Annotated in this window: 54 protein-coding genes (1 of these 54 cut by a window edge); 26 read left to right on the plus strand and 28 right to left on the minus strand. The window is 51.9% G+C overall.

Annotated features, from left to right (window positions below; translation table 11 throughout):
- Positions 1-356, minus strand: partial view of a methyl-accepting chemotaxis protein gene (locus FCN78_RS16100; protein ID WP_276469539.1) — the beginning only. 943 nt of this gene lie to the left of the window's left edge; the window shows 356 of its 1,299 coding nt (coding positions 1-356); it begins with the start codon at positions 354-356; its stop codon lies off the left edge, out of view.
- A gap of 357 nt (positions 357-713) precedes the next feature.
- Positions 714-1,607: a cysteine synthase CysM gene (cysM, locus tag FCN78_RS13910; protein ID WP_077659025.1), complete on the minus strand. Its 894-nt coding sequence runs from the start codon at positions 1,605-1,607 to the stop codon at positions 714-716.
- A 244-nt stretch (positions 1,608-1,851) separates the two neighbouring features.
- On the opposite strand from cysM, the gene cysP reads away from it, so the two are divergent.
- From cysP to FCN78_RS13930, 4 genes are read left to right on the plus strand one after another with little or no spacing between them, the layout of a single operon-like run.
- Complete coding sequence (gene cysP / locus FCN78_RS13915) at positions 1,852-2,856, plus strand: thiosulfate ABC transporter substrate-binding protein CysP (protein WP_069586667.1); 1,005 nt, start codon at positions 1,852-1,854, stop codon at positions 2,854-2,856.
- Between the two features lie 53 nt (positions 2,857-2,909).
- Entirely contained in the window at positions 2,910-3,746 is an 837-nt protein-coding gene (gene cysT, locus FCN78_RS13920) for a sulfate ABC transporter permease subunit CysT (protein ID WP_077522723.1), read from the plus strand.
- Positions 3,747-3,755: 9 nt separating this feature from the next.
- Positions 3,756-4,664, plus strand: coding sequence for a sulfate ABC transporter permease subunit CysW (gene cysW, locus FCN78_RS13925; protein WP_077659010.1), 909 nt, complete (start codon positions 3,756-3,758; stop codon positions 4,662-4,664).
- Positions 4,665-4,667: 3 nt separating this feature from the next.
- Positions 4,668-5,795 (plus strand): sulfate/molybdate ABC transporter ATP-binding protein, encoded by a 1,128-nt coding sequence (locus tag FCN78_RS13930; RefSeq protein ID WP_077659009.1) that lies wholly within the window; start codon positions 4,668-4,670, stop codon positions 5,793-5,795.
- Positions 5,796-5,825: 30 nt separating this feature from the next.
- Here FCN78_RS13930 and FCN78_RS13935 read toward each other — a convergent pair whose 3' ends face one another.
- Together FCN78_RS13935 and FCN78_RS13940 are read right to left on the minus strand one after the other, a co-directional pair.
- Complete coding sequence (locus tag FCN78_RS13935) at positions 5,826-7,337, minus strand: putative bifunctional diguanylate cyclase/phosphodiesterase (protein WP_077659008.1); 1,512 nt, start codon at positions 7,335-7,337, stop codon at positions 5,826-5,828.
- A 294-nt stretch (positions 7,338-7,631) separates the two neighbouring features.
- The gene (locus FCN78_RS13940; protein ID WP_077659007.1) at positions 7,632-8,819 is read right to left on the minus strand and encodes an NnrS family protein; all 1,188 of its coding nucleotides are present in this window, start codon (positions 8,817-8,819) and stop codon (positions 7,632-7,634) included.
- A 245-nt stretch (positions 8,820-9,064) separates the two neighbouring features.
- On the opposite strand from FCN78_RS13940, the gene FCN78_RS13945 reads away from it, so the two are divergent.
- The 3 genes from FCN78_RS13945 to FCN78_RS13955 all read left to right on the plus strand — a co-directional run bounded on the left by FCN78_RS13945 (position 9,065) and on the right by FCN78_RS13955 (position 11,971).
- Entirely contained in the window at positions 9,065-10,366 is a 1,302-nt protein-coding gene (locus FCN78_RS13945; RefSeq protein ID WP_077650158.1) for an MFS transporter, read from the plus strand.
- A 113-nt stretch (positions 10,367-10,479) separates the two neighbouring features.
- Positions 10,480-10,680 (plus strand): hypothetical protein, encoded by a 201-nt coding sequence (locus tag FCN78_RS13950; RefSeq protein WP_069363105.1) that lies wholly within the window; start codon positions 10,480-10,482, stop codon positions 10,678-10,680.
- A 127-nt stretch (positions 10,681-10,807) separates the two neighbouring features.
- Positions 10,808-11,971, plus strand: a complete 1,164-nt coding sequence (locus FCN78_RS13955) for a DEAD/DEAH box helicase (RefSeq protein ID WP_077659006.1) — start codon at positions 10,808-10,810, stop codon at positions 11,969-11,971.
- A gap of 68 nt (positions 11,972-12,039) precedes the next feature.
- Here FCN78_RS13955 and FCN78_RS13960 read toward each other — a convergent pair whose 3' ends face one another.
- Together FCN78_RS13960 and FCN78_RS13965 are read right to left on the minus strand one after the other, a co-directional pair.
- Positions 12,040-12,666, minus strand: coding sequence for a DsbA family protein (locus FCN78_RS13960; protein WP_077459112.1), 627 nt, complete (start codon positions 12,664-12,666; stop codon positions 12,040-12,042).
- Complete coding sequence (locus FCN78_RS13965) at positions 12,660-13,529, minus strand: MBL fold metallo-hydrolase (RefSeq protein ID WP_077659005.1); 870 nt, start codon at positions 13,527-13,529, stop codon at positions 12,660-12,662. The genes FCN78_RS13960 and FCN78_RS13965 overlap by 7 nt, the downstream gene beginning before the upstream one ends.
- Positions 13,530-13,697: 168 nt before the next feature.
- Here FCN78_RS13965 and FCN78_RS13970 point away from each other — a divergent pair, with 168 nt between their 5' ends.
- A complete protein-coding gene (locus FCN78_RS13970; RefSeq protein ID WP_077659004.1) occupies positions 13,698-14,600 on the plus strand; it encodes a LysR family transcriptional regulator in 903 nt (300 codons plus the stop codon).
- Between the two features lie 42 nt (positions 14,601-14,642).
- Here FCN78_RS13970 and FCN78_RS13975 read toward each other — a convergent pair whose 3' ends face one another.
- From FCN78_RS13975 to FCN78_RS14000, 6 genes are all read right to left on the minus strand, one after another.
- Positions 14,643-15,122: a YaiI/YqxD family protein gene (locus FCN78_RS13975; protein ID WP_077659003.1), complete on the minus strand. Its 480-nt coding sequence runs from the start codon at positions 15,120-15,122 to the stop codon at positions 14,643-14,645.
- A 70-nt stretch (positions 15,123-15,192) separates the two neighbouring features.
- A complete protein-coding gene (locus tag FCN78_RS13980) occupies positions 15,193-16,284 on the minus strand; it encodes an alpha/beta hydrolase family protein (protein ID WP_201258647.1) in 1,092 nt (363 codons plus the stop codon).
- A 26-nt stretch (positions 16,285-16,310) separates the two neighbouring features.
- Positions 16,311-17,069 (minus strand): MipA/OmpV family protein, encoded by a 759-nt coding sequence (locus FCN78_RS13985; RefSeq protein ID WP_158014686.1) that lies wholly within the window; start codon positions 17,067-17,069, stop codon positions 16,311-16,313.
- Between the two features lie 75 nt (positions 17,070-17,144).
- Positions 17,145-18,434 (minus strand): sensor histidine kinase, encoded by a 1,290-nt coding sequence (locus FCN78_RS13990; protein WP_077659000.1) that lies wholly within the window; start codon positions 18,432-18,434, stop codon positions 17,145-17,147.
- The gene (locus tag FCN78_RS13995; RefSeq protein WP_077459105.1) at positions 18,431-19,105 is read right to left on the minus strand and encodes a response regulator transcription factor; all 675 of its coding nucleotides are present in this window, start codon (positions 19,103-19,105) and stop codon (positions 18,431-18,433) included. The genes FCN78_RS13990 and FCN78_RS13995 overlap by 4 nt, the downstream gene beginning before the upstream one ends.
- Before the next feature lie 132 nt (positions 19,106-19,237).
- Positions 19,238-19,927: a type 1 glutamine amidotransferase domain-containing protein gene (locus tag FCN78_RS14000; protein ID WP_476658656.1), complete on the minus strand. Its 690-nt coding sequence runs from the start codon at positions 19,925-19,927 to the stop codon at positions 19,238-19,240.
- 255 nt (positions 19,928-20,182) lie between these two features.
- Between FCN78_RS14000 and FCN78_RS14005 the strand changes: the two genes are divergently transcribed.
- The 6 genes from FCN78_RS14005 to FCN78_RS14030 all read left to right on the plus strand — a co-directional run bounded on the left by FCN78_RS14005 (position 20,183) and on the right by FCN78_RS14030 (position 27,272).
- Positions 20,183-20,725 (plus strand): copper resistance protein NlpE, encoded by a 543-nt coding sequence (locus FCN78_RS14005; protein WP_077459104.1) that lies wholly within the window; start codon positions 20,183-20,185, stop codon positions 20,723-20,725.
- 447 nt (positions 20,726-21,172) lie between these two features.
- Positions 21,173-22,360: an ectoine hydrolase DoeA gene (doeA, locus tag FCN78_RS14010; RefSeq protein ID WP_069363118.1), complete on the plus strand. Its 1,188-nt coding sequence runs from the start codon at positions 21,173-21,175 to the stop codon at positions 22,358-22,360.
- A gap of 157 nt (positions 22,361-22,517) precedes the next feature.
- Entirely contained in the window at positions 22,518-23,513 is a 996-nt protein-coding gene (gene doeB / locus FCN78_RS14015; protein ID WP_077457175.1) for a N(2)-acetyl-L-2,4-diaminobutanoate deacetylase DoeB, read from the plus strand.
- Between the two features lie 10 nt (positions 23,514-23,523).
- Complete coding sequence (locus FCN78_RS14020; RefSeq protein ID WP_069363120.1) at positions 23,524-24,012, plus strand: Lrp/AsnC family transcriptional regulator; 489 nt, start codon at positions 23,524-23,526, stop codon at positions 24,010-24,012.
- 264 nt (positions 24,013-24,276) lie between these two features.
- The gene (locus FCN78_RS14025) at positions 24,277-25,836 is read left to right on the plus strand and encodes an NAD-dependent succinate-semialdehyde dehydrogenase (RefSeq protein WP_077658999.1); all 1,560 of its coding nucleotides are present in this window, start codon (positions 24,277-24,279) and stop codon (positions 25,834-25,836) included.
- Positions 25,837-25,868: 32 nt separating this feature from the next.
- Positions 25,869-27,272 (plus strand): aspartate aminotransferase family protein, encoded by a 1,404-nt coding sequence (locus tag FCN78_RS14030; protein ID WP_077457181.1) that lies wholly within the window; start codon positions 25,869-25,871, stop codon positions 27,270-27,272.
- A 77-nt stretch (positions 27,273-27,349) separates the two neighbouring features.
- Here the strand turns inward: FCN78_RS14030 and FCN78_RS14035 are convergent, their stop codons facing one another.
- From FCN78_RS14035 to FCN78_RS14045, 3 genes are all read right to left on the minus strand, one after another.
- Positions 27,350-28,894: a BCCT family transporter gene (locus tag FCN78_RS14035; protein WP_069363123.1), complete on the minus strand. Its 1,545-nt coding sequence runs from the start codon at positions 28,892-28,894 to the stop codon at positions 27,350-27,352.
- A gap of 184 nt (positions 28,895-29,078) precedes the next feature.
- Positions 29,079-29,510, minus strand: a complete 432-nt coding sequence (locus tag FCN78_RS14040) for a hypothetical protein (protein WP_077486740.1) — start codon at positions 29,508-29,510, stop codon at positions 29,079-29,081.
- 160 nt (positions 29,511-29,670) lie between these two features.
- Positions 29,671-29,970, minus strand: coding sequence for a DUF6916 family protein (locus FCN78_RS14045; protein ID WP_069363125.1), 300 nt, complete (start codon positions 29,968-29,970; stop codon positions 29,671-29,673).
- Positions 29,971-30,914: 944 nt separating this feature from the next.
- Here FCN78_RS14045 and FCN78_RS14050 point away from each other — a divergent pair.
- From FCN78_RS14050 to FCN78_RS14065, 4 genes are all read left to right on the plus strand, one after another.
- Entirely contained in the window at positions 30,915-31,520 is a 606-nt protein-coding gene (locus FCN78_RS14050) for a TetR/AcrR family transcriptional regulator (RefSeq protein ID WP_077486742.1), read from the plus strand.
- Positions 31,521-31,721: 201 nt separating this feature from the next.
- Entirely contained in the window at positions 31,722-32,879 is a 1,158-nt protein-coding gene (locus FCN78_RS14055; RefSeq protein ID WP_077658997.1) for an iron-containing alcohol dehydrogenase, read from the plus strand.
- Positions 32,880-32,955: 76 nt separating this feature from the next.
- Positions 32,956-33,978, plus strand: a complete 1,023-nt coding sequence (locus FCN78_RS14060) for an NADP-dependent oxidoreductase (RefSeq protein WP_077457189.1) — start codon at positions 32,956-32,958, stop codon at positions 33,976-33,978.
- Between the two features lie 257 nt (positions 33,979-34,235).
- Positions 34,236-36,203 carry a sensor histidine kinase gene (locus tag FCN78_RS14065; protein ID WP_077658996.1) on the plus strand — a complete coding sequence of 656 codons (1,968 nt, stop codon included), beginning with the start codon at positions 34,236-34,238 and terminating at the stop codon, positions 36,201-36,203.
- A gap of 22 nt (positions 36,204-36,225) precedes the next feature.
- On the opposite strand, the gene FCN78_RS14070 is transcribed toward FCN78_RS14065, so the two are convergent.
- On the minus strand, positions 36,226-37,161 hold the full coding sequence (locus FCN78_RS14070; protein WP_077650121.1) for an aminoimidazole riboside kinase: 936 nt from the start codon (positions 37,159-37,161) through the stop codon (positions 36,226-36,228).
- Between the two features lie 27 nt (positions 37,162-37,188).
- On the minus strand, positions 37,189-38,622 hold the full coding sequence (locus FCN78_RS14075; RefSeq protein WP_077658995.1) for a sucrose-specific PTS transporter subunit IIBC: 1,434 nt from the start codon (positions 38,620-38,622) through the stop codon (positions 37,189-37,191).
- 282 nt (positions 38,623-38,904) lie between these two features.
- Between FCN78_RS14075 and FCN78_RS14080 the strand changes: the two genes are divergently transcribed.
- The 3 genes from FCN78_RS14080 (at position 38,905) to FCN78_RS14090 (ending at position 42,615) form a co-directional block, all read left to right on the plus strand.
- A complete protein-coding gene (locus tag FCN78_RS14080) occupies positions 38,905-39,897 on the plus strand; it encodes a LacI family DNA-binding transcriptional regulator (RefSeq protein WP_077658994.1) in 993 nt (330 codons plus the stop codon).
- 101 nt (positions 39,898-39,998) lie between these two features.
- On the plus strand, positions 39,999-41,696 hold the full coding sequence (locus FCN78_RS14085) for a glycoside hydrolase family 32 protein (RefSeq protein ID WP_201258646.1): 1,698 nt from the start codon (positions 39,999-40,001) through the stop codon (positions 41,694-41,696).
- Between the two features lie 223 nt (positions 41,697-41,919).
- A complete protein-coding gene (locus tag FCN78_RS14090; protein ID WP_077658993.1) occupies positions 41,920-42,615 on the plus strand; it encodes a VC0807 family protein in 696 nt (231 codons plus the stop codon).
- Between the two features lie 64 nt (positions 42,616-42,679).
- Here FCN78_RS14090 and FCN78_RS14095 read toward each other — a convergent pair whose 3' ends face one another.
- Entirely contained in the window at positions 42,680-42,895 is a 216-nt protein-coding gene (locus FCN78_RS14095) for a TIGR02450 family Trp-rich protein (protein ID WP_077658992.1), read from the minus strand.
- Positions 42,896-43,201: 306 nt separating this feature from the next.
- Between FCN78_RS14095 and FCN78_RS14100 the strand changes: the two genes are divergently transcribed.
- Genes FCN78_RS14100 through FCN78_RS14115 form a run of 4 tightly spaced genes read left to right on the plus strand, consistent with a single transcriptional unit; the run spans position 43,202 to position 46,853 of the window.
- Positions 43,202-43,858: a TetR/AcrR family transcriptional regulator gene (locus FCN78_RS14100; protein ID WP_077658991.1), complete on the plus strand. Its 657-nt coding sequence runs from the start codon at positions 43,202-43,204 to the stop codon at positions 43,856-43,858.
- Positions 43,855-44,835, plus strand: coding sequence for an HlyD family secretion protein (locus tag FCN78_RS14105; protein ID WP_077599386.1), 981 nt, complete (start codon positions 43,855-43,857; stop codon positions 44,833-44,835). The genes FCN78_RS14100 and FCN78_RS14105 overlap by 4 nt, the downstream gene beginning before the upstream one ends.
- Complete coding sequence (locus tag FCN78_RS14110) at positions 44,828-45,784, plus strand: ABC transporter ATP-binding protein (protein ID WP_201258645.1); 957 nt, start codon at positions 44,828-44,830, stop codon at positions 45,782-45,784. The genes FCN78_RS14105 and FCN78_RS14110 overlap by 8 nt, the downstream gene beginning before the upstream one ends.
- The gene (locus FCN78_RS14115; protein ID WP_077578393.1) at positions 45,774-46,853 is read left to right on the plus strand and encodes an ABC transporter permease; all 1,080 of its coding nucleotides are present in this window, start codon (positions 45,774-45,776) and stop codon (positions 46,851-46,853) included. Before FCN78_RS14110 ends, FCN78_RS14115 begins: the two co-directional genes overlap by 11 nt.
- A gap of 149 nt (positions 46,854-47,002) precedes the next feature.
- On the opposite strand, the gene FCN78_RS14120 is transcribed toward FCN78_RS14115, so the two are convergent.
- The 6 genes from FCN78_RS14120 to FCN78_RS14145 all read right to left on the minus strand — a co-directional run bounded on the left by FCN78_RS14120 (position 47,003) and on the right by FCN78_RS14145 (position 52,100).
- Positions 47,003-47,536 (minus strand): DUF6817 domain-containing protein, encoded by a 534-nt coding sequence (locus tag FCN78_RS14120; RefSeq protein WP_077659022.1) that lies wholly within the window; start codon positions 47,534-47,536, stop codon positions 47,003-47,005.
- Positions 47,537-47,748: 212 nt separating this feature from the next.
- A complete protein-coding gene (locus tag FCN78_RS14125) occupies positions 47,749-48,201 on the minus strand; it encodes a hypothetical protein (RefSeq protein WP_131825429.1) in 453 nt (150 codons plus the stop codon).
- Entirely contained in the window at positions 48,186-49,274 is a 1,089-nt protein-coding gene (locus FCN78_RS14130; protein ID WP_077599384.1) for a HigA family addiction module antitoxin, read from the minus strand. The genes FCN78_RS14125 and FCN78_RS14130 overlap by 16 nt, the downstream gene beginning before the upstream one ends.
- A complete protein-coding gene (locus tag FCN78_RS14135) occupies positions 49,264-49,566 on the minus strand; it encodes a type II toxin-antitoxin system RelE/ParE family toxin (protein WP_077658990.1) in 303 nt (100 codons plus the stop codon). The genes FCN78_RS14130 and FCN78_RS14135 overlap by 11 nt, the downstream gene beginning before the upstream one ends.
- A 510-nt stretch (positions 49,567-50,076) precedes the next feature.
- Positions 50,077-50,913: an S-formylglutathione hydrolase gene (gene fghA, locus FCN78_RS14140; protein WP_077658989.1), complete on the minus strand. Its 837-nt coding sequence runs from the start codon at positions 50,911-50,913 to the stop codon at positions 50,077-50,079.
- A gap of 38 nt (positions 50,914-50,951) precedes the next feature.
- On the minus strand, positions 50,952-52,100 hold the full coding sequence (locus FCN78_RS14145; protein ID WP_077520672.1) for an S-(hydroxymethyl)glutathione dehydrogenase/class III alcohol dehydrogenase: 1,149 nt from the start codon (positions 52,098-52,100) through the stop codon (positions 50,952-50,954).
- 142 nt (positions 52,101-52,242) lie between these two features.
- Between FCN78_RS14145 and FCN78_RS14150 the strand changes: the two genes are divergently transcribed.
- Entirely contained in the window at positions 52,243-53,139 is an 897-nt protein-coding gene (locus tag FCN78_RS14150; protein ID WP_077658988.1) for a LysR family transcriptional regulator, read from the plus strand.
- An 81-nt stretch (positions 53,140-53,220) separates the two neighbouring features.
- Here the strand turns inward: FCN78_RS14150 and FCN78_RS14155 are convergent, their stop codons facing one another.
- The 4 genes from FCN78_RS14155 to FCN78_RS14170 form a co-directional block, all read right to left on the minus strand.
- Positions 53,221-54,825 (minus strand): methyl-accepting chemotaxis protein, encoded by a 1,605-nt coding sequence (locus FCN78_RS14155; protein WP_077658987.1) that lies wholly within the window; start codon positions 54,823-54,825, stop codon positions 53,221-53,223.
- Positions 54,826-54,991: 166 nt separating this feature from the next.
- On the minus strand, positions 54,992-56,029 hold the full coding sequence (locus FCN78_RS14160; protein WP_069362292.1) for a DUF2955 domain-containing protein: 1,038 nt from the start codon (positions 56,027-56,029) through the stop codon (positions 54,992-54,994).
- Positions 56,030-56,041: 12 nt separating this feature from the next.
- Entirely contained in the window at positions 56,042-57,100 is a 1,059-nt protein-coding gene (locus FCN78_RS14165; protein ID WP_077658986.1) for an HlyD family secretion protein, read from the minus strand.
- Between the two features lie 22 nt (positions 57,101-57,122).
- Positions 57,123-57,599: a MarR family winged helix-turn-helix transcriptional regulator gene (locus FCN78_RS14170; RefSeq protein ID WP_077457238.1), complete on the minus strand. Its 477-nt coding sequence runs from the start codon at positions 57,597-57,599 to the stop codon at positions 57,123-57,125.
- Positions 57,600-57,671 lie beyond the last annotated feature (72 nt).

Consider the following 57,671-nt stretch of genomic DNA (forward strand, 5'->3'; position numbering starts at 1 on the left):
ACTTTATCTTTAACCGGAAAATAAGACGCATCCATCCAAATTTCGTTACCATTTTTGTGTCGGCGCCGAAAGACACCCTGTTGTCTTTCACCCTGACCGAGCCGCGCCCAAAAATCTCGGTATTCTTGCGACTGCGAGGTTTCGGGAAAACACACTGCAGAGTGATGTTGTCCAACAACCTCTTCAGACTCATAACCGATAATATCCAACAGCAACTGGTTGCAACTAAGGACGGTTCCATCTGTTGAGAATGTAATAGTGGCAACACTCTCTTCAATCGCATCTAGCTCTATCTCTAGATGCTCTATATTTCTCTCACTCTCGGCAAGCAAACGTTTTGTTTGATTAAACATCATGGTGGCTCCCTACTACCTCTAGGCCCATATCTTCCCTCCTTGCACTTCTCATCTGCTATGGCTAGCCAATCCACATGAGCACTTAAGAGGATGTTAGACGTCTTCTATTTGCGCCATAACAAAAAGCATAGCGAGTCACCGTGTTTACACCAGTCAGACTTTTTAATGAACAAGCATGACATGTGTCAATTATGTAAGAAAATATTAAAAGTATTACTAAACAATAGGATGAATAATTGTTTCTTGTATGCCTAGTTCACCACGTCGTCCAACAAAGTGGTCAGTGCATCAGTGAGTAGTGTGATGCTTATCGTCATCCTTTGTACTCGTACTATTGAATGAGAGGCCGACTGACTGTTACAACGAGAACAGTCCCGACGATAAATAGCGATCGCCGCGATCGCAAACAATGGCCACCACTACAGAGCCGGGTTCGGCTTTGGCGACTTGTAGGGCCGCAAACACGGCACCACCCGAGCTAACCCCCGCACATATACCCTCTTCTCTGGCGAGGGCGCGCGCAGTCTCTTTCGCCTCTTGCTCAGAAATATCTATCACCTCATCAATATTTTCATCGGTATAGATACCCGGTAAATACTCAGCCGGCCAGCGCCGAATACCAGGAATCGCGCTCCCCTCGGTAGGCTGTAACCCAATGGTTTTAATCGCGGGGTTTTGCGTTTTTAGGTACTTTGAGGTTCCCACAATGGTGCCTGTGGTGCCCATGCTGGCAATAAAGTGGGTGATTTGTTGCTGGCTTTGTTGCCAAATTTCTGGGCCCGTACCCGTTAAGTGCGCCTGCCAGTTATCCGGATTATTAAACTGATCCAACACTTTGCCCTTACCCTGTGCCTGCATGGATAAGGCTAAATCACGCGCGCCTTCCATCCCCGCCGCTTGAGAGACGAGGATCAACTCACTGCCATAGGCTCGCATGGCATCTTTTCGCTCCTGCGTGGCGTTTTCAGGCATGATTAAAATCAGTCGATAGCCTTTGATCGCCGCCGCCATCGCCAGCGCGATCCCAGTGTTACCACTGGTCGCTTCAATCAGGGTATCGCCCGGTTGGATATCTCCCCGCGCTTCTGCCTGCACGATCATATTGAGTGCGGGTCTGTCTTTTACCGAACCGGCCGGATTATTGCCCTCGAGTTTGACTAAAACAGTGCTGCCTGTCTCTGCGGCTAACCGCTGCAAGCGCACCAAAGGGGTTTGACCCACATACTCTTCAATCGTGGGGAAATCAGCCACGTTGTTTACCTCTGCATGTTTCATGAATTGCCTGCCTGATGGATGCTCTCAACACCGCGTAAGACACTGTCTATCGCCACATCCTACAAGCAGGCTGAATACGACACGCAGACAGTTTTCCACTAACATATACAAAATGGTTATATTCAAACTCTTTTTTATTCCCTTCAATTGCTTTTATTCTGTGACCTATCCCAACTTTCTTTGCTGATAACAGCAATAAACGGCTATCAAGGATTTTACAATGAAGGTATTCAAAACGCTGGCTCTCTCAGCCTTGCTTGCCACCAGTGCCGCGCCGGTATCTGCCGCTGAGCAAACTCTCTTGAATTCATCTTACGACATCGCGCGTGAGCTTTTTGCTGATTACAATCCGCTGTTTGCGGCGCACTGGCAAGAAAAAACCGGAGAGTCGGTGACCATTAAGCAGTCTCACGGCGGATCTTCGGCGCAGGCGCGCGCCATCATGCAAGGGCTGCAAGCGGATGTGGTCACCTTCAACCAAGTCACGGATGTGCAGGTGTTGTACGATCGCGGCAAGTTGATCGACAAAAACTGGAAAGAGAACTTCCCTAACAGTAGCTCACCGTATTACTCCACCACGGCGTTTTTGGTACGCAAAGGCAACCCCAAAAACATTGAAAATTGGGATGATTTGGCTAAGGACGACGTTGCCTCTGTCTTCCCAAATCCAAAAACCTCCGGCAATGCGCGTTATACCTACCTTGCCGCACTCGGTTATGCGCAAAAGGCGTTCGGAAAAGACAACACCGAGCAACAAGACCAATTTTTGAAACAGCTTCTCGCCAATGTGGCGGTATTTGATACCGGTGGCCGCGGCGCAACCACCTCGTTTGTTGAACGCGGCATTGGCGATGTGCTGGTCACCTTTGAATCAGAGGTCAACAATATCCGCCAGCAATATGGTAGCGACAAGTACGATATTGTGGTGCCTAAAACCTCGATTTTGGCTGAGTTCCCCGTTGCCGTGGTAGAGCGTAACGCCAAACGCAACGGCACCACTGAGTTGGCAACCGAGTATTTGTCTTACCTATACAGCGAAAAAGCACAGCGTTTATTGGCCGATTTTAACTACCGCGTCCATCACCCTGACGTGGTCAAAGATAATGCCGATCGTTTTCCTGAGGTCGAATTGCTGACCGTGGAAGCTATCGCAGGGAGTTGGGATCAGGCCATGAAAACGCACTTTGCCAGTGGCGGAAAACTCGACCAACTGCAACGCCGTTAACGCTTCCTAGGTATTGAGACGCTATGCCATCGCTATCTTATCAACGCCAATCCATGCCTTGGGCAGCACGTCAGCAGCGCGTGCTGCCCGGGTTTGGCATCAGTTTGGGCGTGTCTTTGCTATTCATTAGCTTGATTCTGCTGTTACCGGCCAGCGGCCTTATCATGCAGACCAGTCAGATGAGTTGGCAAGAATACTGGTTTGCCATCACGGACCCACGCATTGTCGCCAGTTATAAGGTCACGGCTGGCGCGGCGCTGATTGCCTCATTATTAAACGGTGTGATTGGCCTACTCTTTGCGTGGGTGCTGGTGCGATACAACTTTACCGGCAAACGCTTCGTCGATGCGCTGGTTGATTTACCGTTTGCTCTCCCCACCGCCGTTGCCGGTGTCACGCTCGCCACCCTGTACGCCGATAACGGCTGGATAGGCAGTGTGCTTGCCAACGTCGGTATCCAAGTTGCCTACACGCCACTTGGGATCGTAATTGCCATGATGTTTACCAGCTTGCCGTTTGTGGTGCGTACCGTCCAACCCGTGTTGGAAGAAATCTCCCAAGAGGAAGAAGAAGCCGGCACTGTGCTCGGGGCAAGTGACAGCGCAGTGTTTTGGCGGATTATCCTGCCGACCATCAAGCCTGCGTTATTAGTGGGTGTGGCCTTATCATTTACCCGCAGCTTGGGCGAATTCGGTGCGGTGATTTTTATTGCTGGCAATATGCCTTACGTCAGCGAGATCACGTCGCTGATGATCTTTGTTCGTTTGCAAGAGTTTGATTTCCCAGCGGCGAGTGCCATTGCCTCGGTGATCTTGATGGCATCGCTGTCGTTATTGTTTGCCATTAACCTTTGGCAAGGCCGTTATCTAAAACGTATTCACGGGCGGTAAGGACACTTTATGAGCACAAACTCGGTGAGAATCGGTGATACCCCATGGATCAGGCGCAGTTTAATCGCGCTTATGCTGCTGCTCGTGGCGCTGGTGTTGGTTGTACCACTGGTGAGCATCTTTTCCATTGCCTTCGCCGATGGTATCGCCAATTATTTTCAGCATTTACTCGCGCCGGATACCCGCCACGCGATTGGCCTTACGTTGTTGGTGGCCGTTCTCACGGTGCCCATTAACCTCGTATTTGGCGTGATGTTGGCATGGGCGGTCACCCGTTTCCAATTTCCGGGGCGAAAGCTGTTCACCACCTTGATTGATATCCCGTTTGCCGTGTCGCCCGTGGTCGCAGGTTTACTCTATTTGCTGCTTTATGGCAGTAACGGCTGGCTAGGCGCGTGGCTATTTGAGCATGATCTTCAAGTGATGTTTGCCCTACCCGGCATTGTGTTGGTCACTATTTTTGTTACCTGCCCTTTTGTCGCCCGCGAGCTGATCCCGCTGATGCAGCAGCAAGGGCAAGCGGAAGAAGAAGCGGCGGTAGTGTTAGGCGCATCATGGTGGCAGCTTTTTCGCCGTGTCACCTTGCCCAATATTAAGTGGGCCCTCATCTACGGGGTCATTTTGACCAATGCGCGCGCCATCGGCGAGTTTGGTGCAGTCGCTGTGGTGTCAGGCAGCATTCGCGGTCAAACCAATACCCTGCCTTTGCAGGTGCAGCTCCTTTACGAGGATTACCAAACCCAAGCGGCGTTCGCCTGTGCGTCATTACTTGCCTTTATGGCACTCGCTACCTTGGCATTGAAAACCTTAGTGGAATGGCATCAACACCGTGTGCTCACCAATACCGCGCCGATGGATGAAAGCAGTGCGTCAACGTCTGCCCGCTTAACCTTACAAACGAACCAAAGTGAGCCGTAAGCTATGCGTATTCAACTGAACAACATCACTAAACACTTTGGCCAGTTCCAAGCGTTATCGCCGTTATCACTCACCATTGAACAAGGTGAGATGATGGGATTGCTTGGCCCCTCAGGCTCCGGTAAAACCACGTTATTGCGCATTATTGCCGGATTAGAAAGCAGTAATAGCGGCCAGATCCTGTTTGGCGATCGCGATGTCACCCGCGTTCATGTGCGTGATCGCCGTGTCGGCTTTGTTTTTCAAAACTATGCCTTGTTCAAACACATGACGGTGGCAGAGAACGTCGCTTTTGGCTTGCAAGTGATGCCACGGCGCGAGCGCCCTTCACCGGCCACAATTACACAACGAGTAAATCAACTGCTCGAGGTCGTGCAGTTAGATCATCTGGGCAAACGGTATCCCGAACAATTATCAGGCGGGCAAAAGCAACGTATCGCACTGGCGCGGGCGTTGGCGACTCAGCCGGAGATCTTATTGCTCGACGAGCCGTTTGGGGCGTTAGATGCGCAAGTACGCAAAGAGTTGCGCCAATGGTTACGCCGACTGCACGATGAAATGGCATTCACCAGTGTGTTTGTCACTCATGATCAAGACGAAGCCCTGGAGCTATCGGATCGCGTGGTGGTGATGAGTAATGGGCAAATTGAGCAAGTCGATAGCCCAGTCGATCTGTATGCTGCGCCAAAAAGCCGCTTTGTGTTTGATTTTTTAGGAAACGTGAATGTTTTTTCCGGCCACTATCAGCAAGGCACTTGGCAAAATGGCAATGCCTTTATTCAACCCACTCTAAATACGCACACCCAACAGTCCGGCAGTTTATATGTCCGCAGCCATGAGTTAACCCTTGCCGATAAACCCAATAGCCAACTCTCTCTGCCCATGCGTGTGGTCTCTATCAATCCGGTCGGTGCCGAGGTGCGGGTATCACTCGCCCCACAAGGCTGGGAAAGTGAACAACTATGGGAGGCCACCTTAACTCATCATGCGTGGCAAGCCGCACCGTATCAAAAGGGCGATACCGTGTATGCGATGCCGCACCGCGGATACTTTTTCAACGGCACAGACACAGAGCCGCACCGCCTCAATTGGCCATTCTTAGCGGCAGATAGCTTGGTGTATGATATTTAGGTGATTTATCGAGTGGATGTTGGCGGTGCTTTATGAGTTATCTATGTTGGCGTTTACCTTTCGGACAGGCATCGCCACTTTCAATTCGGATAGCGTAGAAGGATAACCCAAGTAATACCCTTGCACATATTCGCAACCAAAGCTTTTTAACAATGCTAGTTGCGTGGCCGTTTCCACACCTTCAGCGACCACGTTGATTTCTAGGCGTTTGGTAATATCGATAATGCCGGCCGTGATCGCTTTAGCACGGCTATCGGTTTCCATCGATTGGATGAAGCTGCGATCAATCTTAATTTCATCGACATTAATCCGATTAAACATTCCCAAAGAGGTATACCCCACACCAAAGTCATCAATGGAGAAGGCCACGCCATGGCGTTTGAGGATATCGACCACTCGCGCGCACTCGAGAATATCATCCAGTGCCGCGGTTTCGGTTATTTCTAGGCACAGGTAACGCGCGAATTCTGGGTTCAATTTCAAGTAATCATCAATACGCCGGATCGCACTCTGGCTATTAAACTCAACCGCAGAAATATTCACCGACACACGCTGAATAACAGTTCCCAACAGGTCACTATCGCGTAGCTGATTGGCCGCTTTTTCGAGTACGAGCGCCGTTAGGTCCTCGCAAAAACCCTGTTCTTCAGCGAGCGTGATAAACGTACTCGGTGGCACCACACCATAGGTTTCATGGGTCCATCTCGCCAATACTTCTAAGCCGCTTAATTCGCCCGACGTCAGGCGATACTGCGGTTGAAAGACAACCTCAATCTCTTTGTTATTGATTGCAACTCTGAGTGCAGAAACGAGCTGCCTGCGCTTTTGGGCTTGCTCGGTTAAGTGCATATCATGATAGGTTACGGTGTTTTTGCGTTTTTTAGCCTCATTAAGCGCGCGCGTAGCCGCCGTCATCAAGGTGGCAGCATCGTAACCATCTGGCCCGAATAACGCCACCCCTATCGAACAGGTCGCCTGTTGCTCGTATCGTTGTAAATGTCGATGACATTCACGGTGTAGTCTATCAATATAGAGCGCCATATCGCTGGCACCGTCTAACGCAACAAGGCAGGCAAAGCGGTCTGCATGGACGCGCGAAGTAAGCTTATCTAATAGCGTTGATACCTCAATGGCATGCGCCATATCAGACAATAGGTGATTAGTACGTTCAAACCCAAGTTTATTGGTGAGTGATGTAAATCCATCAATGTCGATAATCACCAAAACATACGAGGTTTGTTGATCCCGTGGGGCAAGCAAAGTATCCACATGCCGCATAAAGACTGAAGGGCTGTGCAACCCTGTAACACTATCAATATCACTCGCTCGCTCTAACGCCAGGTTATTCTTTCTCGCCAGGCTCCAGAGCATCATCGACGTCACCACCACAAAGAAATGCCCTTTGAATGCTTGTCCTAATTCATGCATCTCTAGATTCGTTGCCAACGCAGTCACCACGCGATCGGAAAAAAGGATCCACAAAGTCGCAAAAAAGAAATAGGTAAACGCCAACTTCAATGCATAGTAGTTCGTTTTCTTCATTATGGTTCCCGTGCGATGACGTCCATTCGACCTGCTTGCGACACCCTATCTCCCACCTAAGGTGACGAAAAGGGAAGACGGTGATATCAAACTCTGCCACTTTTAAATCATTATTAAAAATGAGACAACGTTTTTAACGCATACTAGTTCGAATGCTCGTTGTCCGCCAGAAAAAACGACAATAAACAACCTAGTAATTGATAGGCACCTTCCATGCCTATCAGCTATAGCATCTATGATGGGGTGTTAACTCGTCTCGCATTAATCCAATACAAACGGGTAAAACGTCACACATTAGCCCGCCGCACCGTCTGCGCGTGCTTGGCTCAGCATGGGGCCAAATCGCACCGCAAACCAGCCATAGCTAATCGTCCAAAGCAGTGCTGATACGGCAACCAGCTCTAGGGTATACACCGGCCAAAACCAGATGCCAAATACTCGGACGAGTGCAGAAATAAGTAAGGCGTAGAACAGCCACGAAACAGCGGGGCCCTGATAAACATTGCGCCCAGTATGGCCAAGCGTGACTCGCGCAATCATGGCCAGGACAACGCCCCCGAGTGCACCTATCGCGAATAAGTGCCAGATAAGGTTTGATGCCCAGGGGTTAATCACCACCGCTTTTAATATCAGGCCAAATGGTAGGAAGAGATAGAATAGGTGCAGCGAGAACAGCATAGGTACCTGGTACGCTTTCCAGCCTTTCCAACAGTAGAGCCGAACACATTGCGCAATGCCCGCTGTGAGCAGCAACCCACGCGCGACCATATTATCAGTGCCGGACACCAAAGTGACGCCAATCAGTAGCACAAACACAGCAATAATCGCTCGCTCTAGCCACACAGGTGTGCTGGACACCTGTATACCCAACTTCTTCTCCGTAAAAAACGGGATCACACGGCCACCCATTACGCTAATAAGCAGCATGAACCAAAGCAAGGTACTGTGCCAAACTTGGTTTATAGGCGGGGCAACCTCTCCTAACAACGCACCATAAGATAAAGCGTTCAGTAAAGCCGCGATGGCCAAAACGGGGATAAAAATATAATTACGTTGACGCTTAGTCACTACCACGCGATAACCCAAGGACCATGCCACACAGGCCATAAATAGGGTATCAAGTACAAGGCTCGCCCAAACCGGGACATCCACCCAGAAGCTCAATCGAGCCAACAGCCATAATGAAAAAATGGCGAAAAGCTTCGATCCCCGGGTACCTGGCACACCCGTCCAGTTTTGCACCGCCGTCATTAAAAAACCACCAACAATGGCCATTGAAAAGCCAAACAACATCTCGTGGGCATGCCACCAAAGCGAAGGCACCGTGAGTGACACCATCCCAGGATGGGTGTACAGCCCACTCCATATAATAATGACCAGACAGGAGTACAGAGCACCAAAGAGGAAGAAGGGCCGAAATCCCAACCGCAACAGCGGCGGGATCTTATCTTCTTTTTGTTTGTCGGTGACATTTAACAACATTCAAGCGCTCCATCTGCAGAATTGGGTTATCCACCCTAGCACACACGGAAACACTGCCTTTGATATTAAACAAATCCCAACCAACTTAATGTGCTACAAAAAGAAAGGTTATTGTGGTTATTGAGTAACCAAGATCCATGTTGTCGAATCAAAAAGCTGGACGTAACCGATATGAACCACAACAATTTTCTCATCACCAACCGGTGCAATATTCAAGCTGGCAGAGCCAAAGAATGAGGAGGCCCATGACCTATCCATCTAGCAGCAAGTTTGCGGTACTAGGCGCGGCACTTATCGCCATAAGCTACGGATTAGCCCGCTTTGCATTCGGGCTGTTCGTCCCACCGATCCGCGATGACTTAGCACTGAGCCCCTCGCAGATAGGTATGATTAGTGCCCTGCCGTTGATTAGCTTTGTGATCGCAACTGGTTTTGCGCCGCTGATAGCCGATCGCATTGGCGCAAGAATCACTGCAATTGTTTCTGGTTTATTTGGCGCTCTGGGCCTCGCCGTCATCAGTCAATCGACTAACAGTGTCTCACTAGCTGTCGGTGTGTTTGCTTGCGGCATTTGCACCGGCTTGATGATGCCCGCCCTCACCGCTGCCATGCAGGCTATCGTTAATCGCGCGCTGCATGGTAGAGTCAGTTCAGTGATGAATGCGGGTACCAGCATTGGTGTAGTCGTTGCTGTGCCTGTAGTCTTGCTGCTCGAATCGGCTTGGCGCACGGCCTATTTGTCTTTTGCAGTACTTGCGACACTTGGCATTGTAGCCGCCTGGCGGATGTTGCCATCTGTCTCGCCTGTCACACCCACAGATGCCGCTCCTGCGCCACCGATCAGCCGATTACAATGGGCGCGGCTGTTCCGTTTATCGTTGTTTGCATTCGCGATGGGATTTGTCTCTGCCGCGTACTGGATTTTCGCACCGGATTTGGTTATTACGCTTGGCGCGCTTCCTACTGATACAACCGCTTGGCTATGGGTTGCCGTTGGCATTGCAGGTTTAGGCGGAGCAATAGCCGCAGATCTTGCAGATCGTAACAATCCTCCAATTACCCATTCATTAATGTTAATGATGTTGGCGGCAAGTATGGCACTCATTGCCGCCAGTCCTGGCAACAGCGGAATCACGCTTTTTTCCGCTCTCGTGTTCGGGCTTGCCTACATGAGTTTAACTGGCTTGTACCTAATGACCGGGATCCGACTTCTCCCCGGGCGCTTATCCCTCGGACCTGTTTTGCCTTTTATGGCCGTATCACTCGGCCAAGCGATCGGCTCTCCGGTGTTAGGCATATTGATTGAAAAAATGGGCTATGCTGGCGCTTTTTCGGTATTTGCCTCCGCCAGCATTGTGGTTGCCATTATCTCTCCACTTTACCCTCGTCAGCTCGAACAAGAGTGGGACGAAGACGTGATTGAGGACACTGGCCTACAAGCGGCCTATGATCATCAACTACATGATGAAGAAGGTGAGCCTTATCGCGGTGTGGAAATAGAAGAAGAGATCGAAGCCGTTGAAGAAGACCGCACCAATGAAAATTAATTACAAAAATATCATTTAATATCGACATATGGTTTAACATTGATCACGTTTAAAAGACGTACTATGATAAATTCATACTGAAATGTAATTTAGTTACACATAAGGAGCGTGCTATGTTATCCGCGATTAAGGAACTTTTTACCCCTCATAAAGACTATGCTGGCCGAAATATCGACGCTGTTATCGATCGATTAGCGGCGCAAACCGGGACAGAGGCCCATGCCTGGTCTTACCTCCGCGAGCAAGCCGTGTATGAAAACACGCTCAATGGTATGCGGGTATATCCTCATGAGCTCAGAAAGTACGCGGCCTAGAATAAACCGTGACGAGTACACCAGCAGATTTTACGTCGTGCTACTGTAAGGTTCGTGCTAGACTCCACGCCATTCAGTGTGTCTGGGCGGGAACGCGGGCACACGCTTCTTGTTTGTTGAGTCTGTTATGCCATTTAAAAAACTAGGGTTAAGCGCCCCGCTTTGCCAAGCCATTGCCCAACGCGGTTTTACCACGCCAACGTCCATTCAAGCGAAAGCGATTCCGATCATCCAACAAGGGCATGATCTGATTGCTGCAGCACAAACGGGCACTGGGAAAACCTCGAGTTTTATCTGGCCTATCATCGATAAACTATCTGCCGGTGAAGCGGGACGAAAAAAGCGCGCACGCGCACTCGTCGTCGCTCCCACTCGCGAGCTGGCCCTGCAAGTTGAAGAGAGCGCACGTCAAGACAGCCAGTTTACGGCGCTAAAAACCTTGGCAATGGTTGGCGGCATGGACGAGCAGGCACAAAAGCAAGCCTTGATCGAGGGCGTCGACATTTTAGTCGCTACGCCGGGACGGTTGCGTGATTTACTCAGCCAACGTGCCGTCTATCTAGATGAAGTAGAAGTGCTGGTGCTGGATGAAGCCGATCGCATGCTCGATATGGGCTTTATTGATGCCATTCAGAATATTCTCGACCGATTGCCGGCAAGCACGCAGTGTCTGCTGTTTTCTGCCACCTTGTCTAATAAAGTGCGTGATCTAGCCAAAGCAACCATTGGTGATGAAGGCAAAGAAATCAGCATTGCCGCACGAGATGCCTCGAAAGACAACATTACTCAGTGGTGTATTCCAGTCGATAAAGACAAGAAGTCCGCACTACTTAGTCATTTGATTAAAGACAATGACTGGACGCAGGCGTTGATTTTTATCGAAACCAAACATGGCGCCGCCAAACTCGCCACCCAGCTGGAAAAACGTGGCGTTGCCGCTGAAGCTTTTCACAGTGGACGCAGCCAAGCCGTGCGGACCCAATTGCTGGAAGACTTTAAAAACGGAGACATCCAATTTTTAATTGCCACCGGTGTCGCCGCACGCGGCATTGATATTGAGTCGCTCGAGCGCGTGGTTAATTATGATCTGCCCTTCCCGGCCGACGAGTACGTCCATCGGATTGGCCGTACCGGCCGTGCCAGTGCTCAAGGCGAAGCGATTTCACTGGTATCAAAAGACAACACCAAAAACTTGCGCATGGTTGAAGCACGTCTCGGGCACCCACTTGAACGTCGCATCATCGAAGGCTTTGAGCCCAAAAAGCCGGTGCCGCTGACCGCGCCCAAGTGACGAATACGTAGACTATGATTGCAACAAAATAAAAACGGCGAGCCTGGTGCTCGCCGTTTTTGTTTGCTTTATGCCTGAGTCAGTGTTTGCCACAGCGCCTGCCATGCGTCTGGGCGGCGATAGTATTGGCTCACTGTGATGGCTTGCCATTGACCGTTTTGCTCCACCAGCATGGATGGAAAACCGCGCAAGCCATGCGCTGCCATCAATTGACGGGTTTGATTCACCGCGGGCATCACGTCATGCTCGGCGCCTTTCATCGCCTGCTGCCAAGCCTCTGCCTCTATCCCCATCTCACTGGCAAGCTCTGCGAGCGTGTCGGCTTCATAGACGGAGCGACCTTGCTGATAATGACCAAGCTGGATCCGTTTCAGCATCTCTGCACCCTGACCATCAAGCTGCTGGGCAGCGAGAATAGCTTGCGCGGTAATAAAGGAGTCCAAAATTACCGGCTGGTCGCTTGCCACGCGGTCAAGATAAGCTTGACCAAATGTCTGTCCGGTTTGATCAGCAATGGTTTGATCTGCCGCCAAAATGTGTTGACGAAAGCTGTCTTCAATCGGCGCACGCTCACGCATACCACCTGGATGAAGCTGCAAGTTAATCTCAGGGTTGTTACTTAGGCTTTCTATCAAGGTGGCGGCGCCGAAGCACCAGCCACACATTGGGTCAAAAACATAGTGGACGTTTACCATTCCATCTCTCCCATGTGCACTTTCGCACCAATTTCCAAAGCCATCGGCAAACCGGCTTTCGGATATTTCGCTTGCATGGTTTTTATCAACTCAGCACTGTCTTTGCTGTTGGCTTTCGCCTCGGCAAAGTCTTGCAAATACTGCTGGGCAAAGGTGATGGTGTCAGCGTTTAGTGCCGTGCCTGCTTTCATATGGCCTGGGATCACCACTTCAGGTTTCAGTGCTGCCATTTCTTCTAGTTGTGCGGCCCAACCTTCACGTGCTTGGTCGGATTGTGCGTCTGCCATCCAAAGGTGAACATTGCCATACACAGCGACGTTACCGAGGATCGCTTTGTTGGCTGGGATCCAAAGATACGGACGGTGCGCCAACTCGCCTTTCGCGCCGCGAATTTCAATTTTACGGCCATCCAGTGTCAGTGATGAACGGGTATAAGCAGCTGGCACCACAGGGTTTTGCGGGGCATTGTCACCCATTTTTGGGGCCCAAAATGCCATTTTTCCGTCCAGTTTTTCTGCAATGGTGGTGCGCACTGCCGGTGTGGTGATCACTTTTGCGTCAGGAAACATGTCGTGCAGCACTTCCGCGCCAAAGTAGTAATCTGGGTCAGCTTGGCTAATAAAGATAGTGGTCAGCTCTTTCCCAGAGTCCAACACTTTAGCGGCAATACGTAGCGCGTCTGCTTTAGTAAAGCCCGTATCAACCACCATGGCTTCGGTTTCGCCATACACCAAGGTTGAGTTTACGTGGAAGCTGTTTCCATCTGCGTTATACACGTCTAGGTTCAAAGGTTCAGCATTATTAGCTGCCATTGCGCTACCAGTCAGTAATAAAGAGGCAGCTAGGGTTTTTATCAATTTCATCGTCGTGCTCCATTGGGTTGCATTCGGTGTTGAGATGCTGCGCAGTTTACGGGCTCGACTTGTTCAGATATATAGCTAATAATTTACATCATTATTTCATAACTCGAGCATGTAAACGGATCGTATCGTGTTATGAACGACTAGCTCTTAAGCATAGATGAGATTGATATGGACACACTGACTGCCGCCCGCGTATTGATTGATGTAGCCCTTACGCAAAGTTTCACCGCCACTGCCGATCGGCTCGAGATGTCGCGCCCGATGGTGACTCGCCATGTCGAAGCGCTGGAAGACTGGTTAGGCGTGCGTTTATTGCAGCGCACCACACGCAAAGTATCGTTAACCTCCGCTGGCGAGCAAAGCTTGCCACAACTGGAACAATGGGTTGAGCAAGCCAATGCCCTGACACAGCAATGGCAGCAAGAGGCGGGCTTGACTGGCAAAGTGCGGGTGGCGACCAGTATGTCGTTTGGTTTTGCACAACTGATCCCCGCGGTAAAACCCTTTATGGCCGCTCACCCCGGGGTCGATGTGGATATTGAAGTACAGGATAAGGCGGTCGATTTGATTGCGGAACGGATTGATATTGCCATCCGTATTGCATCCAACCCGGATCCCTCCCTAATTGGTCGCCCGATCGCCGCGTGTGATTCCGTCTTGGTGGCGGCACCGGATTATTTAGCCACCCATACACCAATCCGCTCACCGGAGGATCTCACCGCGCATAGCTGTCTCAGTTACAAACAATTTGATCGGCCAATTTGGCATTTAGACAAAGGCGAGGAACACGCCGCGGTTGAGGTGCAAGGCAAGCTGTCTGCCAACGAGGCGACCACCTTACTCAGTGCTGCCATTCAGGGCATGGGCGTGAGTATGCAACCGGTGTATCTGGCTCATAGTGCCATTGCGCGAGGTCAGCTGGAGGTGGTACTCCCCGATTGGCAACCCAAGGCGATGGATATCTATGCCTTGTATCCGTCACGTCGCAACCAACCACCGGCGGTGCGCGCATTGCTAGATGCGCTGATTGCCCACTTCGCAGATAGCGAGTGGGCACCGGTTGCTATTTAGCGAGCACAAAAAATTGAGTGATGAGAGAAAAAGCGGGCCGGCTTAATCAGACGATTTTGCTTGCGCGGCATGATAACGCTGCGCTTTAACCAGCCATTTATCAAGCTGATTGGCAAAGGCTTGTTTTTGCTGCGGACCAAGCGGAGCAGGCCCGCCGGTGTGCACGCCGCTACTGCGCATGGTTTCCATAAAATCACGGATATTAAGCCGAGAACGGATGTTTTCTTTGGTCAGCAATTCACCGCGAGTGTTAATCACTGTCACGCCCTTTTCAATCACTTCATCCGCGAGTGGAATGTCTTGGGTGATCACCAAATCGCCCGTCTCTGCCTCGGCAACAATTTGGTTGTCCGCCACGTCAAAGCCCTTTTCTACCTGACGTGCGCTGGCATAGGGCGACGGCGGCAAACGAATAAATTGGTTGGCTACAAAGGTGGCTTGAATCTGTGTTCGGTGCGCCGCGCGCACAATCATCTCGCGCATCGCGACCGGACAAGCGTCCGCATCTACCCATATTTGCATGCTGGTTCTCTTAGCGTTAGCGTCAATGCCTGCATTAAACCTCAATTCACCGCAAAATGAAACGTGACCCCTAGGTCGTATCCGCGTTTAGCTCAGGCGAGCAGATATTAGTCTGCATTGGCCACCCGCTCTCAAACTGCGCCAGCCAAGACGTTAAACATGGCATCACGCCATCTGCAAACGCTGCGTCCCCCTGCCACCAAATTCGTGCCAGTGTTAACCAGCGGTGACGCTCACTGTGCGCATTGGCGATGTTGTCGGTGCGCAGTAGGCTGTGATCGGCATGTTCAAACACACGCACGTGATAAAAAGGCAGCGGCGCGTTAGCAAGCCGTTGATGATAGGTTGAAGCGGTTTTATCCGAGTCGACATAAGCATCCCGCGCACCAAATAACGCTAACATGGGCACGTCGAGATCGATTAAATCATTGGTCGCATCCGAGGCCCAATTACGTTTTACAAATTGCCAAAAAGCCTCGCTCATGGGCGCTTTCTTATTCTGATTTACTTGGTCTAGGTAGTTCTGATAAGACGCGCCGGATTGAATCAAGGCATCTACTTTCGCCTCCGCAGCTTGCTCGGCCGCAATAGCCGATTCACTGTAGCCGGCGGCTAATCGCCGTTGACGTCCAGAATACTCGGATTGCGCCATCCAATTGACCGCCCCGCCTACACTGATTAAAAAGTCGATATCTTCCACTTGGTGCGCCACCTTAGGGATCACCCAGCCAGCTTGGCTAAAGCCCATCAACCCCAACTTGCCATCCTTTAGCCCCAAGGTTTGGCGCAAGTAGCGAATCGCCGCCGCGACTTCATCAGCGCGATCTTGCATCGATTGCGACTGCCAATCTCCGCTTGAATCCCCGACGCCCGGCTTATGCCAAGACATTGCACACCACCCATTGGCCGCTAACACTCGCCAAAGTGGGAGGTAATAACCAAACGCATCGGTCGGCACATCACCAGAACCATGTACAAACACCACACACTGATGCGGTGTCTTTGTTCCTGAGGGTAAAATCAATTCGCCCGCGAGCTGATTATCGCCGGCGTTAAACTGAATGGATTGACGATCCAAGCCAGCATAGGGGTCATCCATGGCTATCACCACAAACGCGCCTATCAGCACCAACGCTATCAACCCTCGCTTTAGCCACTTCATCCCCTTTCCCCCTCCACCCATTACCGCTAAAAGGTGTATAAATAGCCGGTATTGAACGACCAAAGATCGTCTCTATCAACAATAGGGCTGTCTGATACTTCATCGCCATAGTGGCGATAGCTCACCCCCAACAACAGATGATGCGCGCGGCCAAGCGTGTAATAAAGATTGAGGTCGGATTGGAATTTGCAGGTTTGATCAGGTTGATAAGTGGGTCGGCCAGCTTTGGTATCTTGCGCTGACACGCCAACATAATAACGACTGACCGCGCGACCCACACAAGTCAGCGACAATTGTGGGTCCACCACCCACTGGCCTTGCTCTATGGGAGCGCCATAGCGAGCCACTACCGCGCCGCTATTATGATTGTTCGAGATATCATGATGATAGCCCAGCTCAAAGTAGCCCACCGATGTTATCCAGCCCGTAGTTAGATTAGCGGTATACACCTTATCAAGGCTTTCCATATCCTTGAGGGTTTTGCTGTCACCGCGGGCGTGATCGCCAAACACATCGTCGCCCACACCCGCCGACACATACCAGCTGTCGCCCTCGGCCAGATATACACCTAGGGTGTCGTTGCGATAAAAAATTCCCTCCCATTGCGCCTCAACCACCAGCTCGATGTCTTGGTCATCTTCGCCATCTGTATAAATCGACGGCTCGGTATAGCCAACCAACCCGACGGTCAGATAATTATCCCCAGACACGCTGTCGGTTTGCGCGTGCGCAACCCAAGGCACCAAGGTCAAAACTAAACAGATAAGTGTGACAAATGGATTCACCGGCGATTCTCCATAATGGCGAAATAGTAACTGAGAGTTCGCCCTTATCTTGAAACAACCAGTATTAAGAAAACCTTAAGGCTCGTCCCTCAAATTGTGTGCGGCTTCCCAATTGATAATCGCCCTCGCCATCTGAGCGTCGCACTGAAATTCAAAATGCCAGTTGAGCTGACCGGCAATACGCTCAACAAGTTGTAGACCTAGACCAAATCCGATCTGATTTTCGTTCACGCCTGAATCGATGGGGTTAGCAATCGAAAACTGCCCGTTGGTGATCTTAATCTCAATCACGCCGGACGCACTGTAAGTGAGCGCATTGCGAGTCAGGTTGGCGATCGCAATACGCCATAACTCCCTCTCGATAGAGATGTAGTCGCTTTGATTGTCAATATGGACAGTCACTGGCTTATGCGCAGCAAGATACGCCAGCTCATCCACCAGGGTTGCGCACAGCGAGCCAAGGTCGACCTTTGATTGGCGAGCCTTATCTGGATGTTGCCTTGCCAGCCAAAGCAGTGATTCAGACAGCGCCATCATATTAATGTTGGCACGCGAGGCGCGCTGTAATGCCGGATAACTAGCATCCTTGTCATCGATGCGCAGTGACAAGGTATCCAAGGAAGCCTGCATAATCGCCAAGGGGGTGCGCAGTTCATGGCTGGCATGCTTTAAGAACTGCTGCTCTCGTTGGTTATACTCACGCACTTGTTGCAACGAGGCCATCAAATGATCGGCAATTTGGTTAACCTCACGTACCGAAAAGCGCACATTGATAGCTTGATCTGGGTGGGCTTTTACTCGCGCCGACCATGCCACCAACTCTTTCAGTGGCTTCAGTGCATTGTTGAACAACAGCCCAATCACGGTGACAAGCACCAGCATAAAAGCGGCAATTAACACGCTGGCATCGGCCAAAGAGCGCTCGACAATCATGGCGGCTAATGCCTCGATTTTTTCAGCCGCTTCAAATTCAACCAGGTATAACCCTTGCGATAGGTGCTGGTCGGAGTACAACAAGTAGCCATACTCACGCGTTCCACTGTCATTAATGCGTTGTATTTCAATTGGATCATCGGGCTGTATCGGCTTCGAGGAAAACAAATCACGCACCGATTTTGGGATAGCCTGCCAATCTCGATACGCACTAACAGTGTCGCTTTGGGGCAATGGATAGTTAGGATCGGCGGCCAGCTTTTGCTCTAGCTTGATAGCATCGAGCCGCATGTAGTTTTTGCCTGCCTGACTGATTTGATAAAAACTAAACACGGTGACAAGCGCCAATAATCCGATAAAGACCGCCACCGCCATCAACAAAAGCTGGCGGCGCGATTGTGCCGCGAGGCTTCGAACAGGACTTTGGCTCATACAGGCGGAGCCTCAGAAAGGGACAAACCAATGCCGACATGGGTGTGGATCAGCGTTTTAGCAAAGGGCTTATCAACCACTTTACGCAAATGGTGAAGGTGCACGTTAATGGTCCCTTGCCGCACATCCTCACTAGCCCAAATCGCTTCTTCAATATCGCTTTTGGACACCACAGTGGGTGAGCGGCGCGCTAACAACACTAAAATATTCCAGCCGATGGGGGTCAGTTTAAGCGGCGTGTCACCGCGCGACGCGATATGCTCTTTGGGATAAATCGTCAGATCGGCAATGGTAATACATTCTCGCACCGGGTGATGACGCCGATGCAAGGCCTGTAAACGTGCGAGCAACAAGGGCATGGTGCAAGGTTTGACCACATAATCATCCACACCAGCACGAAAGCCCTCAAGCTGGTCGGTTTCCGCATCACACGCAGTCAGCATTAGCACCGGGGTATCAATACCCTGTTCGCGCAGCTCACGACAAACCGCCATACCCTGTGTTTTGGGCAGCATATTATCGAGTATCACACAGTCAAACGTCTGCTGGCTGGCAAGCTGAATACCCGTTTCGCCGTTATAGGCAAAATCACAGTCGATATGATGCAGCTCTAAATATTCTGAAATCGCTAAGCTGAGATCGTGGTCATCTTCAATGATGAGTATTTTCATGCGGCGTGCTCTTCTATCCGTGTCGTTTTTAATCTACACGAATCTATTGGATAAAATACACCCCACTCTCTTGATCTCGTCCGATACAAAAAAGCGCCCGCAGGCGCTTTCATCGAGAGACTATCATATGACTTACTTTAGCAATGCCAACACCGCATTGACGCAGGCTTCAGATGACACCGGATTTTGCCCTGTCACTAAGTTGCCATCAGTAACCACATACGAGGTAAAGTCATCCGCTTTCTCATAAAGACCGCCGTTTTCTTTGAGCATATCCTCAACTAAAAACGGCACCACCTCAGTCAAGCCAACGGCGGCTTCTTCGCCATTGGTAAAACCAGTGACCCGTTTCCCTTTCACTAGTGGCTCGTCGCGATCTGAACGCGTATGGCGGAACACTGCCGGGCCGTGGCATACCGCACCAACGGGTTTGCCCTGATAGTAGAAGGTCTCAATCAACTGACGTGAAGTCGGATCTTCCGCCAAGTCCCACAATGGGCCATGACCACCGGGGTAGAAAATCGCATCGTACTCGTATGCATTCACATCACTCAGCTTGACGGTGTTATTAATCATATCTTGCAGCTCAGCATCGCCATCAAAGCGGCGAGTCGATTCGGATTGCGCATCCTCCGCCTCGCTGTTTGGGTCAATCGGCGCCGCACCGCCGTTCGGGCTGGCAACAACGACTGTTGCTCCAGCATCTTTAAACGCGTAATAAGGGGTGGTGAACTCTTCAAGCCAAAAGCCTGTCTTGTGTCCCGTATCGCCCATGGCATCGTGAGATGTCAGCACCATCAAAATTTTATGTTGTTGCATCATCGCTCCTTATTGTCACGCGTTTGGGTAGTATTTGCTTGGTTTTCATTGAGTAGACTAACAAGACAAGGGTGATAACGTAAAAGGTGGTCGCTTAGATCACTCTCATCAGTTGACGGTTTTTTTACGTTGATTGTCTAACGCTGACCTAATGTTAGCGCAATAATGACACCCAAGCGCAGCAAACGCCTATCATGGAGCCATTCATCGCTGGCAATCCAGCAACGTTTTAGCTTGAACACATTAAATGAGGTCCACATGAAAAAAACCTATTTACTTGCACCACTGGCACTGGTTATCGCACTTGTCGGCTGTGAACAGCAAACCAACGAACCAAAAGAGGCGCAGTCGCAAATCGAATCTAGCCTGGACGACGCCCAAAATGCAGTGAAAGAAGGCACAGAGCAAGCGATGGATAGTGCAGAAAACGCCATCGATAGCGCAGAAAACACCGTTTCTGAAATGGTTGATCACCACAACGCTAAAACCTCACTAGACTGGAACGGTACTTACCAAGGTGTGGTGCCCTGCGCCGACTGTGAAGGTATTGATACCACACTAACACTGAACCCAGACAACACGTATTCACTCACCAAAACCTACCTGGGCAAAGAGGGAGAAGCCCTTAAAGAATCAGGCACCTTTAAGTGGGATGAAACAGGCAGTGTCGTGATCCTTGAAGGCCTGACTGACAGCCCTAACCACTTCTTTGTGGCGGAAAACCAGGTAATCATGCAAGACATGAATGGCGAAACCATCGAAGGCGACCTTGCTGAGATGTATCACCTGAAAAAGCAGTAATCTATCACCGCCATATTACGTGATAAGGGCCTAGCGCTGGCACCATCAACCAGCACTCGGCCCTTTTCATATATTTTCTATCCCCTTCCCACGCTTTCGCGCTTCACGCCAACACTTGCCTGTCTGCACAAATTGGCAGTTTAGTGACAAATTTGTTGCTAATATAACTTGACGGGTTTTCACTCTATGGTTTAACTCTTAAATAGAGGCGAAACAAAATCTTATCCAGTGAGCAGGCCGAACGGGCTCACAAAGCAACAGCCGCACCAGACAGTAGAGTCGCCTGGATAAGACCGCGCAGCACTCGCGCTTCCTCCGTTTGTTCGATAAGAAGACCGAAAAACGGCACCTTTCTGTACCGGTAATCATACTTGATCCAAGTTTGATTACCGGTCAGTAGTACGTTTATCAGCGCCACAGTCGTGGTATTGAACAGGAGTCACGCGTATGAGCGACGTTGTATTGAAGTTCTCTCACGAAGAATACAGCGCCCGTTTAGCCAAGGTTCGCTATGCCATGGAAGAACATGAAATCGACACCTTGTTGGTGCACGACCCCTCCAACATGGCGTGGCTTACCGGTTACGATGGCTGGTCTTTCTATGTGCCTCAGTGCGTAGTGATTGGCGCAACGGGTGACCCTTTGTGGTTCGGTCGTATCCAAGACGCCAATGGTGCGCTGCGTACTGTCTACATGAGCGCTGAGTGCATCACCTACTATCCTGACCATTACGTGATGAATCCACCGCTCCACCCCATGGAGTACCTTTGCAATTACGTCCTGGCAGAACGTTATTGGGATCGTGGCCGCATCGGCGTTGAGAAAGACAACTACTATTTCAGTGCCACCGCCTTTGAGTCGCTCAAAGAAAATCTACCGATGGCAACCCTCGTCGATACGACTGGGCTGGTGAACTGGTGTCGCGCGGTCAAATCCGATCAAGAACTCACCTACATGCACACGGCCGCCCGCATCGTGGAGAACATGCACCGCGTCGCTTTTGAGATGATCGAGCCCGGCTTACCCAAGCACCTACTGGTGGCCGAAATCAATAAACACGCGGTGGTCGGCCACGATGGTCACTTTGGGGATTATGCCGCGATCGTGCCGATGTTACCCTCGGGCGGTGATGCGGCAGCGCCTCACTTAACGTGGGATGATCGTCCGTTTAAACGGGGAGAAGGCACCTTTTTCGAAATCGCCGGGGTGCATCGCCGCTATCACTGCCCACTCTCTCGCACTATCTTCTTAGGAGAGCCGGGCTATGAATTCTTGCGTGCTGATGAGGCTTTACAGGCCGGTCTCGAAGCAGGTCTCGCGGTCGCCAAGCCTGGCAACACATGCGGAGACATTGCCAACGCCCTCAACGATGCCTTGTTACGCTATGGGTTTGATCGAGAAGGCGCGCGCTGTGGTTATCCGATAGGATTAAGCTACCCACCCGATTGGGGCGAGCGCACCATGAGCTTGCGCCCAAGCGATCAGACGATGTTGCGTGAGGGAATGACCTTTCACTTTATGCCAGGGTTGTGGATGAAAGACTGGGGTATCGAAACCACAGAAAGCATTGTGATCACCCGCGATGGTGCGCAAACTTTGTGCGATCTACCGCGCCAATTGTTTGTCAAACATTAGCTTGGTATAACGAGTCAGAAACGGGGTACCCTACTTGTGCCCTTTTCTGTTCAGCCTGATTATTGTTTTTAGCTACACTCGTAAGGTGATGATTTAAAGATTAAACTTTACCCGTTTCCGCCGGATTGAGCGTCACAACAGATCACAAGGAGAGGTTATGGAACCCACCGCAATTGAAGCCACCGTCGATTTTCATGCCGATGGTGTACAGCATGGCTTTCTTAAACTGCCTCATTCACACGACCAATCCGCTTGGGGCTGTGTCACCATTCCGATCACTGTGATTAAAAACGGCGAGGGAAAAACGGCTCTACTCACAGGCGGCAACCATGGGGATGAATACGAGGGCATTACTGCATTACTCAATACCTGCCACCAACTGATGCCCAGTGATATCAAAGGCCGAGTGATTATATTACCGATGATGAACGCGCCCGCAGTAACCGCAGGCACGCGTACCTCGCCTTGGGATCAAGGTAACATGAACCGCGCGTTTCCCGGCTCGCCCACTGGCAGTGTCACCGAGCAAATTGCCGATTACTTCACTCGGTATTTGATCCCGCAGTGCGATACGGCTTTAGACATTCACTCAGGCGGTAAAACCTTAGATCTTATTCCCTATGCGGCTTCACACCGCTTGGAGAACCTTCAACAAGCCGACGCCTGTGCCGAAGGGGCTCGCCTGTTTGGTGCTCCCTATCAAGTACAAACCACTGAAATGGATGCCACCAGCATGTACGACACGGCGGTAGAGCAACAAGGGAAAGTATTTGTCACCACCGAACTGGGTGGCGGTGGCACCAGCACCCCTGAATCGATCGCGATTACCCAGCGCGGTATTCACAACTTTTTAGTGTTTTCGGGCATTCTACAAGACGATTATCGCCACCCCTCAGTCGCGCCCGTCAAACTCGAGTTACCCGATAAACACTGCTATGTACAAAGTGAACACGCGGGTATTATTGAGTTCTGTGTGCACTTGGGCGAGACCATCAAAAAAGGCGATTTGATTGGTAAAGTGCATAACATCGAGCGTACTGGCACCGAGCCCGTTCCCTACTATGCCGAACGCGACGGTATTTTACTGGCCAAACGTCACTTGGGACGGATTTACATCGGCGATACCTTTGCGGTGATTGCCGAGCCTGTTTAACGGAGGGGCCATGAAGCTGGATAAATTCGATATCAAAATCTTGCAGATCCTGCAGCAAGATGGCCGCATTACCAAATCTAACCTCGCACAGGCGATCAACCTGTCTGTGAGCCCTTGTTGGGAGCGGGTAAAACGGCTCGAGCAAGCGGGGATCATCGAGGGCTATGGCGCTCGTATCAACCCGGATGCAGTGGTGAAGTTAAATACCGTGTTAGTCGAAATCACTCTCGGCCAGCACGATGTCGACAGCTTTCAACGCTTTGAGCGCGCCATGCAAGCCTGCGACGATGTCAAAGAATGTTGGGCGACAGGCGGTGGGATAGACTATATCGTTCGCCTTGGTGTCACTGATATCGACTATTATCAGCGCCTTATCGACAGCTGGCTAACTGACGACCTTGGCATCAAACAGTACTACACCTACATCGTCACCAAGCAAGTGAAGCGCCCCTCTCTCACCTTACCGCTTGAAACGCCAGACATTGCTGCTAATGGTTAAACCAGACTTATCCTTGCTTACGCATGCTCAATGACGCTCGCGCATGCGTTGTTAACCTCTGAGCAATATCTGTCACCTGTCACATTATCACGGCAAATGCCCGTTTCTCGTGTGATCAGAAAATTTTCTCCTGCTATTGCGCGGTTTCAGAAAAAATTTCGTTAATCCCGCACCTGAACAAAAAACCTCTTTTTCGTGCATTGCATACAGTAACAGTAGGCAAACGCTGATAGGCAGCGTGGCGATTTTCAATCAGGAGGGAGTATGACCGTATTCCAATCACGCGATCTTCACTACTCGGGAAGCGCAGCCAATGCATTGCGTCATGATATCGCCGGCAAAGCCAGTTCCGACGTGCTTGCCTACCTCGACGATCAGCGTCTTTTTCGCCAGCTCGCCTATTGCAATGGTAAATGGGTGAATGGTGACTCTGATACGCCGGTGCTCAACCCCGCGACGGGCGAAGTGCTTGGTTACACCGCATCACTCAACGCCACGCAAATCAATCAAACCATTGATGACGCCGAAGCCGCTTTCCATTTGTGGCGCGCGGAGTCGGCCGAAACGCGCGCCAAGCTGTTGATGAAATGGCACGACCTCATCATGGAAAACCAACACGATCTCGCGCATCTGATGGTGCTCGAGCAAGGCAAAACATTGCGCGACGCCGAGGGTGAAGTCGAGTATGGCGCGTCGTTTATTCACTGGTTTGCCGAAGAAGCCAAACGCGTGTATGGCGACACCATGCCTAGCCACATTCCCAATGCGCACCTAGCGACATTACGTGAACCTATTGGCGTGGCCGCCTTGATCACCCCATGGAATTTTCCTAATGCGATGATCACCCGTAAAGCGGCAGCGGCTCTCGCGATTGGCTGTAGTGTGATCGTCAAACCCGCAGAAGAGACACCTTTCTCAGCCCTCGCCCTAGCCGAATTGGCGGAACGTGCTGGGATCCCTGCCGGTGTATTTAACGTGGTGATGGGCGACGCCCCCATGGTCTCCACCCAGCTTTGTCAAAGTGACAACGTTAAAGCGCTAAGCTTTACCGGCTCAACACGTGTCGGTCGGTTATTGCTCGAGCAAAGTGCGCAAACCGTAAAAAAGTCTGCCATGGAGCTTGGCGGCAATGCGCCCTTCATTGTGCTACCTGATATGGATATTCAACAAGCGGCGCGCGCGGCCATCGATGCCAAGTTCCAAACATCGGGGCAAGATTGCTTGGCCGCCAACAAAATTTTGGTGCCACGCGACAAACATCAAGCCTTTGTCGATGCCTTCGCCGCGTTGATGGATGAACTTGAAGTGGGCAATGGTTTGCTGCCCAGTACTGATATTGGCCCTCTCATTTCCGCACGGGCAGTGGACAAAGCGCAAGCAATCGTCGATGACGCTATTGCCAAAGGGGCGACTGTGATGGGCGGAAAGCTCAACCCCAACCTCGGTGAAAACTTCTTTGCGCCTACGCTTATCACCAAAGTGACGCCGGATATGTTGGTGTACCAAGAAGAAAACTTTTGCCCGGTAGCGGGCGTGATTGCCTACGACAATCTGGATGAGGCCATTGCGATGGGCAACGACACCGAGTATGGGCTCTCAGCCTATGTCTACGGCAATGATATTCGTGATATTTGGCGCTGTCTGCGCGGCCTTGAAGTCGGCATGGTCAGTGTCAACTCAGTGAAAATGACCGGCCACCCGATTCCCTTTGGTGGCGTCAAACAGTCGGGCTTAGGCCGTGAAGGAAGCCGCTATGGCATCGACGAATTTAGTGAAATCAAATACTACTGTTTAGGTGGCTTGCCCACGGTGAGCGGCAGCTAATTCAGGTTTGCTGACGGATAAGGAGACTGATCATGCGTCCAGAAACAAAAGCCTTGTTGGAAAAAGACAGAAACACCGTATTCCACGCCTCAACGCACTTAAAGCAGTATGCGCATGGCGAGATGCCAGGGCGAGTGATTGAGACCGGGAAAGGCATTCGCATTACCGATTCAGAGGGCATTGAGCTGATTGACGGCTTCGCCGGGCTCTACTGCGTCAATATCGGCTATGGCCGCGAAGAAATGGCCGATGCCATCTACGATCAAGCGAAAAAGCTCGCGTATTACCACACCTATGTGGGCCACACCAACGAAGCGCTGGTGACGCTGTCGGAGCGCCTGATCAACATGGCTCCCGGCATGAGCAAAGTCTATTACGGCATGTCAGGCAGTGATGCCAATGAGTCACAGCTCAAGATTGTTTGGTACTACAACAATGCGCGTGGCAAGCCTGAGAAAAAGAAAATCATCTCACGGGATCGGGGTTATCACGGCTCCAGTGTCGCATCCGGGTCACTCACGGGGTTACCACTGTTCCATGCGCATTTTGATCTGCCCATTGAGCGTATCAAACACACCATGGCCCCCTACTATTATCGTCGTGAAGACACCGGGATGACCGAGCCTGAATTCGCACAACATTGTGCCGATGAACTGGAGAAAATGATCCTTGCTGAAGGCCCGGATACCGTCGCGGCGATGATTGCCGAACCGGTACTCGGCACCGGTGGCATTGTGCCGCCCCCCGAGGGTTACTGGGCGGCGATTCGCAAAGTGCTGGATAAATACGATGTCTTGTTGATCGCCGACGAAGTGGTGTGTGGTTTTGGTCGTATCGGGAGTGATTTTGGCTCGATTTACTACGATATGAAGCCTGATCTGATTACCGTTGCCAAAGGGTTAACCTCTGCCTATCAACCGCTCTCCGGGGTGATGATCGGTCACCGAGTGTGGGATGTTTTGGAAGATGGTACCGATGCATGGGGCGCGATTGGTCATGGTTACACCTACTCTGGCCACCCACTGGGCGCGGCAGCCGCTCTGTGTAACCTTGATATCATCGAGCGCGAGAATCTGACTCAGAACGCCGCGACCACGGGTGAATATCTGCAAATGAAAATGAAAGCCGCGTTTGCGGATCACCCATTGATTGGTGACAGCCGTGGTGTCGGTTTGCTCCATGCGCTTGAGTTTTCGCCTGATCGCGCCAACCGCAGCCACTTTGACCCCAGTCTAAAAGTGGGGCCACAGGTCGCCGCCGCGTGTATGGAGCAAGGCTTGATCGCTCGTGCCATGCCACATGGCGATATTCTTGGTTTCGCCCCACCCTTGGTGGTCACCCCTAATGAGGTGGATGAAATTGTCGCCAAAGCGCAAGTCGCTGTCGATAAGGTGATGGATAAGCTGGTCACCAGCGGACAATGGCAACCCAAATAGCGTGATGACTCCTATCCAATAAGCAAAAAAAAGCGCCGACAACGCGGCGCTTTTCTCATTAACAGGCTCAGGTCTTACTAGCTGGCCGTCGCCGGCTGTACTGCCAAGTTCGCTTCTTTTTCTTGTTGCATCCGCATCACCGCAATCGGGCCGGTAATGAAGGTAAAGGCAATCAAGAAAGACACAGGCACGGCGGTGATCACGATAAACGACTGAAGCGCATTCAAGCCACCATCGCCGGCAAGCAGAAGTACACCGGCAACCACACCCATCACAATCGCCCAGAACAGACGATGACGACGAGTTGGCTGGTTGTCACCTGATACAGCCATCGCAATCGAGTACGCCATTGAGTCACCCGTGGTCGCCACGAAGGTGGTGGTCAGCAACATAAAGGCTGGGATCAGAACCACGCTGTAAGGCAGCTGTGACAAGGACGCAATCAAGATCGCCGGCAAGCCCGCATCCGCCATTGGACCAGAGATGCTGCCAGGCGATTGCAACTCATAAAAGATACCCGTACCACCCAGTACTGAGAACCAGAAGTTAGTCGCAATCGGTGCACAAATCGCAACGGCGAAGATCAATTCACGAATCGAACGGCCTTTCGAGATGCGTGCAATAAAGATTGCCATCATGGGTGCAAAACCAATAAACCAACCCCAGAAGAACCATGTCCACCATGCATTCCAGCTGCCGTTATCGGTATTCAGCGCGAGGGTGTGCATGTTGTTCAGGTAGTAGCTAAAGCCTGAGCCAAACTGCTCAAAGATAAAGCCAGTTGGCCCCAGCACAATCACCACACCCAGCAATACGGCAGCGCCAATCACATTCATGCGGCTCAGCCATTGTAGGCCCTTATCCATCCCGGTAAATGCAGAGATAGAGTAAATCGCCACGACGGCAGCCAGAATCAGCATCTGCATTGGCATGGTGTTTTCGATACCGGCAAAGCTTTCTAGGCTGTAGCCAAGCTGGGTCGCCAGAAAGCCGATTGGGCCAATGGTACCGGCAGCCACAGCAATGATAGAGCAAGCATCAATCACAGAGCCTAACCAGTGATTTTCCAGCTTGTCCCCAAGTAGCGGATACAACAACGCACGAGGACGCATGCGCACACCCGCTTGGTGGTGGGCATACATCAGCACGATGGTTGCCAAGGTGCCTAACACGGCCCAGGCTAAAAAGCCCCAGTGGAAAAAGCTTTGGCTCAGTGCGGGGGCGACGGTATCCATTACACCCGCTTCCATGTCACCTAACGCCGGCGGCGGGGTCATGAAGTGATAGATAGGTTCCGCGGCTGACCAGAATACCCCACCACCCGCAAGTAGGGTGCACATGATCATCGCAACCCAACGGAAACGACTCATCGAGACAGTATCCGTGGCGCCGAGTTTCAATTTACCAAATTTACTGCCGCCAATCGCGAGCGCCAGTACGAAATTGATCACCATTAACCACTGCCACCAGTAACCAAAAAGATTGGCAGACTCAGCAAACAGAGACTGGATAACAGATGAGAAGTGTTTCAGGTCAAACAGGGCAAAGGCAAGGAAGACAGCAACAAAGCCGATGGTAAATACGGCAACGAGACGGTCATTATTTTGTGTAGATTTAAGCATTAGTTCGCTCACAAGGTGTGTGAGGGACGGGACTCTATCAGTGTGGCGAATGAATGACCAGAACAAATTGTTACAGTCAAAGAAGGAAAAAACGTGACAAGCATCACCTATTCAGCCGTGGCGGGGGCTGAATAGGAATATGACATTTTTGTTAAATGGACAAAACTTACCCAACACTGTTTTGTCACGCTGGCGCTTTCGATTTCTCTGTCTTACTCGTCTTACCCGTTTCGAGCACTTTTTTATGCAACACCACGGTAGCGCGATACAATTTAGGATGAACCTGTGACTCGCCTTTTTTTGCGCGATTACACGCCGAAATCACTGCCGCGGTAATGCAAGCGGCCACTTTCATCTGACCAAGTTGATAGGCATAATTGGCAACTTTAATCGCCATAAAAATCGATTGGTCGCTGTATTTGTAATTACGGGCGGCGAATTTCTCAAAGCGGAGAAAGTCTTTGTGATAACCCTTAAGAATGCGATTCACGTGGCGATCGTAATAATTTTTATACTTGGCGTAGCTCCCTTTAGGGTTGCTCGCCATAATGTCTCTTACCCAAACAAACGATTGCAGCTGTTCTTTTTCAAATAAGCCACTCAGCCAGGCAAACATATGACCTCCCTACTGCTAGCTTAGCGGCCTTATTCTACTCAATTTCCATGACTAATCTACGAAAAGGGAAAAGTAACTTATTGACTGGCGGTTATTTAATCAGTGTTGGTCGCTAACTACCTCGAGGCCCAATGGGCAACCGCGAGCGACCACAGAACGATTAGGCTTGCGTGTTGATGTTGATGGTATAGGTGGCATCGCCCGCGGGAAGCATATGTAGGATTTGCTCGCCAAGCGCTGGATGGGTAAGCAGGTAATTGCCTTGCGGAAAGCGGGTGTCTTCCGGCCCTTTCAATACCAGGCTGAAGTTTTCTACCGCCTGCCCGCCCACCTCATCACCGTGGCCAGGATGAGTGTCGACACGCGCCAGCGTCATTGCATATTCCGTATCCGTTCCATCAATGAGCGTGATCGTTTCATTAATCAATTCATTGACATGCTGGAAAGATAGTACATTCATCGTCCCTCCCGCGCCCCTGTTTGGGTCAATGCGCTTGTGAAAGCTTTACTGATAAGATTAGATGAAAAATTCGACAATGCACAATAGCTTAGTGATTTTTTCAATCGCTTAGAACGACAAAAGGCAACCCGATGGTTGCCTGACTCACGCTTGATTATGCTGACCCAGCCGTTTTAACTTGGCGGGTCTTATTGGACTTCGTTTTGTAGTAATACCACAAACGTCTGCTTTTGTTGTTCATCGAACACCTCTCTACCAGATTAATGAACGATATTAATGCCAAGCGCCGAATGCGGCGCTACGTCACAGTCTTATATTATTTCGAATCGGAAAGCAAATTCGATCACCGTTAGGCAGAGAATTGGCAAGTTCGTGATACAAAAAGACAATGCACGAGCCGTTAAGCACATAACAGGGAGCGTGGATACACAGTCAGCCACAGGGCGAGAAAACACTCGGCTTAGGATATTACGTGCATATGCAATGCGTCAGGCGCTAGGCCCAAAAAAGAGAAAGCCGCTCTGCTGAGCGGCTTCGAGATGCATTCCTTGTTGGTTGTTGGTCAATGAAACGCTTTTTACGTTGCCCCGTGTGCTCACTACGTTGAGCGTCCTTACCGCATGGTCTTGTGTTAATGGCCTGGCTGGCGGCTAACAAGGTGTCGTCATGGGCGCCTGACATTAACGGGGTCTTAACTCATTAAGGCGCGTCACTGCGCGCTAATCATCTACCAAATTGTGTGTCAGCTCGGCTGACTCTTTCAGTAAAGCACACGGTTGCCACTGTGCCACTGCGTGCCGTTCAAATTGTGAACAACGTAATAAATCTGACATAAACTGGGATTGCGCACAGCATACCGGCTCAATTTATGCCAGCGAACCGCGCCAAAATAAAAATTTCCCGCACCACTAGACGACCGGTCTAATTTTAATTATGCTGCCCACATGAAATCGAGCAGCACCCAAGAAAACAGCAGCCACAATGCGACCCACCAACATTTGTTGGAAACGGGCGTGAGCGTGATGGCGCAATTTGGCTTTAGTGGCGTCGGCCTTAGTGCAATACTAAAACAAGCTGGCGTGCCCAAGGGCTCCTTCTACCATTATTTCGCGTCGAAAGAGCAATTCGGCCAAGCAGTGTTGGATCACTATTTTGCTTGCTACATTGCCGATGTAAATCGCCTGCTGACCGATAAGGCAGTCTCACCCATTGTGCGGGTCCACAACTACTTTAGCCGTTGGCAAGCGCAATACTGCAGCCTAGATCCGGTGCAAACTTGCTTAGTAGTGAAGCTGAGTGCAGAAGTGGCCGATTTATCCGAGCCAATGCGGTTGGCGCTGCGCGATGGCACCGACCAATTAATTGGCCGCTTGGCTGATACACTGGCACAAGCGCGTGATGTCTTTGACGATAAAACCGCACTGACCACCGCTACGACCTTGTATCAGTTGTGGCTGGGTGCCAGCTTACTAACCAAGCTGCATCGTAACGACAGTCATCTCGCGCAAGCGATGACCATCACCGAAGAAAAGCTCGGGCTGATCGATTAACGGCGCTTTGCTGTACCAAGCATCGCTTCAACAACAAGTTAATACCCGATGCGTGGCACTCGCGACGGCCTCATTGTTAGCGACAGCCACCATCTACTTAAAACCCGCTTTGGCGGGTTTTTAACCGGCACCAGCTAGACGACCGGTCTAATTTAAATAAACGCTTGATACCATCAAGCACAATAAAAGGAAGGATGAGCAATGAACAACTTTGAGTTCTACAATCCCACACGTATCGTTTTTGGCGAAGGTAAGATTGCCGAGCTGGATCGGCTCATCCCGGCCGATGCAAAAGTGTTGATTCTTTTCGGCGGCCAAAGTGCACGCAAAACCGGCACCTTGGATGAAGTCGAGCAAGCGCTAGGGCAACGTCAATTTGGCCTATTTGGTGGCATTGAACCCAACCCGCGCTATGAGACCTTGATGGAGGCGGTCGAGAAAGTAAGCGCTGAAGGTTATGACTACCTCCTCGCCGTGGGCGGTGGCTCAGTGATCGATGGCACCAAATTCGTGGCTGCGGCGGCGAAATATGACGGCGACGCATGGGACATTCTCACCAGCATGGGTGGCAAAGTAGAAGCAGCGCTGCCATTTGGCGCCGTGCTCACCTTGCCTGCTACCGGCTCTGAGATGAACAAAGGCTCGGTGGTGACCCGTGAATCGATGCAAGCGAAACTGCCGTTTATGAGCGAGTTGGTCTTCCCGCAGTTCTCAGTGTTGGATCCGGTGAAAACCTACACCCTACCGATTCGCCAAGTGGGTAACGGTGCGGTGGATGCGTTTGTTCACGTGGTTGAGCAATACCTCACCTATCCAGCCAATGCACCGGTACAAGACCGCTTTGCTGAAGGCCTGCTACAAACCTTGGTTGAGCTGGGCCCACAAGCGCTGGAAATACCAGAAGATTACAATGTGCGTGCGAGCCTGATGTGGACCGCCACCTTGGCGCTTAACGGCTTGATTGGCGTGGGTGTACCGCAAGACTGGTCAACCCATATGCTCGGCCACGAACTGACAGCCCTGCATGGCTTAGACCACGCTCAAACCCTTGCCGTAGTACTGCCTGCAATGCTCAATGAGAAGTTTGAGCAAAAACAGGCCAAGCTCGCACAATTTGCTGAACGCGTTTGGCATATTGACCAAGGCAGCGAAGCCGAAAAAGCACAGCAAGCGATTGAGAAAACGCGCGACTTTTTCGAGCGCATGAACGTGAAAACGCGCATGAGCGATTACGATCTGGATGCAACCGCGATTGAGCCCTTGATTGAAAGCCTGACTCAACACGGCATGACCCAACTCGGTGAACATGGCGATGTGACGCCGGACGTTTGCCGTCGCGTGCTTCAAGCCGCGCTGTAATCGCCGGTTTATTTCATTGCTATTTTGAGGCGCGCTGAATCAGCCGCCTCTTTTCCCAACATCAAGGGAGGAACTAATGTCAGCATTAACCAATCAACGTTTTGTTCTCGCATCGCGCCCGGTTGGCGCGCCCACTGCCGAGAACTTTCGCTTAGAAGAAGCCGCCATTCCCGCTCTGGGCAACCAAGATGTACTGATTGAAAATCATCACCTATCGATTGACCCTTACATGCGCGGCCGAATGAGTGATGCCAAATCATACGCTGAACCCGTAGCCATTGATGGCCTAATGGTCGGCGCCACCGTGGGTAAAGTGCTGGAATCTAACCACGCCGATTACCAGGCCGGCGATTGGGTACTGGCTTATAAAGGCTGGGAAACCCATTCCGTGGTCGACGGCGATACCCTGCTTAAACTCAACCCAGATTTAGCCCCTGTCTCATACGCGCTGGGGATCTTGGGCATGCCCGGCTTCACGGCCTACATGGGCTTATTAGATATCGGCCAGCCCAAAGAAGGCGATACCCTTGTCGTCGCCGCCGCAACCGGCCCCGTTGGTGCGACTGTGGCACAAATCGGTAAGCTGAAAGGCTGCCGCGTGGTGGCGATTGCCGGTGGTGAAGACAAATGCCAATACGCTCGTGAACACCTCAGTGTTGACGCGTGTATTGATCACAAAGCCGATAACTTTGCCGAGCAGCTTGCCGACGCCTGCCCGCAAGGCATTGATGTCTACTTTGAAAACGTCGGCGGCAAGGTGTTTGATGCGGTGATGCCACTGCTTAATACAGGGGCACGTATTCCCGTGTGTGGCTTGGTGTCACAGTACAACAACACCGCCCTGCCAGAAGGCCCAGATCGCCTTTCGCAGCTAATGGGTACCATCTTGGTCAAGCGCCTCACCGTAAAAGGTTTCATTATCTTTGACGACTACGCGCACCGTTATCCTGAGTTCGCTCACGACATGGCCAAATGGGTCGGTGAAGGCCAAATCCATTACCGTGAACACGCGGTCGATGGCTTTGAGCAAGCGCCCCAAGCACTGATTGATGTACTTGAAGGCCGCAACTTCGGCAAGATGGTCGTCAATATTAAATAAAGCCCACACGCTTTATTTCGCAATCCCGAAAACCCTGCCTCCCCCTTAGCGATGGATCGCTAAGGGGGTTTTTATACGTTGATAAAAGTACAGATCTCGCTCAGTGTGTTTGCCATCACAACGCCATCATTACAAAGTCTAAGTCGCCAACTACACTAGAAGGAACGATTCGACCGTCCTCCAAATGATTTGGTAGGACTGGCTACAGATGCTTGTATTGGCACTTGCGTCGGCTGAGAAGAGAGGAAGTATCGACAATGGCCAAACCCGCTCTCATGATCCGCCATCAGATCAACCTTGGATTTGCGTTAGTTCTGATTATGGCATTACTGACGATTTTTGCGGTGGTGGAATGGAAGGTAAAACCCGAGCTTATTGAGCAGCGACAAGAGCGGATCAGCATCAACCAACACGCCCTGCTCGATTTACTCGACGCCAAACTCGGCCAAATTGAACTATTAACCAGCACCATGGCGTTAGCAGGCACTAGCCTCCCCAAAGATGAAGCTCTGTTCCGCACCACCTTTCCCGAGATCCTCAATAATCATGGCGATCCGGCGATTGCCGGCGGGGGTATATGGCCCGAGCCCGGCACATTTACACAAGGGGTGGCGCGGCGCAGTTTTTTCTGGGGCCGAGCAGGCGCGACCATGGAGTACTACGACGATTACAATCATCCAGACGGGAAAGGCTACCACAATGAAAGTTGGTACGTAGCCGGAAAAACGGCCCCTGCCGATCATTGCAGTTGGTCCAACGCCTATATTGACCCTTTTACCAAAGAGCCGATGATCACCTGCACCGTACCGATGAAAGATGATACGCGCTTTGTGGGTGTCGCCACCGTCGATATGAGGCTTGCCGGCATCTCAGATATTTTGTCCCAATATGGCAAAGAAAACGGCGGCTATGTGTTTGCCTTCGACGGCGACAACAAAGCGATCAGTTTTCCCCAATCAGCCGTCACCTTTCAACCCTACAGGAGCACGCTATGGACGCGAGACGAACTGCAAGTGCAATTACCTTGGCTGCAATCGGCGTTAAAGGCAACCCAAACACTCAGCACCAGCCAGCTAATCACGGTAGAAAATGACGGCATATTCAACGAAGCCGCGTATGTCCATTTGATTCGCTACCCGGAAGCCGATTGGGTGATTGGCCTCGCCGTTCCTAAAAGCAAAATGACCGCCGCTGCTGACAACATGGGGTTGTTTTTAATGATAGCGATTGGCGGCTTACTGCTGATTGTCGGCGTCATCGCGACGATCACGGCCCGCAATTTACTGGATAAAATTCGACAAACCACCCATCAGATCCGAGAGTTGATTGATGGCGAAACCACCCAAGCACTCGAGGTGGGAAACCTGAATGAAGTCGGGGAATTACGCCATGCCGTCAACGATTATGGTGATAAACTAAAGGCACTGCTGTTGCAGTTAGAAACACTCCAAGATGAATTGGTTCAGAATGAAAAACTGTCCTCACTCGGCTCCCTGGTCGCCGGCATCGCGCACGAGCTGAATACTCCGATCGGCAACGCACTGATGTCTTCAACCTCCATCTTGTCGAGGAAACAAGACTTTGTTCAACAACTCGAAAAGCCGATCACACGAGACGATTTAGACCAATTTCTCACACATGTTGAAGATGGGACACGGATTGTTGAACGTAACATGTCACGTGCCTCCGAATTAATCCGGGCATTTAAACAACTGGCCGTGGATCAAACCAACGACCACCAGCGCGAGTTTGACCTCCTCCATCTTATCAACGAAGTGCTTCTCTCTATGCGTCCGACACTTCAGCACTCACCGCACCAGCTCGAGGTCGGTATTCCAGAGGGCATTCTACTCAACAGCTATCCAGGCGCCCTCACCCAAACTCTGATCAACCTAATTAACAATGCGTTAGTGCATGCATTTACCACGCAAGATCAAGGTCATATTCAAATCCATGCGACTCAAGATTCACACGATATGGTACATATTACCGTCCAAGATAACGGCGTGGGCATGAAACCAGACGTGCAAAAACACATTTTTGATCCCTTTTATACCACCCATTTCGGTCAGGGTGGATCTGGCCTTGGCTTACATATTACCTTCAACCTCATCACGAGTGTGCTCGGCGGCCGCATTCAGGTAAAAAGCAAACCGCAACAGGGCAGCCGCTTCATTGTGACGATTCCACTGACCGCCCCCGAACGTGCTTCGTCGTCTTCATGACGATGGCTGGTAAATGAACATATCATTGTCCAGCCAACTGCAACGCCGTGGGCAACGCAGTCATTGCGCCTTTGGCGGTGGTGGCCAGTGCGCCACAGCGGTTGCCTTGACGGACTGCTTCCGTCACCGCCTCGGGCGTTTGCCAGTCGGGCAACTTGGCAAGGGCAGCCAACAATCCGCCCATAAACGCATCTCCTGCCCCCGTGGTGTCCACCACGTTTGCTGGTGTTGTCGCCACCTGCCAAACCGTCTGATGGAACGCGACTCGCGCGCCTTCACTGCCTTGTGTCACCACCCATAACGACACATTGGGTGCGTGCTCCACTAACGCTGCTAACCTTGCTTTCACTGAATGCGCCTCGGTAATGAAGGGCTTAGTCACTAGGGCAAGCTCATCATCAGACACTTTAACTACATCCGCCAGCGGCAAGGCTTGCCAGACGGCTTCTAGCATTTGCGCCTCGCTTTGCCACAGATCCTCACGCAAATTGGGATCAAAACTGACAAACCCGCCCTTGTCACGACACGCTTGCATGGCACCAAGCGTGGCAGAGCGCGATGGCTCGTTTGCCAGAGCGATGGAGCAAGCATGTAACCACTGCCCCTTTTCAAACACAGGGAAGTCATCGGGCTGCACAAACTGATCGGCACTGGGTTTGACCATAAAGGTGAAGCTGCGCTCGCCATGCTCATCCAGCTCGACCAATACGGTTGAGGTACGTTGCGTTTCATCGCGATGCATAAATCGCGTATCCACGCTTTCACCCGCCAAGGTATTTTGCATAAAGCGCCCCAGCGGATCGCCGCCCACTCGACCAATAAAGCCGGTTTCGCCACCCAGTCGGCTAATCGCCACCGCCACATTGGCGGGTGCACCACCCGGACATTTTAGGTAGTGGTGTTCACCATCTGGGATCAAATCCACCACCGCATCACCGGTGACCCATACCTTGTTCATCACACTTGCTCCTCGTTTCACGCTCGATTAGGCCGCTGCAGCTTGTGCGTATTTTTTACGCGCACCCAGTACATAGGTCACAGAAAACGCCACAACAAAGGCAATCGCCATACCAATGATATAAGGCACCACGCCGTCAGGACGGATAGAAATGATCCCTGGCAGCCCCGCGGCACCCAACGCTTGCGCTTTCACTTTAAAGAAGGTGACAAACGCGCCCGCACAGGCTGCGCCTACCAGTGCCCCGATAAACGGATAACGATATTTTAGGTTAATACCAAACATCGCCGGTTCAGTGATGCCAAGCAGAGCCGTGACACCCGCCGGCATCGCAATCCCTTTCGCTTTCACATCCGCGGTTTTCAGCCCAAACGCCAAACAAGCAGCGCCTTGTGCCACATTCGACATCGCGGCAATTGGGAAGATAAAGGTACCGCCGGTGACCGCAATGTCTGCCAACAGTTGGGTTTCAATCGCGATAAAGCTGTGGTGCATCCCGGTGATCACAAACGGCGCATACACAAACCCGAACAACGCACCGCCAAGCATCCCAGCCGATTCATACACCCAGTTAAGACCATCGCCGAGCAAAAAGCCGAGATCACGGGTAAATGGGCCCACCAGGATAAAGGTGATCAGGCCGGTGATAAAAATGGCCAGCAACGGGGTCAGCAAGTTATCCAGCACCGAGGGAATAATACGACGTAGCGCTTGCTCGACTTGCGCCAAAATATAGGTGGCAACCAGCACAGGCAGTACCGAGCCTTGATAACCGACTTTTTCGATCTCAAAACCAAAGATTTCCCACACCGGAATATCACCAGACACCGCGGCACCGCCAAAGCCCCAGCCGTTAAGCAGATCAGGGTGCACCATTAACATCCCGAGTGCCGCGCCCAAAAAGGGGTTAGCGCCAAATTTTTTACTGGCTGAAAACGCCAGCAGTACCGGTAAGAACACAAATGGCGCATTGGCGAAGGTGTTGATCATATTGGCCAAGTCGCCCATTTGTGGGTAGGCTTCAATCAAGGACTTGCCATCAACAATCAAGCCTGGTGCAGTGAGGATATTGAAAATCCCCATCAGCAGACCACCGGCGACAATGGCTGGAATAATGGGAACAAAAATATCTGATAGCCCTTTCACCGCGCGTTGTAGCCAATTTTGCTTTTCCGCTCCAGCCGCCGCCACGTCTTTCGACGACATATCGGATTGGCCGGTCAGTTTGCTGAACTCAGCATAAACACTATTCACAATGCCCGAGCCAAAAATGATCTGTAACTGGCCACCGACTTGAAACTGGCCTTTCACCCCTTCAATCGATTCAATCGCGCTTAAATCCGCGAGACTGTCATCATGGAGTGCGAGTCTTAGCCGCGTGGCACAGTGTGCCGCCGCTGCGATGTTTTCTTTACCACCCAGTTTATCGAGTAGTTGTTGTGCTATTGCTTGGTAGTTCATGGCTACTTCCCCTGCACGCTCTCACCGTCTTTGCCACCGTCACTTTTATTTTCGTGTGGCGTCACACGCTCCACATTTTCGGGAACGATCCCGAAAATGATGTGCTGAATCCTGTAAAGCATCAAGTATGAGGGCTAATCGCTGTGAGATCGATCAGTAAACCACCGCGCAACTCTCACCTTAAACGTGACTTAAATCACTAAATAAGGGGGATTTACGGTGCTATGTTTGCAAAGGATCCGTAAATGGAACGATCATGGCACTCTCAGCAAAGGAGAACCCATGGCTAGCTTGAATGATGTCGCCCGTTTAGCGGGTGTTTCCAAATCCACTGTGTCGCGTGTAATTAACCAAGAGTATGGCGTAAAACCCGCGACGATTGAGAAGGTGAATCGCGCCATTGAGCAATGCGGCTATGTGGTCAACCAAATCGCTAAGGATTTAAAATCCAGTAAAACCAATCTCATTGGCGTGATTGTGCCGCGTGTTTCCTCACATGCGATGTCAGCTAGTGTCGATGGTCTTAGCCATGTGTTTGATCAAAAAGGGAAACAAGTGCTTCTGGCCAATACTCGGCAAGATGACGCCCGTATTTGTCATTACCTTGATTTGTTCAATCAAAAACGGGTCGAGGGGATTTTGCTGTTTGCTTCTACGCTCAACCCTACCGTGGTGCAAGCGATTAAGCGCTCGAGTGCGCCGGTGGTGGTGATTGGTCAAGACGGCTCACCCTATAACATCCCCAGCGTGATCCATGATGATTACCGGGTGGGCTTTTGTGCCGGCGAGCAGCTTATTAAAGCCGGGTGCCAACAGGTGGGCTTTCTGGGGGTACAAGCGGAAGATATTGCGGTTGATCAGCAGCGTTATCAAGGCCTTGAGAGCGCCTTGACCACACTTAGTCAAACGGCTCCCTTGTTCCATTATCAAGGCCAGTTCTCGATTCAATCGGGCTATGTCGCCATGACCGCTATGCTAGCGCAATATCCTGATCTTGACGGCGTATTTTGTGCCACCGACCGAATTGCAATTGGCGCTATCCAAGCCTTGCAAGCACAAGGGATTACGCCAGGACAAGCCGTGAAGCTAATGGGAGTGGGCGATGATGAGCTTGCCCAAGTGGTATCGCCAAGCTTATCTACGTTTAACTATGCCTTTGATGCAGCAGGAGAAAGTGGTGCCAAAATGCTGCTCGAGTTGCTGGAAACCGGACAAAGCCATGTATCCAAATTGGTGATGGGCTTTAACTATATTAGCCGCGCTACCTGCCCTTAACATCGCGATCGTTAAGCCAATACAGAGAAATTTTACTTGCGCCAACACCGTCTTATTCGCTATTTTTGGAACGTTCCCGAAAATAAAACTGGTACGGATAGATGGAAATAACCCTAACAGGTTTGGTAGACACATGTGGTGGCACCGACAATGTACGCCGCGTATTGCGTCATCAAGAGAAGGTGATCATTGAGCTAAGCGCGCTTGAGCGTTTCAATCAAGACGCCTTACCCATCCATGCGGTTGACGTGTCGCTGCGCCAAATCACGCTTGATCAGCCAATCGATGAAAGTGTGCTCGCTGCACTGGGACGCCTTATCGACCAAAACCTGCGTGAACAAGCCGCGCCTCGCTACTCTTCAATCAGCAAGACAGACTTCCATCGTCCAACTTGGCATATCAGTCCCCCTCAAGGGCTGCTCAATGACCCCAATGGCTTTATCTACTTTCAAGGGCACTATCACCTTTTTTATCAGTGGTACCCGTTTGCCTGCGAGCACAAAGATAAATTCTGGGTACATCTCATCAGCCCTGATGGGGTGCAATGGCACACCGCACCGCTCGGCCTTACCCCCAGTGATTGGTATGACAGCCATGGCGTATTTTCAGGCCACGCCATGGTGATGGATGACGCCCTCTGGCTTTATTACACTGGCAACACCCGTATTGGCCCCGAGCGTTTGCGCCAAACCACCCAGTGTGTGGCACGCTCAACCGATGGCATTCACTTTGAAAAGCTCGGCCCAGTGATTGATGCCCCACCGGCTGGCATCACCGAGCATATTCGCGACCCCAAAGTCATCCATGACGGCCAATACTATCGGATGCTGCTGGGTGCGCAACGTGAAGACCAAATAGGTCGCCTGGCGCAATACTCCTCAGTCGATGGCCTTACGTGGCACTATGACGGACTAAGCGGCGATAGCTTAGGCGAGCTTGGTTATATGTGGGAGTGCCCGGATTTGTTCCAATTAAGCGATCAATGGCTCTGTATTCTCTGCCCACAAGGCAGCCCATCACCGACGCCCGATCATCACGTGCCACACCACAACGGTTACGCCAAAGCCACGCTAGAAGCGGACGGCATTACGCTTGATAACTGGCAAGTGCTGGATCATGGGTTTGATTTTTACGCCCCGCAGACGGCGCAGACCCCGGACAACAAGCGCATGCTCATCGCTTGGATGGGCCTACCAGACGAAGTTGAACAACCTAGTCAAAGTGCGGGCTGGTTGCATCAGTTAACCTGTCCTCGCGAGTTACACTGGGAAAATGGGCAACTTTATCAGCGCCCTTCCACCGCGCTACAAAGCTTAAGAGGCCCTCAGCAACTTTTGCTGATTAACACCGAATGCCACTCAACGACGGTGGATTTAGGCACCAAGCAGTTTGAACTCAACACCACGCTGCCCATTCCAGCCAGCGGCCACTACACGTTATATTTTCACAGCCGCAGCGGCATGATCACGCCTGCCTCAGCCGGCGAGCCAACCGGTTGTGCGCTCATCATGGACGGCGATAGCCGCACGCTAACACTGGATAGAAGCGCAAGCCTCACCACAGAAGGCGATACCCGCCGCTGTATTCACTTGCCTGAGCAGTTAGAAGAGTTACCGCTACAAGTCCTCGCCGATACCAGCTCATTGGAGTTCTTTATCGTCGGCGGCCAGTGGACGATGACCAGCCGTTACTTTAGCGCTATTGATGCGACCTTTTTAGCGCTGACACGTGACCACCACGACACGCCTTTGCCAAAACAAATTGATTGGTATGCGTTGAAAAACGCCAGTGTTAGGTAAGTAGATGGGGATGTGAGAATAAAGGCAGGGCTCTCGCCAAGAAGCATTGCCCAGTGGCCCTGAAGAGGGGGTTACCTTTAACCGCTCACTGGCATTGCTTCCTTGGGTTTCACACATAGTTACACAACGGTGCGCTTTTGCGCTTTACATCGATCGCGGGTCGATGAACACTGCTTGGCAGAGTATAATGGCAACCGATATCACCTAGAGTTAGTCACACATTATGAGCAATACCACCGCGAAAAAGCCGAGTCCCTTGTTTGAAATCCTGTTCAACGTTTTCATCCCCTCGATCATCTTGATGAAGTTGAGCGGCGATGAATACCTAGGTACAGCCACGGCACTGGTCGTCGCTTTGGCCTTTCCTCTCGCTTACGGCGGGATGGATCTGGTCCGTAACCAGAAATTCAATTTTATCGCAGCGCTGGGCTTTGTCAGCGTGTTACTGACAGGCGGGATTGGCCTACTCGAGCTCGATACCCGTTGGTTAGCCTTAAAAGAGGCGTTGATCCCCGGCATTATTGGCTTGGCGGTGTTAGGGTCAACCTTTACCCGCTACCCACTGATGCAGAAGTTAATACTGAATGACACCGTGCTCAACCTCTCGTTGATCAATCAACGTTTAAAAGAGAGCGGGCAATCCGCCGCCTTTGAGCGGTGTTTGATGTGGTCAAACTATCTGTTCGCCAGCACCTTTGTGTTCTCATCGGCGATGAACTACTTCCTTGCCACGTGGATTGTCACCAGCCCTGCCGGCACGCCCGCGTTTAATGAAGAGTTAGGCAAGATGACGCTGTACAGCTACCCGATGATTGCTATCCCTAGCATGTTGATGATGTTCGGCATCTTTTACTACATATGGCGTCAGATACGCGCGATGACAGCGCTAGAAACAGAGCAAATCTTCCACCTGAAATAACAAACGCCACGCGCGATGTTCAGAACAGATCAAAAAAAGGGAGGATAGCCTCCTCCCTTTAATATCACTTCCACCCTTGACGCCACTTCTTGTCACTTTTGAGCTCACGCCAGTCTATCGGATATTCTTTTTTCGACATCACTGACTCGAGCACGCATAACACCACCACACCGTCTTCATCATACTCAACGTCAGAGACCAAAAAGTGCTTCTCGCGATTAATGGGTTTGACCGCCGTCCACTTGCTATTGCGTAACTTGGCTGGATTGATTTGGTTCACGACTGCCCCGTTAGATACTGCTTCGGTTAAAAATAACGATCTCCATTACGAACGTGGTTCGGTTTGGTTCAATGGCTGGGGTTGGTGTAACTCGTGCACACGCTCATGCGTGGGAACGAGAAAAAACGCCGGTCCGCTTTGGTCGGCCGACCGGCTGCACCGCGAAAACCTTGTGCGGGCCTGACCGGACGCAAGCGCCTGAAGGACTGATCGTTTTCGCCGGCCTTCTGCAAGGCCGGCCTGCACCCAATCCGCCCGGCCATTTCTTCTTGACATAATTAATTAAACGATTTATTAATTAATTCTATGAACAGAAAAACACCAGGAACCAGGCAGGGCGAGCGGACACCGGGCCGCCCCTGCGGCGACTCGAACATCCGCGAGCGGTTGCTTGAAGTAGCGCTGCGCGAGTTTTCCACGCACGGTTTTCGCGGCGTCTCGGTAACCGTCATCGCGAAGGAAGCAGGTGCGACGCCGGCGATGATCCACTACTACTTCGGCAACAAACAGGATCTCTACGAAGCGGTGCTGCAGCACGCGCTCGGGCCCATCCTCGCCCAGCTCGAAGCCGCACGCTCAGATCCGCCCGTGGATGAGGACTTACTGCCGCGCTTCATTCAAGGCTATATGCGGCTGCTTGCCGAGAATCCGGCCGTGCCATCGCTGATCGTGCGCGACGTGCTCTCGCCCGGCGGTCAGATGCGCGAGACATTTCTGAAGGGGTTCGCCAGCCGCGGCGGTAGCGGCGTGCGCGACTTAGTCAAGCGAGCCCAGAAGCTGGGAAAGCTCAGGGCCGATCTCGATCCCGACCTGGCCACGCTATCGCTGTTGAGTATGGCCGTCTTTCCTTTTGTCGGCCAACCGATAGCGGGACAAGTGCTCGACTACAGCCTGGCGCCGGAGCGGATCGAAGTGCTGGCCGAACACACCCTTAATCTCTTCTACAAGGGAGCAAGCACATGACTTTGGTATCCAAGACTTGTGCTCAGGCCATGCTGATGCTGCTGGTGTTGACCGGCTGCAATGGCGATCCTGCCTACCCTGTGGTCGGCACGCTCGAGCGCGACCGCATCGCCCTCGCCGCGGAGATGGCCGAGCCCGTGGTAAAGATTCACGTGCGCGAAGGCCAGCAGGTGAACGCCGGGACGGTTCTGGTCGAACTCGATCCGCATCGGGCCCGAGCCGAACTAGCGCAACTGGAGGCCGCTGCTGACCGAAGCCGCCGCCGGCTCGACGAACTGCTGCGCGGCCCGCGACAGGAAACCATTGAAGAGGCTCGGGCGCGCCTCACCGCCGCCGAGTCCGGCCTGGCCACGGCCCGACAGGAATTGCAGCGTGTCCAGCGCCTAGCGGAGCAAAACCTGGCCAGCGGGAGCCAGCTCGACAGCGCGACAAACGCCCGCGACCAGGCCCAGGGAGAATACGATGCCACACGAGCCGCGCTGGCGACCCTGGTCGAAGGCACCACGATAGAGGAACTCGATCAGGCCCGCGCCGCGGTGCGCGAGGCCGAAGCCGCGGTACAACGCCAGCATCTCAACCTCGAACGACTCTCCGTAACCGCGCCGCGCAAGGCGCGCGTGGAGGCCCTGCCTTTCGAACTGGGGGAGACGCCGCGCGTGGGTGAATCCCTGGCTCTGCTTCGCGCGATCGACCAGCCGCCCTACGCACGTGTTTATGTCCCCGCCGAACTGCATGGCCGGTTCAGCCCAGGCGAGACGGTGCGGGTGCGAATCGACGGCCACGGTGAGCGGACCGGGAAAGTCCGCTATCTGGCCACGGATGCGGCCTATACGCCTTACTACGCCTTGACCGAACACGATGCCGGCCGCCTGAGCTATCTGGCCGAAATCGACTTGGAGAACGCAGCAGAGCTTCCTAGCGGCATTCCGGTGCGCGCCGTCGCGCCCGCTAAACCGAGCGGAGTCGGCGATGAATGATGTTATCGCCATCGACGCCAAGGGGCTGACCAAGCGCTTCGGAGCGCTGACAGCGGTCGACGACGTCAACCTGCAGATCCCCGAGGCAGCGATCTATGGCTTCCTCGGGCCCAACGGGTCGGGCAAGTCGACCATTATTCGCATGCTTTGCGGGTTATTGACGCCCACATCGGGGGAGGTCGAAGTGCTCGGGTTTCGTGTCCCCGGGCAGGCCGAGGAGGTGAAGCTGCACATCGGCTACATGACGCAGACGTTTTCGCTCTACGAAGACCTGACCGTGGAAGAGAACCTACGCTTCCTGGCCGCCATCTACAACCTGCCGCGCCGCGATCTAAAGCAACGCATTGACAGTGCGCTAGAACGGTATTGGCTGAGCGACCGACGCAAGCAGTTCGCCGGCACCATGAGCGGCGGGCAGAAGCAGCGTCTGGCGCTGGCCGGCGCGACACTACATCGACCGCGCCTGCTGATCCTCGACGAACCGACCTCAGCGGTGGATCCGCAAAGCCGTCGCGATTTCTGGGACATCCTGTTCGACCTGGTCGACCAAGGCACGACCGTACTGGTGTCCACGCACTATATGGACGAGGCCGAGCGCTGCCACAATCTCGCCATCCTGGATCAGGGCCGTCTCGTCGCCCAAGGCCGGCCGCGCGACCTGATCCGCGACATCGCCGCCGGTGTCGTCGAAATCGAGACCGATACCCCCCAGCGCGTCCGCGAGTGCCTGGAAGGCACCGACGGTGTCCAAAGTGTCGCCCAGCTCGGGACGCGGCTGCACGCGCTGACCGACATACGAATCGTCGATCCGGCCGGGCTGATCCGGGATGCGCTCGCCAATGCGGAGATCGCCGGAGACGTCGAGAACGTCGTCGCCAACCTGGAGGACGTCTTCGTCGCCTCCACGCGCTTGAATGGCCACAAGCGGGGCAAGGCCGATGCTGAGTAGACTTTTCGCCATCGCCAGCAAGGAAGTGCGCCAGCTCAGGCGCGACCGCCTGACCTTCGGCATGATCATCGGCGTGCCGTTGCTGCAGATCCTGTTGTTCGGCTTTGCCATCGACCTCGACGTGCGCAACGTCAACGCCGCCGTGTCTGATCACGCCAACACAAGTCTGTCGAGACAAGTCATTGCCGCCACCGAGGCCAGCCAGATCGTGAAAATCACGCAATCGGCCGCCGGCCCGGAGGAACTCGAAGCGCTGCTGGATGCCGGCGAGATCGATGTCGGGATCTATATTCCGCACGATTTCGAGCGACGACTGATCGATGGCAATCGCCCGGCCGGACAGCTTTTGATCAATGGCTCGGACCCGACCGTAGAGGGCATCGTCCGAAGGTTGGGCAGCATGCCCCTGCCGGGGCAGCGACAACCGCCCAACCTATTCGAGTCGCGTACCTACTACAACCCCGAGGGCCGCTCACCGGTCAATATCGTGCCAGCGCTGATCGGTGTGATCCTTCACCTGACCATGGTGCTCTTCACCGCCATCGCCATCGTGCGGGAGCGCGAACGCGGCAACCTCGAGTTGCTGATCACCACGCCGGTGAAGTCTGCAGAATTGATGCTCGGAAAGATCGTTCCCTACGTACTGATCGGGCTCATCCAGGTCACGCTGATCCTCTGGGTCAGCCAGTACCTCTTCGACGTTCCCGTACGCGGGCGCGTCATCGATCTCTACCTAGCTTCGGTCATTTTCATCCTGGCCACGCTGGCGCTCGGTCTTTTCGTCTCCACCCTCGCGAAGACCCAATTCCAGGCGACCCAGCTGACGATCTTCACCTTCCTGCCATCCATATTGCTGTCGGGCTTCATGTTCCCGTTCGACGGTATGCCGAGGCTGGCGCAGTGGATCGGCGAAGTGATTCCACTGACCCATTACATACGACTGTCGCGCGGAATTCTGCTTCGTGGCGCCGACTTGTCCCAACTGCATTCCGAAATCTGGCCGCTGCTAGCCTTCTTCGGGGTATTCCTGGTGCTGGCGACACTGCGCTTCAACAAGCAGCTTGACTAGTAGGCATGCGGCTGAGCGCGACCTAATTAGCCGCATGGCCCACAAGGGAAACGCATGAACATCCGCGTTTATGAAAGGGTTCCCAGCCCGGTCGCTAGGTACTCTTTAACTCGTTCCCAGGCCCCTGCGTGGGAATGAGAAAATAATCGTCATCCAAAGCTCGCCAAAGCTGACTTATAGGCCTTTCTAGCCTCATCGCTTAAAAAGCGATCCATGCTCTGAAACAACGCCCAAAGCTCAGCGCCGTGCTGAAGCTTAAAATCATTGCTGCTGTATACGAGCTCTAGTTCGTTAGCGACCGTTAACTCACAGAACAGTCTCGTCGTCTCGCTTTCGAGTTTGAAACATGATCCGCGAAACCTACCTTTAAACTCTATCTCAGCCCTTTGAGCGAATTGAGGAAAAAAATAGTCTCGATCACATGAACAATATAAATAGACTAACGCTTCTTCTTCCCGACCAATCACCTGTGCGATTTCTTGGCGCTGTTCCAGTGAAACCATTTTCTCATCGAAACCCGCCGTACCATACGCTGCATGAAAAAGGCCTGCCGTTTGAAGCAACTCGCCTCTACCCCAACTGGCTAAAAGGCTCGCCGTTCCTTTTAAATGCGATTCCAATGACCCATTGAGATGTTGAAAGTCTCCTGCACCAAGTTGTTGAAGAGCCCTAAATTGGTCCATAAACCGAGTTCCCTGTACCAGGTCATAGTTGACGGTTTGTTTAACATAGCGTTTTTTCCTTTCCCTCGCTCTTGCGTGGGAACGAGAAAGGTGCCCGACGCAGAGCATACCTATGCGCATTCGAGCTATTTACTAAATCAAGCAACGGACTTGTTCACCACCCAAATACAGTGTCGGCCGCGCGACACTTATTCTTGTTTGTTATATGCTGACTACTTTACAAATCCATGCTCCTTTAAGCAGTCGTTTACTTCATCAAGTGTCGGCAACATTGCACACTCTTCTGCTTGCCATTTAGTTTCACTCACTGTATCGATTATTATAAATGCGCTAATAATCAAACAGACGCCACCAACAAACGAAGAAAAAACTTTTACGTTGGGGCTGCCGAAATACGCAGATATTGAGCCAAATACAAACCCAAAGCAGTAATAACCTGCTTCGAAATACGGGTCTTTCGAAATGACATCTTCGAATGTAGTCTTACCGAAGAACGCATCTTGGAAGTCAAAAAGTCCTTTTGATAATATAGCTAAACCTACGATGAAAAATGCCTTATTCATAAATGCCCTGTGTGCATATAACACGCCATGCGCAGCGGCCGGTTTGTTGCGCGCAGCGTGAAAAATCGGTCCGACTGACGCACTTGTTAAGCTTTCTTCCACTTAAACCTAATTCTGTGATGATGCGCTGTGTGGGGGAGCAAACCGTCAAACTGCAAACGACCAGTGACAATCCCGGGGAAGATTCCAACTTTATTGGCAAACTTTTCAATAGAAGATCTTCTAAAATCGCATGCCGAGACGAAATTTTCATATTCTTTTTTAGGAATTAGTGTCTCTTGCGCAAAAAGATCAGCCTCTTCCTCTTGCTTCATATATTGTCTGTCGCTTCGGCCGTTTTCTAGAAATGTGGCCCTTTTATCGTGAAACAATATATGTCCTATTTCGTGCATCAAACTAAACCAAAAAATATCAGACCAGCTGCCTCTAAGTGACATCATTATTACTGCTTTATTTTTTTCTATCCAAAAAGTGGCGCCCGTTGTATATGTTTTTGGAAAGTGTGGTATCAAAACCAAAGCTACACCGCAACTAGCTAACAAACTGCTAAGCTTATCAAGCATGACGTTGGGATCTGCCTCAAAGGTAAGAGCTTTAATATCAGTCAAGCATCTATTTAATTTTGCAAGATCAAGCTCATTTACCTCTTTCCCAGACGCAATAATATGACCCGCTCTCAACCATGCCGCCAAGGCTTCATGAGAAGTACTATCTTTTTCAACTTGTCTAAATGCAGGTGCGTATTCCTTTACTTCTCCTATATTAAACAGAGAAGAAACGCCGAAAAATTTTCTTAGCTCCTTCACTCTATCTATTTTGCTTTGGGTTTTCTGGACCAAACCCAACTTAGACAGTTCCAAGTAGGGATAAGAAGAAACTACATCAATCTCCTCTTCAGCCTTCTTCTCGTCAACTTTTTTAGCAATCACCAATCGATAGCTGGATTCCAAATTGCTCCAGACATGGGCAGGCACACCCACAACCTGCTCAAGCTGTAGTGCAGTTTCCGAAGTAATTGCTTTATCACCCTTCAAGATCTCGTTGATAGCTTGAGCTGGGCGCCCCATCCGACGAGCTAGCTCCGCCTGACTGACTCCCATTTCCTCGAGCACTTCCTCCAGATACTCACCGGGTGGGATAGCTAAATCTGACATATGTGCTTGTTCAGTCATCATAGTGTTTGCTCACTTCTTCAATCATCACAACATTCAAATAGTCGCCATCCACAGTAAAGATCAGCCTATAGAAGCCCGTCAGCTTGACCGCATATTGTCCCTGGCGTTTCCCTTTTAGGGCATGGCACCTAAGACCGGGCAAGGCTATAAGGTCATCCAGGGTCTCCGTCGCTTGAATGATCTGGATACGTTGAATGTATTTCCGAGCGACCTGATCACCGAATTCTTTAACCGCCTGTTTTTGATCGTTAAAACACTTCTCTAACTTTTTCTTGCGGAACTCGACTTTCAAAACAAGGCACCCTAAGGATAGCAAAACCTAGCGCAATCTTCACCCCAAAGGTGAACACCACACCCTAAAATTATCGATTGGTCGACACGATCGACACGAAAGGGAAGGCCGCTTGGGCCATAGAGGGATGCGCTTAACATTGTATTAGTGCGCATGCGCGTTTACCCAAAATCGTTATACGCACTCTTAACTTAATAACTGACTGTTATAAATATAATTTATTGCATCTCATGCATATCTCTTTTCCGCAAAAGTGTGCATCCCGTCTATTCCTACTCGGGTGTTCACACTATCCCCAAGCGTTAAACTGTAACCATGCATTCACCACGCTACCGCCGATCAGTTTTCGGCACCTAACACGCCATTTATTGGCTATTTTGCGAGTAGTGTATCAAGCGCTGTTTTGCTTTTCGTGCGCTATTGTCCAAAGTGTTAGCCAAACCATGTTTTGTGAAATGGGTACAAAAAAAGCGGCCTGGGTGGCCGCTTGGGTCTCGACGTGGTTTGTACCTACCGCGCAAAGCGGGTGGCGTGGAAGGCGAGGTGTTCATCAATAAAGGTACTGATGAAAAAGTAGCTGTGGTCGTAGCCGGGTTGCATGCGCAAGGTCAGCGGGGAGTTGTGTTTCTCGGCCGCTTGTTTCAGGGCTTGCGGGTTTAGTTGCTCGGCCAAAAAGCCGTCTTTATCGCCTTGGTCCACCAGCATCGGCATGGCGGTGGGGCCTTGGGCGAGTAATACGGTGGCATCGTAGGCTTGCCATGTTTGTTCGTCATCGCCTAAATAGGCGCTAAAGGCCTGTTTGCCCCACGGGCACTCGGTGGGATGACAAATCGGGCTGAACGCGGAAATGCTGCTGTAGCGTGAGGGGTTACGCAAACCAATCACTAACGCGCCGTGGCCGCCCATGCTGTGTCCAGCAATCGCGCGCTGGTTGTTGACCGCAAAGTGCGATTCAATCAGCTCCGGCAGTTCGTAAGCAACGTAGTCATACATCTGGTAGTGCGACTGCCACGGCGCTTGGGTGGCATTCACATAAAACCCCGCCCCTTGGCCGAGATCGTATTGGTTGGCGTCCGCCACGCCCTCACCGCGCGGGCTGGTGTCCGGTGCCACAATCGCCATGCCCAAGGTGGCGGCTTGTTTAAACGCGCCGGCCTTTTGCATAAAGTTTTCGTCGGTGCAGGTCAGGCCCGAGAGCCAATAAAGCACCGGCACAGGTTGTTCTTTCGCTTTCTCTGGTAGAAAGATCGCAAAGGTCATTTTGCCGTTGGTGGTGCTTGAGTCATGCTGCCAACGTTGGTGCCAACCGCCTGCGACTTTGTTTTCGCTTATTTTTTCTAGTTGCATGGTTATCTTACCGCCGCGTTGCCACGGCGGCCGTCCTGTTATTGGTCCATGTGGATCACGCTGCGAATGCTTTTGCCTTCGTGCATCAGTTCAAAGGCGCGGTTTACTTCATCAAGGCCCATGGTGTAGCTAATAAATTCTTGCAGGCCAAACTCACCATCGAGGTAGCGCTCGACAATGCCGGGCAGCTCTGAGCGGCCTTTTACCCCACCAAACGCCGAGCCTTTCCAGACGCGCCCTGTCACCAGCTGGAACGGACGGGTGGAAATCTCTTGGCCTGCGCCAGCAACACCAATGATCACTGACTCGCCCCAGCCTTTGTGGCAGCATTCCAGCGCTTGGCGCATCACATCCACATTGCCGATACATTCGAACGAGTAATCAACCCCGCCGTCAGTCATCTCCACAATCACTTGCTGGATAGGTTTGTCGTGGTCTTGCGGGTTAATCACATCGGTGGCACCCAGCTGCTTGGCAAGGGTGAACTTGCTTTCATTGATATCAATGCCAATGATGCGGCTCGCGCCGGCCATACGGGCACCGATGATCGCTGACAGGCCAATGCCACCTAAACCGAAAATCGCCACCGTGTCGCCTTTTTCTACTTTGGCAGTGTTCATCACCGCGCCCATGCCAGTGGTCACGCCACAGCCGAGCAAGCAAACTTCGTCTAGCGGCGCGGCTTTGCTCACTTTCGCCAGTGAGATCTCAGGCAATACGGTGTATTCCGAGAAGGTCGAGCAGCCCATGTAGTGGAAAATGGTCTCGCCGTTGATAGAAAAGCGTGAGGTGCCGTCAGGCATCAAGCCTTTGCCTTGGGTTTCACGCACTGCGCCACACAGGTTGGTTTTGCCAGATTGGCAGAATTTACACTCACCACATTCGGCGGTGTAAAGCGGGATCACATGGTCGCCCACTTCCACGCTGGTGACGCCCTCGCCGACCATTTCAACAATCCCGCCGCCTTCGTGGCCGAGAATCGAGGGAAAGACGCCTTCAGGATCGTCGCCCGATAAGGTGAACGCATCGGTATGGCACACACCGGTAGCGACGATTCTGACCAACACCTCACCCGGCTTAGGCAGTTCAACGTCGACCTCTTCCATTTTCAGTGGCTGGCCTGGCCCCCAGGCAACCGCGGCTTTAGATTTGATATGTGTTTGTCCTGGCTGGATGGTTAGTGCCATTGAAGGTTCCTTTCTGTGCTTGTTAATTGCGTACCTGACTATGCTAACCAAGTTAGATTTAGTTATAATCCCGCAAATTTGAAAATTATTATTTCACTCACGTAATAATGTATATACGTGAATAATGACAGGATAGACAACAATGGCGCCCCATTGGGAAGGACTTAACGAATTTTTATCCGTCGCCGAGCATGGCAGCTTCACCCAAGCGGCCAATAAACTCGATACCACTGTGGTGTCAGTCAGTCGCCGGGTGGCTGCGCTCGAGGCGTATTTAGGGGTGAAGCTGTTTCATCGTACTACGCGGAAGGTGTCGTTAACCGATGAGGGTGAGCTCTATTATCAACGCTGCCGACCGCTGATCGCGGCGTTGGTGGATGCCGAACAAACCATTACCCAGGCGCAGTCGTTACCTGCCGGGCAAATTCGTGTCACCGCACCGGTAAACTTTGGTGAGCAATATATCGCCCCACTGCTCGCACCATTTATGGTGGCGTATCCGCAAGTGGCGGTGGATTTACATTTGACTAATCGGCGAGTGGATATGACAGATACTGGCACCGATGTGGCGATCCGTATTGGCCATTTACCCGACTCAAGCCTTAAAGCCAAGCGACTGGGCTCACGGCAGTTAACCATTTGCGCCAGTCCAGGTTACTTGGCCTTAAATGGCCGCCCCGACTCGCCCAGTGCGCTGAGTCGCCACAGCTGTTTAGTGGGATCAAACGAGCATTGGCACTACCAAAGCGGCGGCAAAGTGCGCACGTTAACCGTGTCAGGCCGATTGCGCTGCAATTCAGGCGTCGCATTGCTCAATGCCGCCAAGCACGGTTTAGGCTTGGCGCAACTGCCGCATTATTACGTGCAACCCGCGTTGGCAAGCGGCGAGTTAGAAGAAGTATTAACCGATTATCGGGTAGACGATGAGGGCATTTGGGCGCTGTATCCAAGTGGGCGTCAATTACAACCCAAGATAGCCGCCTGGCTGGCATATCTTGCCGAGCACTTACCCGCCCAGCAGCTACGAACAGGTGTTTAGTAACCTCTGCTTTTTTGATGATTAAGCAAAAAAATCGCCAGCACAGGGCTGGCGATAAAGGTTACCAGGGTACACGCTGAATTAGTCGCGCGCCGCCCGCAATGTGTTCTCGGTGGGTTTAATTGCCGAGATTTTAAATGCGCCGACATGGTGGTCCAAGGTGCGCGCCAAACCGGCCAAGTCTTGGCTGCTGGCTTCTAAACTATGGCTATCATCCAGCCCGGCTTGCGCCGCTTGGTTAACCGTATCCATATTAACGTTGATTTCATTGGCCACGCTCGATTGCTCTTCGGTCGCCGTCGCCACATGGGTGTTCATATCCAAGATGGTGCTGACTTGCGTGGCAATGCTTTCCAGTGCGGTCAGTGCTTGCTCAGTAGCACGGTTACCTTCGGTGGTCAGCGCTTTGCTGGTATCCATGGCATCAACCGCATTTTTCGCTTCTTGCTGAAGCTGATCAATGGTTGATTGAATTTCTTCGGTCGATTGCGAGGTTTTAGTCGCCAGGCTGCGCACTTCGTCAGCCACTACCGCAAAGCCACGTCCCGCTTCGCCCGCGCGTGCTGCCTCAATGGCGGCGTTCAAGGCAAGCAAGTTCGTTTGCTCGGAGATCCCGCGAATTACATCCAGAATCGACACAATCGACTGAGTTCGATCGGCCAGTGAGGTGATCACCGTCGACATATTGTCCATCTCGGTGTCGAGCTGGTTAATCGTCGCGGTTGCTTCGGCCAAGGTTTGTTTACCGGCTTCGGTTTCATTGTTCGCCGACGAGGCGGAATCTGCCGCATTCGAGGCGCTTTGTGAGATCTCATTGATGGTAGCAATCATCTCATTCATTGAGGTGACCACCAGCAAGGCTTGTTCGCTTTGCGACTCGCCACGTTTCAGTGAGTGTGCCGCTTTATCACGCAGCGATTCAGCCGAACGTCCCAGCTCTTCACCGGTTTCCACCACATTGGCGATGATTTGATCGATTTTTTCCACAAAGGTATTAAACGCCACCGAAATCCGGGTAATTTCGTTGTTACCAGTGACAGGCAAGCGCACCGTTAAATCGCCATCGCCTTTAGAGATATCAGTCAGCGCATCCTCGAGGCCTTTTAGTGGCGCGAATAAACGGCCTAATAGCCATACCAACACCAGGGTACAACCGACAAAAATCAAGCCAATCGCGGTAAGCTGGGCAATGGCGATACCATTAGCAGCGCTGTCTACCTCAGTAATCGGGATGCCAACATCAAATGCGCCCCACAAGCGGCCATCAACGTAAACCGGCATCATGATGTCGTACACCCATACATCTTGCACATCGGCATACCAGCGAGAATGCTGCGGCTGGCCTTGGCCAGCACCCGCGACGGTATAGTTATCGCTATACACCTTGCCAAGCTTTTGGGTGTCGCTGTGGGCAATGGCTTTGATGTTTTTATCAATCATCACCGCATAGCTGATGTCGTCGCGACCTTTAAGATCCGACACCATGTCTTGTAAATCGGCGGTGGGAGTAGAAGAGTTTTCTAAAATGTATTCAGCACGATCAGCCAGGAGCTCAGCCTGTGCTTGCGAACGCTTGAGAATAATGTTGTCAATCTCGTCATGCGAGATAAAGGTGGTTGCGGTGATACTGGCAATTGCCGCAACGGCAAACATGGCGCATACCACGATCAGGATGAGTTTTTTCACTTCGCTGACTTCCTATCTGTGCATCATAACAGCCATGGAGCATAGCGACAGGTCGGAGGAGAAACAAGCGATACCTCGCAAAAGTCAAATTAGGATGAGATGTTTACCGCAAAAATAATCATTATTAATTGACTAAAGCGAGGAACATATTCAGTCGTTCATACGCTTACGCGGCACCAAACCGGGTCGCGGAAAAGCAATTAAGCAGCTTGTGCACCATAAAACACAACATCAAGGTGAGCACGATAGCCACCAGATTGCTACTCACTCTGTATAAGGCATCATACATAAAGTCTTGGTTGGGACTTAAGTATTGCCCGAATAAGATCCCAAGCGTAGCCATGGCACCAAACCCCACACCTGAGCCCCCGGCCTCTTTTAAGTGGGCTTTGGCAAACAGCATGGTGCCTATCCATAGCAGCGGGATCACTAAAATCAGCACGTTAAACCAATCATATAATATTACTTGGCAGCCAATGCCGTAGGCGACGCCGAGCACTGTGCCTATCGCCCGTTTTCGTGCATAGCTGAGCGAGCCATTCCAGTGCATCGGAAACAGCAACAACACAGTGGTGGCTTGCGCTGAAATCGAATCGCGCAAGTCAAATAACTGAAAGATGAAAAACGAGACCGTCGCCAAGGTCGCGCCCATTAGCGCTTCGTGGCGCATCCGATGCGATTGTTTTCCCCCTGCCGGAGCAGCAGGCGGCTGACGCGGCGTGACATCGGGAATTAACCAGGTGACGAGATACGCCACCGCGACCGATAACACATTGGCGCCCAGGTTACCGAAGATTAAGGTGTTAATGGGCAAATCGGGATAGCTGGCAAAGTGCAGCATAATGCTCAGGCTTAACACGCTGTTGGCGCCAAAGAGAAAAAAGCGCCCTTTGGACATACAGGCAAATTTGTAGGTGAAGAGCAAGAACACCAGCGGTGTCATTAGCCCAGGGTGTGCACCAAACAATCCCCCTAGCAGCCCGACCTCTATCCCACTGATCACCGCGGAGGCGAGCAATTGCCGTGCCGCGCGACCGTTAATCACGGGGACAAGGCCAAGCAACAACATCGGCGTGACAGTAAAAAACACCCCGAAGCTAAAACCGAAAAACTTACACACCGCAAAACCGAGCGTCGCACCTGTGGCAATGCGCGCGCACTGGCGCACATCGTTATCGCTTAAGGGGTGATGCCATAACCTCATCGTCAGCTCCCCTTAGTAGATGTAGTGCAGCATACTCAAAAAGCCGACTTGCGCGCTGGCCAGCCACTGCGTCACCGCGCTTTCAGGCATTATCTGAACCGTGGCGCGTGCGCCTGTTGGCAAGGCGTGATCAGGCCATTCGTCGAGTTGAATGTGTAAACGTATCCGCTGTGCATCACGCACCCAGCGGTTGGAGTTTGAAGGCGACGCCAGTTGCCCATTGGCGTCGATTTGCCCGGCACTGACCCCGGCGTCAACACTGCTCACATGTCCCGCGTACAGTTTGCCCGGCTCGCTATCAAATGTGACATTCACTGCGGTGCCCGTCTGTACATCGCGTACACTTTTTTCACGAAAATCGGCAATCACATCGGCGCGCTCAGACACCAAGGCCATCAGCGGTTTACCCGCACTGGCATACGCCCCCACATCCAGCTGCAAGTTCGTCACCACCCCATCATGGCTGGCTTTAACGGTAGTGTAGGATTGATTCAATTGCGCTTTTTTTAACTTACTCAGCGCCACTTGTTCAGCGATATTGCTGGCACCATCGCCACCGCGTTGGATCTGGAGGGCACTCACACGCGCTTTCGCCGCTTCCCATTTGGCGCGAGCGGTATTAGCGGCGCTGATCGCATCATCACGCTGCTGCTGGGAGACACCATTTTTGGCAAACAAGGCTTTTAAACGTTTCGCTTCACGCGCTTTTTGTGCCAATACTGATGCCAATGCTGAGACATCTTCCCGCGCAGCCATCAATGAGGCATCCAACTGGGCGTTCGTTTGTCTCGCCTGGGCCAGGGCGAGCTTGGCTTGGTCGACGGCGATGCGATAAGGCGCACGTTCAATTTTAAATAGTACATCGCCTTTTTGAACGCGCTGGTTGTTTTCTACTGCCAAGGCGCTAACCGGCCCACTGACTTGCGGGGCCACTTTGGTCACGGTGCGCGTGACCATCGCGTGAGGCGTCAGTGGCATCAGGTTATCGGCCGCCAAAAAGTAGCCAAAAATCAAAACAAAACTGAGGGCGGCCACTTTTACCCAACGCGCAAACTTTTCATCTGGTGTCATTCGTCTTTCTTACCTCTATTACTTATTGTTCTGTGCCGTGGTCATCTGTGGTGGTGGCGGTATAGTCCATCGCATTTTGATTAATAGTGACTAACACCCGCTCCAAGGCATCAAAATCTTCGGCCGCGATACCCGAGAGCAAGTGCTTGCGCACCCGCAATACCCGCGCTTCAATGCGTGACATCAGCTCACTGCCACTGGCGGTGACATGCACGGTTCGGGTGCGCTTATCCTCAGGCGAGCAGCGCCGTGTGATCAGCCCCTGCGCTTCCAAATGCTTCAAGGTGCGCATTAGCGAGCCCAATTCAATTTCCAGCGCCAGTGCCAATTCACTTTGGCTGATGCCATCCCCCAGCCGGCGCAACATCCAAAGCGCACTCCAGCGCGGATAGCTCAGCCCCAGAGGTTCAAGCTCTGAATTCGCCACACGGCGCCATAATCGCGCCGTGCGCCCTAAGTGCTCAGCGATAGACATGTGTTCGGGATTGGGCGATGTCATCGAGTTTTCCTTCCATCGTGAAAATACTTAGCAGGCTAAGTAATACCAGCCAGGTACTATAAAATAGTTAGC

The organism is Salinivibrio kushneri (assembly GCF_005280275.1).
In the GTDB taxonomy this organism is placed as follows: domain Bacteria; phylum Pseudomonadota; class Gammaproteobacteria; order Enterobacterales; family Vibrionaceae; genus Salinivibrio; species Salinivibrio kushneri.

Coding starts and splice junctions, on each gene's coding strand:
- cysP (WP_069586667.1), top strand. CDS start 1,852: ATGAAGGTATTCAAAACGCTGGCTCTCTCAGCCTTGCTTGCCACCAGT.
- cysT (WP_077522723.1), top strand. CDS start 2,910: ATGCCTTGGGCAGCACGTCAGCAGCGCGTGCTGCCCGGGTTTGGCATC.
- cysW (WP_077659010.1), top strand. CDS start 3,756: ATGAGCACAAACTCGGTGAGAATCGGTGATACCCCATGGATCAGGCGC.
- FCN78_RS13930 (WP_077659009.1), top strand. CDS start 4,668: ATGCGTATTCAACTGAACAACATCACTAAACACTTTGGCCAGTTCCAA.
- FCN78_RS13935 (WP_077659008.1), bottom strand. CDS start 7,337: ATGAAGAAAACGAACTACTATGCATTGAAGTTGGCGTTTACCTATTTC.
- FCN78_RS13940 (WP_077659007.1), bottom strand. CDS start 8,819: ATGTTGTTAAATGTCACCGACAAACAAAAAGAAGATAAGATCCCGCCG.
- FCN78_RS13945 (WP_077650158.1), top strand. CDS start 9,065: ATGACCTATCCATCTAGCAGCAAGTTTGCGGTACTAGGCGCGGCACTT.
- FCN78_RS13950 (WP_069363105.1), top strand. CDS start 10,480: ATGTTATCCGCGATTAAGGAACTTTTTACCCCTCATAAAGACTATGCT.
- FCN78_RS13955 (WP_077659006.1), top strand. CDS start 10,808: ATGCCATTTAAAAAACTAGGGTTAAGCGCCCCGCTTTGCCAAGCCATT.
- FCN78_RS13960 (WP_077459112.1), bottom strand. CDS start 12,666: ATGGTAAACGTCCACTATGTTTTTGACCCAATGTGTGGCTGGTGCTTC.
- FCN78_RS13965 (WP_077659005.1), bottom strand. CDS start 13,529: ATGAAATTGATAAAAACCCTAGCTGCCTCTTTATTACTGACTGGTAGC.
- FCN78_RS13970 (WP_077659004.1), top strand. CDS start 13,698: ATGGACACACTGACTGCCGCCCGCGTATTGATTGATGTAGCCCTTACG.
- FCN78_RS13975 (WP_077659003.1), bottom strand. CDS start 15,122: ATGCAAATATGGGTAGATGCGGACGCTTGTCCGGTCGCGATGCGCGAG.
- FCN78_RS13980 (WP_201258647.1), bottom strand. CDS start 16,284: ATGAAGTGGCTAAAGCGAGGGTTGATAGCGTTGGTGCTGATAGGCGCG.
- FCN78_RS13990 (WP_077659000.1), bottom strand. CDS start 18,434: ATGAGCCAAAGTCCTGTTCGAAGCCTCGCGGCACAATCGCGCCGCCAG.
- FCN78_RS13995 (WP_077459105.1), bottom strand. CDS start 19,105: ATGAAAATACTCATCATTGAAGATGACCACGATCTCAGCTTAGCGATT.
- FCN78_RS14000 (WP_476658656.1), bottom strand. CDS start 19,927: ATGATGCAACAACATAAAATTTTGATGGTGCTGACATCTCACGATGCC.
- FCN78_RS14005 (WP_077459104.1), top strand. CDS start 20,183: ATGAAAAAAACCTATTTACTTGCACCACTGGCACTGGTTATCGCACTT.
- doeA (WP_069363118.1), top strand. CDS start 21,173: ATGAGCGACGTTGTATTGAAGTTCTCTCACGAAGAATACAGCGCCCGT.
- doeB (WP_077457175.1), top strand. CDS start 22,518: ATGGAACCCACCGCAATTGAAGCCACCGTCGATTTTCATGCCGATGGT.
- FCN78_RS14020 (WP_069363120.1), top strand. CDS start 23,524: ATGAAGCTGGATAAATTCGATATCAAAATCTTGCAGATCCTGCAGCAA.
- FCN78_RS14025 (WP_077658999.1), top strand. CDS start 24,277: ATGACCGTATTCCAATCACGCGATCTTCACTACTCGGGAAGCGCAGCC.
- FCN78_RS14030 (WP_077457181.1), top strand. CDS start 25,869: ATGCGTCCAGAAACAAAAGCCTTGTTGGAAAAAGACAGAAACACCGTA.
- FCN78_RS14035 (WP_069363123.1), bottom strand. CDS start 28,894: ATGCTTAAATCTACACAAAATAATGACCGTCTCGTTGCCGTATTTACC.
- FCN78_RS14040 (WP_077486740.1), bottom strand. CDS start 29,510: ATGTTTGCCTGGCTGAGTGGCTTATTTGAAAAAGAACAGCTGCAATCG.
- FCN78_RS14045 (WP_069363125.1), bottom strand. CDS start 29,970: ATGAATGTACTATCTTTCCAGCATGTCAATGAATTGATTAATGAAACG.
- FCN78_RS14050 (WP_077486742.1), top strand. CDS start 30,915: ATGAAATCGAGCAGCACCCAAGAAAACAGCAGCCACAATGCGACCCAC.
- FCN78_RS14055 (WP_077658997.1), top strand. CDS start 31,722: ATGAACAACTTTGAGTTCTACAATCCCACACGTATCGTTTTTGGCGAA.
- FCN78_RS14060 (WP_077457189.1), top strand. CDS start 32,956: ATGTCAGCATTAACCAATCAACGTTTTGTTCTCGCATCGCGCCCGGTT.
- FCN78_RS14065 (WP_077658996.1), top strand. CDS start 34,236: ATGGCCAAACCCGCTCTCATGATCCGCCATCAGATCAACCTTGGATTT.
- FCN78_RS14070 (WP_077650121.1), bottom strand. CDS start 37,161: ATGAACAAGGTATGGGTCACCGGTGATGCGGTGGTGGATTTGATCCCA.
- FCN78_RS14075 (WP_077658995.1), bottom strand. CDS start 38,622: ATGAACTACCAAGCAATAGCACAACAACTACTCGATAAACTGGGTGGT.
- FCN78_RS14080 (WP_077658994.1), top strand. CDS start 38,905: ATGGCTAGCTTGAATGATGTCGCCCGTTTAGCGGGTGTTTCCAAATCC.
- FCN78_RS14085 (WP_201258646.1), top strand. CDS start 39,999: ATGGAAATAACCCTAACAGGTTTGGTAGACACATGTGGTGGCACCGAC.
- FCN78_RS14090 (WP_077658993.1), top strand. CDS start 41,920: ATGAGCAATACCACCGCGAAAAAGCCGAGTCCCTTGTTTGAAATCCTG.
- FCN78_RS14100 (WP_077658991.1), top strand. CDS start 43,202: ATGAACAGAAAAACACCAGGAACCAGGCAGGGCGAGCGGACACCGGGC.
- FCN78_RS14105 (WP_077599386.1), top strand. CDS start 43,855: ATGACTTTGGTATCCAAGACTTGTGCTCAGGCCATGCTGATGCTGCTG.
- FCN78_RS14110 (WP_201258645.1), top strand. CDS start 44,828: ATGAATGATGTTATCGCCATCGACGCCAAGGGGCTGACCAAGCGCTTC.
- FCN78_RS14115 (WP_077578393.1), top strand. CDS start 45,774: ATGCTGAGTAGACTTTTCGCCATCGCCAGCAAGGAAGTGCGCCAGCTC.
- FCN78_RS14120 (WP_077659022.1), bottom strand. CDS start 47,536: ATGGACCAATTTAGGGCTCTTCAACAACTTGGTGCAGGAGACTTTCAA.
- FCN78_RS14130 (WP_077599384.1), bottom strand. CDS start 49,274: ATGATGACTGAACAAGCACATATGTCAGATTTAGCTATCCCACCCGGT.
- fghA (WP_077658989.1), bottom strand. CDS start 50,913: ATGCAACTAGAAAAAATAAGCGAAAACAAAGTCGCAGGCGGTTGGCAC.
- FCN78_RS14145 (WP_077520672.1), bottom strand. CDS start 52,100: ATGGCACTAACCATCCAGCCAGGACAAACACATATCAAATCTAAAGCC.
- FCN78_RS14150 (WP_077658988.1), top strand. CDS start 52,243: ATGGCGCCCCATTGGGAAGGACTTAACGAATTTTTATCCGTCGCCGAG.
- FCN78_RS14160 (WP_069362292.1), bottom strand. CDS start 56,029: ATGAGGTTATGGCATCACCCCTTAAGCGATAACGATGTGCGCCAGTGC.
- FCN78_RS14165 (WP_077658986.1), bottom strand. CDS start 57,100: ATGACACCAGATGAAAAGTTTGCGCGTTGGGTAAAAGTGGCCGCCCTC.
- FCN78_RS14170 (WP_077457238.1), bottom strand. CDS start 57,599: ATGACATCGCCCAATCCCGAACACATGTCTATCGCTGAGCACTTAGGG.